The organism is Blastococcus atacamensis, assembly GCF_002938425.1.
Classification (GTDB): Bacteria; Actinomycetota; Actinomycetes; order Mycobacteriales; family Geodermatophilaceae; genus Blastococcus; species Blastococcus atacamensis.
The window spans coordinates 1-54634 of the sequence record NZ_POQU01000016.1; the positions used below are offsets into that span (position 1 = coordinate 1).

Here is a 54634-nt window from a genome sequence, read left to right on the forward strand (position 1 = left end):
TTTGTAATTTGTTTATTGTTTTTTTCTTGTTTTTTTTGTTTTTTTGATGTGTCGTCTGACATGGGTAATTACAGTAGGCGGTAAGAGGGCAGGGGAAGAATGGGATAAGAGACAGGTGTCGCCGGTCGCGTCGGCGGCGTCGTGGGCCGGACGGCGGCCGGCGGGTCCTCGGCCTGCACGTAGTTCTCGACCGGCGGGACGACGGCCGCGTCGGCCTGGCTCGCGGTGGTCAGGTTGGCGCAGTAGGACTGCACGGGCTGGAGCGCCGTCATCACCTCGGCCATCGAGATGCTGTCCCGGTCGGCGAGCGACTGGAGCCCCGCTGCCGAGGCGTGCACGGAGCCGACCTCGCCGGGAGCGTCGTCGGCCAGGCGCTCGCTGTCGCCGGCGACCTCGGCGAGCCCGTCGAAGACGGCGTTGTTCGTCGAGCTGCCGAAGGACACGGCGAGATCGGTCTCCAGCTCCGACACCGATGCGCACAGCGAGTCCGGGGCGACCGGCCGCGTGCTGATCACCAGCACGGCGACACCGGCCGCCACGATGACGACCCCGACGGTGCTGAAGAAGCGGATGGCGCGCCGACGGTTGTCCGTCGCCCACTCCCAGATGGTCTCCCCGATGTCCCAGAGCACGCCGACCCCCGTGTGACGAGATGCGGCACCGATCGAGGCCGCTGGAGCCGCGGACGCTAACCACGGCTCAGGGCGCGGACCAGGGCCGTCGACGCGCGTGCGCCGTTGTGCGCGGCTCGGCGCACCGCCGTCCGGTCTGTCGTCACGAGGAGTGAGATCAGAAGTTGTCTCCGCGAACCGGGAACCCGGCCGCGGCACGGACCGTTACGACGGGCAGAACCACGGACCGGCGGACGGCGACGTCTGCCCGGCGCGTGGTTCCGGAGGGGAGTATCCCCAGACAGCACCGTCGTCAACACGAGGACCCATGTCCTCCGGCGCTGCTGGCCGCGGTCGGTTCATCGCGGCGGGAGAGACCTCCGGTAGCTGACGCATGACAGTTCCCGGAGGCATTTTCATGGACGTCCCGTTCTGGGTGTGGGCCCTCACGGTCGGCGTGATCCTGGCGATGATCGCGTTCGACTTCGTCGGCCACGTGCGCACGCCGCACGCACCGACCCTGCGCGAATCGGCCGTGTGGTCGGCCGTGTACGTCGGCCTGGCAGTCGTCTTCGGCCTGCTGATCGTCTGGTTCTACGGCGGTGACTACGGCGGGCAGTACTTCGCCGGCTACATCACCGAGAAGAGCCTGTCGGTCGACAACCTCTTCGTCTTCGTCCTCATCATGGCCAGTTTCGGGGTGCCCCGGGAACTGCAGCAGAAGGTGCTGCTGTTCGGCATCACCTTCGCGCTCGTCCTGCGCACGGTCTTCATCGTCGTGGGCGCCGCGGCGATCGAGAACTTCAGTTGGGTCTTCTACCTCTTCGGCGCGATCCTGCTCTACACCGCCTGGGTGCAGGCCCGCAGCGGGGGCCACGACGCCGAGGAGGAGGACTACAAGGAGAACGGCGTCCTGCGCCTGGTCCGCCGCGTGGTGCCGACGACGTCGGAGTACCACTCCGACCGGATGACCGTGAAGCTCGACGGCAAGCGCTTCATCACGCCGCTGGCGATCGCGCTGATCGCGATCGGCACCGCCGACATCATCTTCGCCGTCGACTCGATCCCGGCCATCTTCGGCCTCACCCAGGAGTCCTATCTGGTCTTCGCCGCCAACGCGTTCTCCCTGCTGGGCCTGCGCCAGCTGTTCTTCCTCATCGACGGACTGCTCGACCGGCTGGTCTACCTCGCGTACGGGCTGGCGGTGATCCTCGGCTTCATCGGGGCGAAGCTGGTCATCCACGCGCTGCACACCAACGAGCTCCCGTTCATCAACGGCGGCGAGCACGTGACCCTGATCCCGGAGATCCCGACCTGGCTCTCCCTCACCGTCATCCTGCTGACGCTGATCGTGACGACGGTGGCCAGCCTGGCGAAGTCCAAGCGGGACCAGGGCAGCCGTGCCATCGCGGGCTAGCGGTCGCGGCCGTGCTCCCGGCGTCGTCTCCCCGAGGCGCCCCGGGCGTGGCCGCCGGCGACGAGGTGGGAGCGGCATCGGACCGGCCCCGACGCCGGCCGAACTTCGCTACGGTCAGAAGACCGTCCGGTCCGGATCCGGCACCGGCTACGCACGACGAATGGGGAATCCGACGTGGTGAGTCTCAGCAAGGGGCAGACCGTCTCGCTGGAGAAGCGGGGTGGCGGCACCCTGACGCGCGTCCGCATGGGGCTGGGCTGGGACGCGATCAAGAAGAAGGGCATGTTCGGCAAGCTGAAGGACCAGTCGGTGGACCTGGACGCATCGGCCCTCCTCTTCGACGCCGGCGGCCGGCTCGTCGACCAGGTCTGGTTCCAGCAGCTGCGGAGCAAGGACGGCTCCGTGCAGCACACCGGTGACAACCGGACCGGCGCCGGGGACGGCGATGACGAGTCGATCGTCGTGGACCTGCAGTCGGTGCCGAGCAGCATCAGCCAGATCGTCTTCGTGGTGAACTCCTTCACCGGCGAGAACTTCAGCCAGATCGAGAACGCCTTCTGCCGCCTCGTCGACTCCACGGCGAACGACACCGAGCTGGCCCGCTACGAGCTCACCGGCTCGGGCACCCACAACAGCCAGGTGATGGCGAAGGTCTCGCGCGCCGGCAGCGGCTGGAGCATGACCGCCATCGGTGCCATCGCCAACGGCCGGACCTTCCAGGACCTGATGCCGACCGTGAGCCAGCACCTCTGACCCCGGCGCCCGAAGCACCGGCGGCTCCCCGCCGCCCGTGCCTGGGCTCCATCGCGGCGTCGCTCCCCAGCGGTCGCCGGCACGACAGTCCGACCTCGCAGCAGACAAATCGGGCGACCAGCCCGCAGGACCATGGAGGAACAATGAGCGTCAGCCTCAGCAAGGGCGGCAACGTCTCCCTCACCAAGCAGGCCGGCTCCGCCGGCCTGAGCGCCGTCACCGTCGGTCTCGGCTGGGACGTGCGCACCACCACCGGCACCGAGTTCGACCTGGACGCCTCGGCGCTCCTGGTGAAGGCCGACGGCAAGGTGCTCTCGGACCAGCACTTCGTCTTCTACGGCAACCTCAAGAGCCCGGAGAACGCCGTGGAGCACACCGGCGACAACCTCACCGGTGAGGGCGCGGGGGACGACGAGCAGATCTCGGTGACCCTCGGCAACGTGCCGGCGGACGTCGACAAGATCGTGTTCCCGGTGAGCATCTACGAGGCCGACCAGCGGAACCAGAACTTCGGGCAGGTGCGCAACGCCTTCATCCGCGTGGTGAACCAGGCCAACACCGAGGAGCTGGCGCGCTACGACCTCTCCGAGGACGCCTCCACCGAGACCGCCATGGTCTTCGGCGAGCTGTACCGCAACGGCGCCGAGTGGAAGTTCCGGGCGGTGGGCCAGGGATACGCCTCCGGCCTGAAGGGCATCGCGCAGGACTTCGGCGTCAACGTCGGCTGACCTGCGGTCGCCGGGCGCCGGTCCTGAGCCGACAGCCCGCCGATCCGAGGCCGCGCCGTCGTCCCGATTCGATGAGGGACGACGGCGCGGCGCGTCGGCGGGTGAACCCCCGTCGCGCTACGAGACGCGGGGGAGCAGCGCCAACTAGTCTGCGACTGGCTGCCCGCGACCTCCGCGGTCCCGGCCGACCGCACCGCACCGAAGCGCCTTATCCGAGGAGGAGCACACGTGGGCGTCAGTCTGAGCAAGGGTGGCAACGTCTCGCTGACCAAGCAGGCGCCGGGCATGACGGCGGCGCTCGTCGGGCTGGGCTGGGACGTCAGGTCCACCAGCGGCGCCGACTTCGACCTCGACGCCTCAGCCCTCATGCTGGGCGCCGACGGCAAGATCCTCTCGGACTCGCACTTCGTCTTCTTCAACAACCTGACCAGTCCGGACGGGTCCGTCGAGCACACCGGCGACAACCTCACCGGTGAGGGCGAGGGCGACGACGAGGCCATCAAGGTGGACCTGTCGGCCGTGCCCGCCGAGTGCGACAAGATCGTCTTCCCGGTGAGCATCTACGAGGCCGACCAGCGAGGTCAGAACTTCGGCCAGGTACGCAACGCCTTCATCCGCGTCGTCAACCAGGCGGGCGGCGCCGAGATTGCCCGCTACGACCTGTCCGAGGACGCGTCCACCGAGACGGCCATGGTCTTCGGTGAGCTCTACCGGAACAACGGCGAGTGGAAGTTCCGTGCGGTCGGCCAGGGCTACGCCTCGGGCCTGCACGGCATCGCCAAGGATTTCGGCGTCAACGTCGGCTGATCGGCCGGGGGCGTCCCTCCCCGGCATCTCGCGGCAGCCGACCGGCTGCCCATGACTCAAGGAATCACGTGCTCCTGCGAACGTTCGGGTGGTCCATCGCGGTCACCATCGTCAGCCTCGTCGTGGCGTTCATCTACGGCAGCTGGGAAGCCCTGGCGCTCTGCCTGATCCTCGGCATCCTCGAGGTCTCCCTCTCGTTCGACAACGCCGTCGTGAACGCGAAGGTGCTCGAGCGGATGAGCGACTTCTGGCAGAAGATCTTCCTGACCATCGGCATCCTCATCGCCGTCTTCGGCATGCGGCTCGTGTTCCCGCTGCTGATCGTCGGCATCACCGCCAACCTGGGGCCGGTCGAGGCCGTCCAGCTGGCGATGGAGAAGGGCAACCCCGAGACGCCGGGCACCTACGGGTACCTGCTCAACGAGGCGCACCCGCTGATCGCGTCCTTCGGCGGTCTCTTCCTGCTGATGCTCTTCCTCGACTGGCTGTTCGAGGAGCGCGACATCACCTGGCTGAGCTGGCTGGAGCGCCCGTTGGCCCGCATCGGCAAGCTCGACGCGCTCTCGGTGATCATCTCGCTGGTGCTGCTGGTCCTCGCCGCCGAGTTCCTGGTGGAGGGTGAGGAGCGCGAGTCGGTGCTCATCGCCGGCACCCTCGGTCTCGTCACCTATCTGGCCGTCAACGGGCTCGGGTCCCTCTTCGAGGGCAGCGGGGCCGGTGAGGAGGACGACGACTCGACCGCGGGCGTCGTGCACGGCGAGCAGGGCAAGGCCGACGACGTCGCGACCGCCACGGCTCCGACGCGCACCGGTGGGCCGACCACCCTCGCGCGGGCGACCGGCAAGGCCGGCTTCTTCCTCTTCCTCTACCTCGAGGTCCTCGACGCGTCGTTCAGCTTCGACGGCGTCATCGGCGCGTTCGCCATCACCTCCGACCCCGTGATCATCGCGCTGGGGCTGGGCTTCATCGGGGCGATGTTCGTCCGGTCGATCACCGTCTACCTCGTCCGCCAGGGCACTCTCAGCGAGTACGTGTACCTCGAGCACGGCGCGCACTGGGCCATCGGTGCCCTGGCGGCGATCCTGCTGCTGAGCCTGGAGTGGCACATCCCGGAGCTGATCACGGGCCTGATCGGCGTCGCGTTCATCGGCGTGGCCTTCATCGGTTCGCTGCGGCGGCTGAAGAAGGACGCGCCGGAGGCGCACGCGATCAAGGTCGGCGCTGAGCACCAGTCGGTCTGACACCTGACGGCCGGTCCCCCGCACGGGGGGCCGGCCGTCGTCGTTCCCGGCGTCGGGCCGGAAACGGACCACGAGCAACGGAGGGACGCAGGGAATGGCGATCGACTACACGAAGCGCCCACCGGCCGGGGGCGGAGCGCCCGCCGGGGGCGGTGGTGGTGTGAACCTGGGCAAGGTGACGCTGACCAAGAGCGCGCCGAGCGTCTCGCTGACCAAGCGCGGGGCCACCGGCGGTGAGCTGCGGGTCAACCTCAACTGGAACGCGCGTCCTGCCAGCGCCTCCGGTGGTGGGTTCCTCAAGCGCATGGCCGCGGCCGCCCAGGGCGGGATCGACCTGGACCTGGGCTGCCTCTACGAGTTCACCGACGGGTCCAAGGGCGTGGTGCAGGCGCTCGGCAACGCATTCGCCTCCCGGAATCCGGTCGGTCCGCCGATCATCACCCTCGACGGCGACGACCGGTCCGGGACCAACACCGCCGGGGAGAACCTGCGGATCGATCTGTCCCGGGTCGCCGAGATCCGCCGGATCCTGGTGTTCGCCTTCATCTACGAGGGCGTGCCCAACTGGGCGGCGGCCGACGGCGTCGTCACGATGCACCCCGCCGGTGGAGCGCCGATCGAGGTCCGCCTGGACGAGTCCGACCCGCGCGCGCCGATGTGCGCCATCGCGCTGCTCACCAATGCGGGCAACGACCTCACGGTCAACCGCGAGGTGCGCTACGTGCACGGCGGCCAGGACCTGCTGGACCGCGAGTACGGCTGGGGCATGGAGTGGGGCCGCGGGCGCAAGTAGCGCCCGCAGCCCAGCTGCTCCTGGCGCTCAGCGCGGCGGGAGCAGCCCCCGCTCGCGTGCCTGGGTGAGCCAGCCGGGGTACTCGGTCATGAGCAGGTCGAAGAGCTCGTCGTCGCTGAGCTGCATCGGGTCGTCCACGCTGAAGAAGTCGGCGTTGTCGATGAACCGGCCGCTCATGTCGTCCAGCTCCTCGAGGAAGCGGAACTCGCGCGAGGTCCCGCTCGCGGCGCCCCCGCCGCCGCCGAAGAAGCCGCGCCGGCGCCCGCCACCACCGCCCAGGGCCAGGGACCGGGAGGACTTCCCGATCGCCATGAACTGCCAGAAGAGCGGCTCGTAGCTCGAGGATCGGACCTGCTCCCGCGTGACGTCCTCGTCGAACGTGGCGCCGTCGGTGACGAACATGACGTACACGGGGACGCGGTCCTGGAATGGGGCCTTCCGACGCTCGTCGGAGCCGAAGTAGTGCCGGCGGATGAGGCGCATCGCCGCCCCGTAGTAGGTGCTGGACTCCAGCGGATGCCGGCGCAGCACGTCGGCGGTGTACTGCCGGACGTTGCCCAGGTTCATCGTGTCCGCCTGGTGCCCTTCCCGCCCGAACAGGAAGATGTCGACCTCGCCGTCGTCGTCGAAGCGCAGGCCGAGGGCCAGGATCCGCTCCGCGAGCTGCTGGATCTTGCCGGACCGGTAGAGCCCGGCCATCGAGCCGCTGATGTCCAGGCACAGGGCGACCCGCGCCGTGTGCTCGCCGAGCCCTTTCTTCTCCAGGCTGACGGCCGCCTTCTTCACCAGGTCGACCAGGTGGGGCGCCTCGGTCGCGGCCCGCTTCTCCAGCGAGATCTGCTTCTGCTTCTTCAGCGAGACGGCCGACGGTGCCGGGGAAGCGGCCGGGGGAGCTGCTGGGGCGGCGGCCGCGGGAGCGGTCGGCTCCTCCGCGACGTCGATGCCGAAGTCCGTCGCCAGGCCCCCGAGACCCGACGCGTAGCCCTGCCCGACGGCCCGGAACTTCCACTGGCCGTTGCGGCGGTAGAGCTCGCCGAAGACGAACGCCGTCTCCGTCGAGGCGTCGGAGATGTCGAAGCGCGCGATCTCCGACCCGTCGGCGACGTCGGTCAGGCGCAGGTGCAGACCGGGGATCTGGCCGAAGGTGCCGGTGCCGACGCTCGCCGCGACGGCGATCTTCTCGATCGCCTCCGGGAGGTCGGCGAGATCCACGTCCACCGAGTCCTGCCCGGTGGCGCCCGAGCCGGAGTGCCGGACGCTGCCCTCGGCGCTGCGCGGCTGGTTGTAGAAGACGAAGTCGGCGTCGGACCGGACCTTGCCGCTCGCGGTCAGGAGGAGCGCGGAGGCGTCCACCTCGACGCTGGAGGACCAGCCGAGCGTGGCGCGGACCCGCGCCGCGGTCACCGGGAGGTTGGCACCCTTGGACATCGTCGTCATGCCGGGCATCCTGCCAGCGCAGATGCCCTCAGGGGCGGGCACGCTCCCCGGCCGCCGACGTCCCCAGCACGTGCGCCTGCCACGCCGCGACGATCTCGGCGGCTGCAGCGTGGCCCGGCGCGCCGGTGAGCGTCACGTGCGGCCACGGCGGAAGTCCGGTCCGCGCGATCTCGCTGCCGGCCGGCACCCACCCCCGGTCGGCCAGCTCCAGCATCTCGGCGTCCAGCCAGGTGTCACCGGCGGCCAGGAGCTCGGGGACGTCGCCGAGCTCCTCGGCCATCCGCCCGCGGACGTGGCCGATCGCGTGCGCCTTGTGCAGCGCGTCGGGCAGCGCGTAGACCTTCGTGCCCTGGTGGGCCACCCGCCAGGAGCGGGGGAGGAGGCGGGCCGTCAGCCGTTCGGCCTCCTCGGCGCCGAAGCGCGCGGGGTCGACGATGCCGTAGCAGAACAGGTCCTCGGCGGTGTGGGCCCGGAGCACGGTGCCATCCGCGACCAGCGCGTCGAGCACCGCCCGCACCTCCGTCACCGGCGCGCACCCGGCCAGCCGCCGGGCGGTCGCACGGGCCCAGCCCTCGTCGACGCGGCCGTGCTCGAGCACCACGCCGCCGGACCCGGCGATCAGGAACCGCGGCGTGAACGGCAGGTCGACGCGCTGGAGCTGCCGCGGCGTGCGGGTCGTCGTCGGCACCACCGAGACGGCGGCGGGGAAGCGGCCGAGCTGGGCCAGCCCGTCGCGGACGACGTCGGCCATCTCGCTGACGACCCGTCCCTCGAGCACCTCCACCACCGACCGGGGGAGGCCCCCGCCCAGCTGCTCGGTCGCCCGCGGGCTGAAGATCAGCGTGCGGTCGAGGTCGGTGGTCACCAGGACCGGCCCGGTCACGAGTCCGCTCCGGCGAGCGGCTGCACGAGCCCGACGCAGCTGTAGGGCATGTCCGGGTGGTCGACGATCGGCACGCCACGGGCCTCGGCGAGCATCAGCACGTGCCGGAGGGCGTCGCGCCGGTCCGGGCGGACGAGGACCTGCCAGGGCAGCCGGCGCAGCAGCACGCGGGTGGTCTCGCCGACGCTGGGCTTCACCAGGTGCCAGCTCGGCAGCCCGTACTCGGCCTGCAGCCGCCGCACCACGTCCCGGCCGGCGAAGGTGGGGGTGCGGTCGGCGGCGTACTCGGCCCGCCAGCGTGCCTCGACGGCCGGTGCGACGTCGTCGAAGCGCCGGGAGACCGAGTCGAGGAAGTGCGCGGAGCGGTCCTGGTCGGCCAGTTCGCGGTACACCTTCGCGCCGTGGAACATGCCCGGCCCGATCAGCTCGTCGTTGAGCACGGTGCGGCTCACGAGTCCGCACACGGTGGCGTTCAGGCAGGCCGACGGGACCAGCACGTCCTCACGGGTGCCGTAGAGGGTGGCGCAGTGCCCCGGGTCCGCCACGACGGCCAGATCGCGCGGCAGCCGTGGGCCGCCGTCGGCCTGGTAGGCGTCGAGTGCCGAGTCCAGCTCGGTGACGATGGCGCCCTTGCCCGTCCACCCGTCGACGAAGACGACGTCGCGCGGGTCGTGGCGGGAGACGACGTGGTCGAGCGCGACGGTGTCGATGCCCCGGCCGCGCACGATGCTCACCGAGTAGTGCGGCAGGTCCACGCCGTGCGCGTGCCGCCCCCACCGGCGCATGAGGATGCCCACCGGGGTCCCGGCGCGCGCGAGGGAGACCAGCACCGGCCGGCCGCTCCGTGCGGCGAGGGTCATCTCCGTCACCACGCCGACGTGCGCGGCGATCTCCGCGGCCGTCTCGGCCAGCACCGCCTCGAAGAGGTCGAGGTAGGCGTCGTCGGGGCGGTACTCGACCGGCAGCATCTCGGCGTAGTTGCGGCCGGCCTGGATGCGCGCCTCCCGCTCGGCCAGGTCGAGCTCCAGCCGGGCGGAGGAGACGTCGGTGAGCAGGAACGTGACCTCGGCGGGGTCGTAGCTGCTGCGCAGGCCCTCGACCGGCGCGGAGGCCGTCACCGGGCGCCGTCCGTGGCGCAGACCTGGACCACGTGGACCGAGCGCCGGGCGGTGGCGGCCAGCAGGTCGACCAGGACGTCGGTGTGCCCGGCGACGAGCGCGTCGGAGACGAGGACGATGTCGTCGAACCCGGGAGCGTTCCCCGGATCGGGCTGCGCACTGGGGGCGACGTTGTAGGCGAAGGCCGCGCGGTCGGGGTCCTCGGTGGCCGGGAACCGGAGGACCGTGCGCAGCGGGTAGCCCGGCGCATCGACCACCGCGGCCGGGCTCCGGGTGGTGGTCGAGGTGCGTACCTCCGGGCCGAGGGCCGCGGCGAGCCGCTGGGGCAGGTACATGAACTCCTCGTCACCGAGCACGAGGGTGCGCGCGTCCCGGTGCACGGGCAGCGCCGGTGCCACGCCGTCGACGGCCTCGGTCAGCAGTCGCTCGGACCCGCCGTCCCAACCGTGAGCAGCCAGCGTCGGGAGGCCGGGAGGGAGGACCAGCGCCCGCCGCACGACGGGGACCGGCCTCCCGGACGGACCGGGCGGGGGAGCCAGCCGGTCCAGGAGGCGCGCCGCCCGGTCCAGCACGTCCGCCGGAGTGCGCACCGTGCCGCGGAGGAGCGCGACGCTGGTCACCGACGTGCCGAGGCCGGTCGCGAACGCCTCCAGCTCCCGGTGCTGCTCGGCGGTCCGGGAGTCCAGGAGGCTGGCGACGACGTACCGGTCGCGCGGCCGGACGGCGTGCAGGGCGCGGATGGCGTTGATCGCAGTCCGGCCGGTGCTGATCTCGTCGTCCACCAGGACCAGCGGGACGTCCGCGCGCCCGAGGGCGTCGCCGACGGCCCCGCCCGGGAGCAGGGCGAGGCCCTGCTGGGTCGCGTGGCTGTGCTCCTCGCGGAACTCGAGCAGTCGAGCGCCCTCCGGCGCCGGCCGGCGCGTGGTGTGCAGGTAGGGCGCCTGGGTCCCGTCCGTGCCGGCGACCGAGGCGACGGCGTGCCCGAGGGCGGTGGCCGTCTCGGCGAAGCCGACGACGACCGGCGTCGGGCCCGCGCAGGCGCCGCGCACCAGGTCTCCGAGCAGCCGGCCCGCGCCGAGCACGTCGGTGACGCGCGCGGGCACGTGCTTGCCGAGCAGCCGGGACACCAGCAGCTGGGCGCGCAGCGGGTTGCGCCGCAGGCCCAGCTCGATGCTGCCCGCGATGCGCGCCCCGGCTGCCGGGCCGCCGGCCTGGGCACGGACGTCCAGCTGGATGCCGAGCTCCGTGGTGACCCAGCCCGTCGGACCGCTCACGCCGAGCCCTCGTCGACGTGGAGCAGGTCGACGAAGGTCCGGTCCTCGCGCAATGCGCCGAACACCGATGCCCGGCGCAGCGTGTGCGCCGCCCAGCGGGCGTGCGGACGGCTCTCGATCATCCGGGTCGCGCCGGCGTTGCCGGTGACCCCGCCGCCGGTCATGCCGAGGGTCGTCCGGGCGTCGTCCAGCTCCTCGGAGGTGACGACGTAGAGGGCGTGCACCGGCCGGACGTGGGAGGGGTGGATGACGGTCTTGCCCAGGATGCCGGTGGCCTTGTCCAGCACGACCTCGCGCAGAAGCCCGTCCAGGTCGTGCCGGATGAGGTCGTACCGCAGCTCCGTTGCCCCGGGGAGGTCCGGACGGCCGAACGGTGACTGGCGCAGCTGGGGCTTGAACAGGCGCTGGCTGCCGGTGAAGTGCTCCCAGACGGCGCCCGTGACGGTGAAGCAGTCGTCACGGGCGAAGACGTTGACGATGTCGGCGAGGGCCTCGCGGACCAGGGCGAGGTCCCAGATCGTCAGGTCCGGGCCGCGGCGCAGCCCGTACAGGCCGCACAGGTCGGTGGCGCCGATGCGCACGGCGAGGACGGCGTCCTCGGCGGCCGACAGCAGTTCCCGGAGCCGGAGGAGCTCCGGCAGCCGGGTCTCGGAGAACAGCACCTCGCCGGTCTCCAGGACGGGCATGCCGTACAGCGGCAGGGACGTCGTGGCCCGCGCCTCGGCAAGTGCCTCCAGGTAGCCCCCGGCGACGGCGGCGGTGAACTTCGGGAAGACGAAACCGGTGAGGACGGCGGCGGCCGGGCCGAGCTCCTCCACGAGGGCCGGCACCTGGTCGGGGTGCCGGACGCGCACGAAGAGCTGCGGGGTCTCCACGGCGCTCTCGTGCAGGCTCCGGAGCTGGTGGACGACGTTGCGCTCGCCGTCGGGGACGTCGTCGTCGGGAATGGCGTCCTCGAGGCACAGCACCGCCGAGGCGACGCCCTCCTGCACCAGCTGCCCGATCCGGGCGGCGTAGTCCGAGCGGGTTCCCGGGGTGTACAGCGTCGCGCCGAGGGCGACGGCGAGGGTCCGCCGATCGGTCCGCGCGTCGAACGCCTGCGGGGGGAGCTCGAAGAGCGACTCCCGTTGCTCGGGTGTCAGGAACCCGAAGTGACGCACTCGTCCTCCCTCGTCCGGGTGCCCGGACCGTCGCAGGCGCGGCACGGTGGCCGGTGCTCCGGCCGCCTGCCCGTCCGAGCCTACGGGCGAGCGGGGGCGGAACCGGAGATCCGCACGAGACCTCACCCGCTGGACCGCTGGGTCACGTGCGCGGGGCGGCGATCCGAACCGACACCGTGCTGGTTCCCCTTCCCCCGGGGGGAGGGACCCGGTGTACTGCCCCGGACGTCCGCACCACTCCGGGGGGAAGCCATGCGCACCACCGTCGCCGGGACCGCATCCGTTATCGCGCTGTCGGTCCTGGCACTGGCCGGCTGCAGCGGACGATCGGTCGAGGCGTACTGCGAGACCTTCTACGGCGAGGGGCAGGAGCTCCGCGAGCGGTGGATCGAGGCGGGGGACACCCAGGACCCGTTCGCCGCCATGGGCACGATCTTCTCCGCCCCCGGCGACCTGGCCGCCTTCTTCGACGACCTCGCGGAGGTGGCTCCCGAGGAGATCCAGTCCGACGTCGAGCGCATGCGCGACGCCTTCCAGGAGCAGGCCGACTCCATGGGGGACACCGCCGCGGGGATGTTCAGCAACCCGTTCGGGACGGCGCTGGGCTCCCTGGCCACCGGTATGTCCCTGACCGGTCCGGCGGAGCGGGTGGATGCCTACACGCTGGACAACTGCGGGCCGCCGCCCACCGGGTGACGGCGAACCCTGACGCGTGACACCCGCCGTATCCTGCCCGCGAAGGGTTCGAATCGTCGCGCCGCGTGTTAGACAAGCGGCTGCAGCCCGGATACTCCCGAACTGCAACCGACTGCCCGGCGCCGTCGCCCGTCCTCTCCGGGGCGGGCCGTCGCACCCGGTCGGCACCGACGCGTCTTCGAGGAGTGACCTCCATGTCCGAACTGGACCTCGGCTCCACCTCCGCGCCGTCCGCCGCGGCGCCCGTCGCGGCGCCCGCGGCCGGCGCCCTGGTCCTCGCCCCACCGCAGCCGGTCGTCGTGGTGCCGCCCGAGCAGGCGGCCGACGCGGTGCCGATCGAGGACGCGAAGCAGGCCGAGCTGCGCGCCAAGGCGACCGCCTTCGTCGCCGACCTCGTGTCGCTGGACACGAAGTCGCCGGCCTTCTCGGAGAAGGTCGGGTCGATCACCGCGCTGGGCGAGCGCGAGATGCGCGCGTCGGCCGCCGTCTCCAACCGCATGCTCGAGCGGCCGGCCGCGGCCATGGGCAAGGGCAAGGTCGACGCCCAGACGAAGGTGTCCAACACCCTCGTCGACCTGCGTCAGACGGTCACCTCGCTGGACCCGAACCGGGCCGACCTCACCGGCGTCAAGCGGGTCCTCAAGTGGCTGCCCGGCGGCGACAAGATCGACCGCTACTTCGCCCAGTACCAGTCGGCCCAGTCGCACCTGAACTCCATCATCAAGGCACTGGACTCCGGTCAGGACGAGCTGCGCAAGGACAACGCGGCCATCGAGACCGAGAAGGCCAACATGTGGCAGATGATGGGCAAGCTGCGGGAGTACAACGAGCTCGCCGCTGCCCTCGACGCCGCACTGGAGAGCAAGGTCGCCGAGCTGGAGGCCGCCGGTCGCACCGAGGACGCCAACACGGTCCGCTCCGACGCGTTGTTCCCCGTCCGTCAGCGGCGGCAGGACATCATGACGCAGATGGCGGTCGCGGTTCAGGGCTACATGGCGCTGGACCTGATCCGGCGCAACAACCTGGAGCTCATCCGGGGCGTGGACCGGGCGCAGACCACCACGATCGCGGCCCTGCGGACCGCGGTGATGGTGTCCCAGGCGCTGAGCCGGCAGAAGCTGGTGCTCGACCAGATCAGCGCGCTGAACACGGTGACGTCCAACCTCATCGAGTCCACGTCCGAGCAGCTGCGCATCCAGGGCACGGCGATCAACCAGCAGGCGTCCTCCTCCACGGTCGACGTCGCCAAGCTGCAGGCCGCCTTCGACAACGTGTTCGCGACCATGGACGCCGTGGACACCTTCCGCGCGCAGGCCGTCGACTCGATGGCCCAGACGGTGCAGGCGCTGGAAGGGCAGATCGAGCGGGCCAAGCCGTACCTCGAGCGCACCCGTCGGAACGAGATCGCCGGCAGCTGAGCCGGGGCCCGTCCGGGGCGGGCGTCCCGGACGGCCGGCAGGGGAGGGGTGGGTACGGCGTGGCGTGGTTCCGGCGACCCCAGCCCGCGGCGACCGTCCCGACGGCTCCCGTCACGGACCCGGGCGACAGCCCGGACGCTCTGCGGGCGGCGATCGGCTCGGTCAACCGCATGATCAACGCTTCCGCCGGGCGGCTGCCGCTGCGGGCCGTGGTCGCGGCCCGGCGCATCACCGACGTGCTGGCGGAGATCGTCGACACCTCGGAGATCCGGCCGCTGGACGTCTACGCCACGATCTCGGTGCGCGGCGCGGTGGGGGACTACCTGCCGACGACGCTGCGCACCTACCTGGCCGTCGACGAGGACCTGGTCGACGTGCCGCGGCCGTCGGGCACCACTCCGACCCAGTCACTGCTCGAGCAGCTCGATGCGCTGGAGGGTTCCGCCGTGGCTGTCCTGCAGGCGACCCAGGCGCAGGACGTCGACGCCCTGATGACCCAGGGCAGCTTCCTGCGCACCAAGTTCTCCGGATCGGATCTTGATCTCTGATGGCCCTCATGAGCCGCGGGGCCAACGTGCCCCTCACCCGGGAGATCCCCGGGCTGAAGCAGATCGTGGTCGGCGTGAGCTGGAACGGGAACGCCGAGCCGGTGCTGCAGGACAACCTGGTGGTGGCCGCCCTCCTCTGCGACAGCGCCAACAAGGCCCTCTCGGCCGAGCACTTCGTCTTCGTCAACCAGCTGACCTCTCCCGACCTGTCGGTGAGCCGGCTGGAGAAGGCGCTGGCCGGGGACCAGGAGCAGGTGGAGATCGACCTGCCCGACGTGCCGCCCGAGGTGTCCCGCGTGGCCTTCGCGCTGTTCGTGAACGAGGGGACGGCGGCGCGCCGCACGCTGGGGCAGCTCCGGCAGCTCAGCGTGTGCGTGCGGGATGCGACCGACAACCGGGAGCTGGTCCGCTCGGAGAACTTGGCCCCGGCCCTGTCCACCGAGACCGCGCTGGTCCTGGGCGAGGTGTACCGCCACCGCTCGGACTGGAAGTTCAAGGTCGTCGGGGAGGGCTACGCCAGCGGCATCACCGGTATCGCCTCGGACTACGGCCTGCCACTGTGAGCGGTCGCGACCCCGCCACCGCACCGCGACGCACCGATCTCGGCTGGCTCCGTCACCGCAGCCTCCGGCCCGTGCCCGGGGCCGCCACGCGGTCAACCGCCCCGCCGTCGGCCCCGCGCCGGGCGGCCGCACCGCGGCCGGCGGGCGGCGACCTCGACCTGTCGGGACCGGCCACCCGCGCGCCGTCGCCGTCCCTGGACCTCTCAGCCCCGTCGTCGAGCCCGGACCTGTCTGCGCCGCCATCACCGCCGCCACCGCCCGCGTCCTCGGCCCCGTCGGGGTCCGCGGGCCTCCTCGACCTCTTTCCGGAGCCCGTTCCGGTACCCGCCCCGGCCGCGCCGCCGCCTGCTCCCGCCGCCCGCGGTCCCCGGCGGGGTCGCCGGGAGCAGCCGGCCCGTCCGGTGCCGCGGGTGGCGCCGCGCGGACGGGTCCTCCTCACCCCGCGGGACCCGACGGTCACCCTCAACCGGCTGCAGAGCGGCATAGGGGCCCTGACCGTGGAGGCCGTCTGCTCACCGGCCGTGGGCGACGTCAGCCTCGGCGCGCTGTACGAACTGGCTGACGGCACCTCGTCCATCGTCGAGCGGGCGAGGGGCTTCGTCGCCGGCCCGCACCGGTCGCCGACGCCGGTGCTGCGCGGGGACCGCGAGGAGTTCGAGCAGCTGGTCCTGGACCTGGGGCAGACCGGCAGCCTGCGCCGGGTGCTGGTCTACGCGACCTCCGAGTCCGGGCGGGAGCTGGACTGGGGCGGCACGCTGGTGACCCGCACCTTCGGGGGATCCCGGGTCGAGCTGCCCCTGGACCTGGGGGTGCACCGCGGTCCGGTGGCCCTGCTCTCGATCTACGTCATCGACGGCGAGTTCGTGCTGCGCGCGGAGACGGAGCGGATCGCGGGCGCCGTGCGGGACGTGGCCCGCGCCTACGGCTACGACCGGATCACCTGGGCCGACGACCGGACGCCCGTCGTCTGAGCCCCGCGGGCCGACGTCGGGACAAGGGCGGATACCGGGCCGGATAGCGTCCGTGGCATGCGGCCGAACGATCTCGCGCTCCTGCGCGTCCCGGGGACGCCGACCGTCTCGCCGGACGGCCGCATCGCCGTCGTCGCCGTCAGCTGGCCGGACCTGGAGGCCGACGAGTACCGCAGCCAGCTCTGGGCCGTGCCGACCGACGGCTCCGCCCCGGCCCGGCCCATCACCTCCGGCCGGCGGGACACCGACCCGGCGTACTCGCCGGACGGCCGCTGGCTCGCCTACCTCGGGGCCGAGACCGGGGGGGAGCCGCAGGTGCTCCTCCTGCCCGCGGCCGGTGGTGCCCCGCGCCGGCTCACCGGACACCACCTCGGCGCCGGCGCGCCCGTGTGGTCACCGGACTCCCGCCGGTTGGCCTACGTCGCCCGCGTTCCCGAGCACGGCCGGTACGGCACGGTCGACGGCGTGGAGGCCGCGGCCGAGCCCCCGCGGCTGATCACCACGCTCCAGTACCGGAGCGACGGCGTCGGCTTCACCCGGGACCGGCCCAGCCAGGTGTTCGTCCTCGACCTGCCACCCGACTTCGCCGACGACACCGCGCCACTGCCGGAGCCGGTGCAGGTCACGACTGGCGCCGTGGACTGCGCCGACGTCACCTGGAGTCCCGACGGAGCGGAGCTGGCGTTCGTCTCGGCACGGCACGAGGGGGCCGACCGCGACCTCGTCCGCGACGTGTACGCCGTCGCCCTCGGGGGAGGCGAGCCGCGGCGGGTGACCGACGGCCGCGGATCCTGCGCGCGTCCGGCGTACACGGCCGACGGGGCCGGGATCGTCGTCACCGCCGTGCCCGACCTCGGCCCCGAGGGGCTGGACTTCGTGGCCCGCCAGGCGGTGCCCTGCCGGGTGCCGGGAGACGGCGGATCGCCCGAGCCGCTGCTGGACGCCGAGGTGCACCAACGCGGCGACGACACCCCGACCACCGTGCTGTCGGGCGACGCGGTGCTGGTCGGGGTGGAGCGACGGGGTGCGGTGGAGCTGCTCCGGGTGCCGATGACGGGGGGTGAGCCCGAGACGCTGGTCGACGGCCCGTTCACCGTGCGGGGGATCGCGGCGGCGGGCGAGGTCGTCGTCGTCACCGTGGCACACGACCGGTCGGCGGGGGAGCTGCTCGCGATCACCCCGCAGGGACGGCGGCTGCTCACCGGGTTCGGCCGCGACCTCGGCGCCACCGGCCGGCTGCACCGACCGGTCGAGCGGACCGCCACCGCGCCGGACGGGTACCCGGTGCACGGCTGGGTCACCACGCCGCCCGGGCCCGGCCCCCATCCGGTGCTGCTCACGGTGCACGGCGGCCCGTTCCGGCAGTACGAGCGCAGCCTGTTCGACGAGACGCAGGTGTACGTGTCCGCGGGGTACGCCGTCGTGCAGTGCAATCCGCGGGGCTCGTCCGGCTACGGCGCAGCGCACGGGCGCGCCATCCACCACGCCTGGGGCGGGGTCGATGCCGACGACGTGCTGGCCTTCCTGGACGCGGCGCTCACCGACGCCGCGCTGGACGCCGACCGCGTCGGGATCATGGGCGGCTCGTACGGCGGCTACCTCACCGCGCTGCTGCTCGGCCGCACCGACCGGTTCGCCGGGGCCGTGGTGGAGCGTGCGCTCACGGATCCGGCCGGCTTCGTGGGCTCGTCGGACATCGGCTGGTACTTCGCGGACCAGTACCTCGGGACCGACCCCGAGCGGGTGGCAGCCCAGACCCCCCGGGCATCCGCGATCACGACGCCCACGCTGGTGATCCACTCGGAGGCGGACTGGCGGACGCCGCTGGAGCAGGGGCAGCGGCTCTTCGTGGAGCTGCGGCGCCGCGGGGTGCCCGCCGAGCTGCTGGTGTTCCCCGGCGAGGGGCACGAGCTGTCACGGTCCGGGCGGCCGCGGCACCGGCTGGCCCGCTTCGAGCACGTCCTGCGCTGGTGGGACCGCTGGCTCCCCGTCAGCCGATCCGCCGCGCGCGTAGCTCCGCGTGGCGGTTCGGCGCACGACCACGACCACGGCCACGGCCACGAGGGCGACAGCGCCTGACGCTCGGTCCGTGAGGCGGCGGGGCCGGTTCTCGGACCGGCCCCGCCGTCGCGCGTCCGGGCTACCAGCCGCGGGCGCGCCACTCCGGCAGCGACGGCCGCTCGGCCCCGATCGTGGTGTCCTTGCCGTGCCCCGGGTAGACCCACGCGTCGTCCGGGAGCGAGCCGAACAGCCGCTCCTCGACGTCGTCGATCAGGCTGGCGAACCGCTGCGGGTCCTGCTGGGTGTTGCCGACGCCGCCCGGGAAGAGGCTGTCGCCGGTGAAGACGTGCACGCCGGCGTCCCCGGGACCGCGCCACACCAGCGCGATGCTGCCCGGGGTGTGGCCGCGCAGGTGCACGACCTCGAGGACCTGCTCGCCCACGGGGATGCTGTCGCCGTGCTCGACCGGGCGTTGCACCGGAACCGGGAGATCGGCGGCGTCGGCGGGGTGCGCGACGGTGACCGCGCCGGTGGCGGCGACCACGTCGGGCAGCGCGCGGTGGTGGTCCCAGTGCCCGTGCGTGGTGACGACGGTGCGCAGGTCGACGTCGCCGACGAGGGCGCGCAGCGTCTCGGGCTCGGCCGCGGCGTCGACCAGCAGCGCCTCGCCGGTGGCGGTGCAGCGCAGGAGGTAGGCGTTGTTCGCCATCTCGCTGACCGCGATCTTGCTGATGGTCATCCCGGGCAGTTCACGGACGTCGGCGGGGCCTCCGACCTCCACGTCCCCGGTGTAGGTCGAGGTGCTCATCCGGACTCCGTTCGGAAAGTGTCGGCGGTCGCCGTTACGGTCCAGGTATGGACGCTAGCGGAGGTGTCGGTACAGCTCAGGACGGTGCCTCAGCCGAGGACGGTGGCCCGTCCGGGGGCTCGGCGGCGACCGGGAGCGGCGCCGCGGGCACGGCGCACGTCGTCGGGCTGTCCGCCACGGAGATCGCGGCGAAGGTGCACGCGGGGGAGCTGACCGCGGTCGACGTGGTGCGGGCGCACCTCGACCACATCGAGGCGGTCGATGCCCGCATCGGCGCCTTCCGGGTGGTCCGCCGGGAGGCGGCGCTGGCCGAGGCCGCGGCGGTGGACGCCAGCCCGGCCCGTTTCGCGCTGCCGCTGGCGGGGGTGCCCGTGGCGATCAAGGACAACGTCGCGGTCTCGGGTGAGATCTGCACCGACGGGTCGCCCGCCCGCACCGCCGGGCCGGAGGGCAGGGACCACCCCGTGGTCAAGCGGCTGCGCAAGGCCGGTGCGGTGGTCGTCGGCATCACCCGCGCGCCCGAGCTGTGCCTCTACGCCGCCACCGACGGCCCCGGCACCGTGACCCGCAACCCCTGGGACACCGCGCTCTCGCCCGCGGGCAGCTCCGGGGGGAGTGCCGCCGCCGTGGCGTCGGGATCGGTGCCCATCGCCCACGGCAACGACGGGATGGGGTCGCTGCGACTGCCCGCGGCCGCCTGCGGGCTGGTCACCCTGAAGCCGGGGCGGGGTGTCGTGCCCGGTGGCATCGGCGCCGACGACTGGTCGGGCATGGCGGTGAACGGGGCCCTGGCGACCACGGTCGAGGATCTCGCCGTCACGCACGCGGTGCTGGCGGGGAAGGAGCCGGCCGGTCCGGCCGACCCCGGCCGTCCGCTGCGCATCGCGGTGAGCAGCCGCTCGCCGGTCCCCGGGGTCGGTGCCGACGCCGCCACCCGCGCCACCCTCGACGCCGTGGTGGTGCAGCTGCGGGCCGCCGGGCACACCGTCGTCCGGCGCAATCCGCCGATCACACCTGCCGCCGCGGCCGGGGCCCTGGTCCGCTGGATGGCCGGCGCGGAGGACGACGCCGAGTTCCTGGGCATCGACCGTGCCGCCCTCCAGCCGCGCAGCCGCACGCACGCCCGCATCGGCCGGGCGGTCCGCCGGTTGGGGCTGGTGCGCCCGCGCACGCAGGAGCGGTTCCGGGAGCGGATGATCGAGTTCTTCGACGACGTCGACCTGCTGCTCACGCCGGTCACCACCGGCCCGCCGCTGCCCGCACGGCCCTGGCACGAGCGCGGCTTCCTGGCCAACATCGCGGCCAACGCGCGCTGGGCGCCGTGGACCGCCGCGTGGAACCTCGCCGGCATCCCCGCGGCGGTCGTCCCGGCCGGGACGCGGCCGGACGGGCCCCCGGTGCCGGTCCAGTTCGTCGGGCCGCCGGGTGCCGAGGGGCGACTACTCTGGATGGCCGGAGAACTCGAGCGGTGGCTGCCCTGGCGCCGGTACGCCCCCACCTTCGACCCCACCGCCGCTCCGGTCGGTTGAGCGTCCGCCCGGGGTGCGATCCGGGCGTACCTCACACCTCCGGGCGGACGACCGCGGTACGCCCCGCGGTTGCACCCGGAGGACCGTGACCGGCCCAGCACGGCCGCCGCACCCAGCACCGACGCAGCGTCGACACCGACCAGCGACGACATCAACCAGCGACCGACAGGGATCACATGGACCGGCTCGTCGTCCGCGGCGCCCGAGAGCACAACCTCAAGGACGTCCACATCGACCTTCCCCGGGACGCGCTCATCGTCTTCACGGGGCTCTCGGGCTCGGGCAAGTCCAGCCTCGCCTTCGACACGATCTTCGCCGAGGGGCAGCGCCGGTACGTCGAGTCGCTGTCGGCCTACGCGCGCCAGTTCCTCGGTCAGATGGACAAGCCGGACGTCGACTTCATCGAGGGGCTGTCGCCCGCGGTCTCGATCGACCAGAAGTCCACCAACCGGAACCCGCGGTCGACCGTCGGCACGATCACCGAGGTCTACGACTACCTGCGTCTGCTCTACGCCCGCGCCGGTCAGCCGCACTGCCCGAACTGCGGCAAGCCGATCTCCCGGCAGACGCCGCAGCAGATCGTCGACCAGGTCCTCGGCATGGAGGAGGGCACCCGGTTCCAGGTGCTCGCGCCCGTGGTGCGTGCGCGCAAGGGCGAGTACGTCGACCTGTTCAGCTCCCTGCAGACGCAGGGCTTCTCCCGCGTCCGCGTCGACGGCGTCGTCCACTCGCTGACCGAGCCGCCGAAGCTCAAGAAGCAGGAGAAGCACACCATCGAGGTGATCATCGACCGGCTCACCGTCAAGGAGAGCGCCAAGCGGCGGCTCACCGACTCGGTGGAGACCGCCCTCGGTCTGGCCGGCGGCCTCGTCGTCCTCGACTTCGTCGACCTGGCGGAGGACGACCCACAGCGGGAGCGGACCTTCTCCGAGCACCTCGCCTGCGTCGACGACGGCCTCTCCTTCGAGGCGCTCGAGCCGCGATCGTTCTCCTTCAACTCGCCTTTCGGCGCGTGCCCGGAGTGCACCGGCATCGGCACCCGCAAGGAGGTCGACCCCGAGCTCGTCGTCCCGGACCCGGGCAAGAGCCTCGCGCAGGGCGCCATCGCCCCGTGGTCGAGCTCGATGAGCAACGAGTACTTCAGCCGGCTGCTGACCGGTCTCTCCCAGCAGATCGGTTTCTCCATGGACGAGCCGTGGGAGCGGCTGCCGGCCAAGGTGCAGAAGGCGATCCTGCACGGCTCACCGGACCAGGTGCACGTCCGCTACAAGAACCGCTACGGCCGCGAGCGCAGCTACTACGCCGCCTTCGAAGGTGTCCTGCCGTTCCTCGAGCGCCGGCACGAGGACACCGACAGCGACTACATGAAGGACAAGTACGAGGGCTACATGCGGGACGTCCCGTGCCCCGTCTGCCACGGCACCCGGCTCAAGCCGGAGATCCTCGCGGTGAAGTTGTCCGACCGCTCCATCGCCGAGGTGACCGGGCTGTCGATCGGCGAGGCGTCCCAGTGGCTCGGGGCGCTGGAGCTCGGCGAGCGCGAGGCGGCCATCGCCGACCGCGTGCTGCGCGAGATCCAGGCCCGGCTGTCCTTCCTCGTCGACGTCGGCCTGGACTACCTCTCGCTCGACCGGCCGGCGGCCACGCTCGCCGGTGGCGAGGCGCAGCGCATCCGGCTGGCCACGCAGATCGGCTCCGGCCTCGTCGGCGTCCTCTACGTCCTGGACGAGCCGTCGATCGGGCTGCACCAGCGCGACAACACCCGGCTGATCGAGACCCTCGTCCGGCTGCGCGACATGGGCAACACCCTCATCGTCGTCGAGCACGACGAGGACACGATCAAGGTCGCCGACTGGGTGGTCGACATCGGCCCGGGCGCGGGCGAGCACGGCGGCGAGGTCGTCGTCAGCGGCACCGTCGAGGACCTGCTCGCCTCCGAGCGGTCGCTCACCGGCGCCTACCTCTCCGGGCGCAAGCAGATCGTGGTGCCGGAAAAGCGGCGGGAGCCGACACCGGGCCGGGAGCTGGTGGTGAAGGCGGCCCGCGAGAACAACCTCCGCGGCGTCGACGTCACCTTCCCGCTGGGGCTGCTGGTCGGCGTCACCGGGGTCTCGGGCTCGGGCAAGTCGAGCCTGGTCAACGACATCCTCTACAGCGTGCTGGCCAACGAGCTCAACCGCGCCCGCCTGGTCCCCGGCCGGCACCGCACGGTCACCGGGCTGGAGCACCTGGACAAGGTCGTGCACGTCGACCAGTCGCCGATCGGCCGCACCCCGCGGTCGAACCCAGCGACCTACACCGGCGTCTGGGACCACGTCCGCAAGCTCTTCGCCCAGACCACGGAGGCGAAGATGCGCGGCTACCTGCCGGGCCGGTTCTCCTTCAACGTCAAGGGGGGCCGCTGCGAGGCCTGCTCCGGCGACGGCACGCTGAAGATCGAGATGAACTTCCTGCCCGACGTCTACGTCCCCTGCGAGGTCTGCAAGGGCGCCCGGTTCAACCGGGAGACCCTGGAAGTGCACTACAAGGGCAAGACGGTCGCCGAGGTCCTCGACATGCCGATCGAGGAGGCCGCGGACTTCTTCGAGGCCATCCCGGCGATCGCCCGCTACCTGCGCACCCTCACCGAGGTCGGGCTGGGCTACGTGCGGCTCGGCCAGCCGGCGACCACCCTGTCCGGTGGTGAGGCCCAGCGCGTGAAGCTCGCCAGCGAGCTGCAGAAGCGCTCCAACGGCCGGAGCGTCTACGTGCTCGACGAGCCGACGACCGGGCTGCACTTCGAGGACATCCGCAAGCTGCTCCTCGTGCTGCAGGGCCTGGTCGACAAGGGCAACTCGGTGATCGTCATCGAGCACAACCTCGACGTCATCAAGAGCGCCGACTGGCTCATCGACATGGGGCCGGAGGGCGGGTTCCGGGGCGGCACGGTCGTCGCCGAGGGGCCGCCGGAGTTCCTCGCGACGGTCGAGGCCAGCCACACCGGCCGGTACCTCGCCCCACTTCTCGACGCCGACGCGGTCGCCGCGGCCGCGGCCGGCCCGGTCAAGAAGCGGGCCCGCAAGAAGGCCAGCTGACCGCGGGGAGGACGGCCCGCGCGCCGATCGGGCGCCGGGCCCCTCCTTCCCCCGTCCCGAGGGCTTGTGAGAGAAGTCACTGGGAGCGTATCGTCTCTGTGACCGACATCACGGGGGCCGTCATGCCCCATGAGGAGGCCGCGATGAGCGCACTCACGCCGGACTGCGACCCGGACATGAGCCACTGCGGGCAGCCCTGGCAGGGCAAGGGGTCCCGGGGCTCGGGAATCCTGTCCACGGTTGTCCTGCTCGGGATCCTCGGGGTCTCGCTGGCCGTGGTGACCAAGGACGTGGTGGTCGACGCGTTCGACTTCGCCGCCGTTCCGGTCGGACTGCTCGCTGCGGCGCTCCTCGCCCGCCGGGTGGCCCGTCTGGTCGCCCGCGGGGCGACCGCCGCGGCCGCGCGGGTGCCGACCCTCGGGGTGCGCCGGTCCCAGCCGGTGGGCTGACCGCAGCTGATCGTCCTCTGGAGCGGGGCCCGGGTGGCCCCGCTCCAGAGGTGTGCCCGGGGACCGGTCGGGCGGCCGTGGCGCGTGAGACGGAAGGGTCCACCCTCCAGCGGCGTGTCGGCCCTGCGACCTAGGGTGGAGACATGCCCGATCCGTCCACCTACCGCCCGGCGGTCGGATCGATCCCGGAGAGCCCCGGGGTCTACAAGTTCCGTGATCCCAACGGCCGTGTCATCTACGTCGGCAAGGCCAAGAGCCTCCGCCAGCGGCTGAACAGCTACTTCGCCGACGTCGCCGGTCTGCACCCGCGCACCCGCCAGATGGTCACCACCGCTGCCGCCGTCGAGTGGACCGTCGTCGGCACCGAGGTCGAGGCCCTCCAGCTCGAGTACAACTGGATCAAGGAGTTCGACCCGCGGTTCAACGTCCGCTACCGCGACGACAAGAGCTACCCGTCGCTGGCGGTGACCCTCAACGAGGAGTACCCGCGACTGCAGGTCATGCGGGGGCCCAAGAAGAAAGGCGTGCGCTACTTCGGTCCGTACGCCCACGCCTGGGCCATCCGGGAGACCCTCGACACGCTCACCCGGGTCTTCCCTGCGCGCACCTGCTCCAACGGCGTCTTCAAGCGGGCGGGCCAGATCGGCCGGCCGTGCCTGCTCGGCTACATCGGCAAGTGCGCCGCTCCCTGCGTGGACCGGGTCAGCGCCGAGGAGCACCGGCAGATCGTCGACGACTTCTGCGACTTCATGGCCGGGCGCACCGACTCGATGATGAAGCGGCTCGAGCGGGAGATGGCCGAGGCCGCCGAGGCGATGGAGTACGAGAAGGCGGCGCGGCTGCGCGACGACCTGGGCGCCCTCAAGCGGGCCATGGAGAAGCAGGCCGTCGTCCTCGGTGACGGCACCGACGCCGACGTCGTCGCGTTCGCCCAGGACGAGCTGGAGGCCGCCGTGCAGGTCTTCCACGTGCGGGGCGGCCGGGTGCGCGGGCAGCGCGGCTGGATCATCGACAAGGTCGAGGAGGTCAGCACCGGCGAGCTCGTCGAGCAGTTCCTCCTGCAGGTCTACGGCGGGGTGGACGAGCAGACCGGGGTCGGCGAGGCAGGGGAGGCCGTGCCCCGCGAGGTACTCGTGCCGGAGCTGCCCGAGGACGCCGACGTCTACGTCGAGCTGCTCGAGGAGCTGCGCGGCGGGCGGGTGTCGCTCCGGGTGCCGCAGCGGGGCGACAAGCGCAGCCTGATGGAGACCGTCGAGCGCAACGCCAAGGAGTCCTTCGCCCGGCACCGGGTCAAGCGCTCCAGCGACCTCACCGCGCGCTCGCTGGCGCTCTCGGAGCTGCAGGAGGCACTGGAACTCCCGGACGCGCCGCTGCGCATCGAGTGCATCGACATCAGCCACGTCCAGGGCACGAACGTCGTGGCATCCATGGTGGTGTTCGAGGACGGGCTGGCGAAGAAGACCGACTACCGCCGGTTCTCCGTCACCAACGGCACCGACGACACCGCCGCCATGGCCGAGGTCGTGCGGCGCCGGTTCGCCCGGCACCTCAAGGACGAGGCCGACCGGCGCGACGAGCAGGGGGTCGCGGCCGAGGAAGGGCGGCCCCGCCGGTTCGCCTACCCGCCGAACCTGCTCGTCGTCGACGGCGGCGCCCCCCAGGTGGCCGCGGCCGCCCGGTCGCTCGACGAGCTCGGGATCGTCGACGTCGCCGTCTGCGGGCTGGCCAAGCGCATGGAGGAGGTGTGGCTGCCGGGGGAGAGCGACCCGGTGATCCTGCCGCGCACCTCCGAGGCGCTGTACCTGCTGCAGCGGGTGCGCGACGAGGCCCACCGCTTCGCGATCACCTATCACCGGCAGAAGCGGTCGACGAGCATGCTGGTCTCCCTGCTGGACGACGTCCCGGGCCTCGGCGAGACCCGGCGGAAGGCGCTGATGAAGCAGTTCGGATCCCTCAAGCGGCTGCGCGCGGCCACCGTCGAGGAGCTCATGGCCGTGCCCGGCATCGGACGGCGGACCGCGGAGGCCGTGCAGGCGGCGATCGCCGAACCGGCCGACGGCGAGGCGACGGCGGAGCCGGCCGTGGTCGAGACGACGCTCGGCCCCCAGAGCGCGGCGCAGCAGGGCACTCCCCAGGTCGGGTCCGGTGCCACCGCCGAGGTCGGCCGGGTGGCCTCGTGAGGGGCGAGCCGGACGGGAGCGAGGGCGCAGAACATCCGATGGTCGACGACGTGGCTCCTGTCGGTCCGCAGAACGGGTTGTCCTCGGCGCTGGACCCCTCGTCGACCGAGGTGCCGCCGCTCGAGGTCGTCGTCGTCACCGGTCTGTCCGGAGCCGGCAAGAACAGCGCCGGCCGGGTGCTGGAGGACCTGGGCTGGTTCGTGGTCGAGAACCTGCCGCCGGCGCTGCTGCTGCCGATGGTGGAGCTGGGCGCGCGGGGCGACGTGCGCCGCTTCGCCGCCGTCGTGGACGTGCGGAGCCGTGCCTTCTCCAGCGACCTGCAGGAGGCGATCCGGGTCCTGTCGGAGGCCGGTCACCGTCCCCGGGTGGTGTACGTGCACGCCCGCGACGAGGTGCTGGTGCGCCGATACGAGTCCAATCGTCGCGAGCACCCCCTGCAGGGCAGCGGGACGCTCACCGACGGGATCACCGCCGAGCGGTCCCTGCTGCGCGGCATCGCCGGCGAGGCCGACCTGTGGGTCGACACCAGCGATCTGAACGTCCACCAGCTGCGGGCGACCCTGGAGAACGCGTTCGCCCGAGAGGGTCGGACGCCGCCGCTCACCGCCACGGTGATGAGCTTCGGCTTCAAGTACGGGCTGCCGCTGGACGCCGACCTCGTGGTCGACGCCCGGTTCCTGCCCAACCCGCACTGGATCCCCGAGCTGCGGGCGCACACCGGTCGTGACCCGGACGTGCGCGACTACGTCCTCGGGCAGCCGGGGGCCGACGAGTTCCTCGACCGCTACATCGAGGTGCTCCGCCTGCTCGTGCCCGGGTACCGGCGCGAGGGCAAGCGCTACCTCACGTTGGCGGTCGGCTGCACCGGTGGGAAGCATCGCAGCGTGGCCATCGCCGAGGAGTTCGCCCGCCGGCTGAGCGCCGAGGGCGTCGCCGCCGTGGCGCGGCACCGCGACCTGGGCCGCGAGTAGTGGGCGGGGGACCGGTTTCCGGGCGTGCCCCCCGGGTGGTGGCGTTCGGCGGTGGCCACGGCCTGGCCGTGGCGCTGGCGGCCTGGCGGGGCATCACGCCGGAGCTGACAGCGGTGGTCACCGTCGCCGACGACGGCGGCTCGTCCGGCCGCATCCGCCGGGAGATGCCGGTGCTGCCGCCCGGCGACCTGCGGATGGCGCTGGCCGCGCTGGCCGGGGACGAGGAGCGCCAACAGACCCTCGCCGCCCTCTTCCAGCACCGCTTCGGCGGGAGCGGCGTGCTCGCCGGGCATCCGGTGGGCAACCTGCTGCTCACCGGCCTGGCCGAGTTGCACGGCGGGGACACGGTCCGGGCGCTCGACGAGCTGGGCGAGCTGCTCGGCGCCCGGGGCCGGGTGCTGCCGATGGCCGACGAGCCCCTGGACCTGGTCGCCCGCGTCGAGACCGCCGACCCCGACGACCCGGCCCGCGTGCGCACCATCCGCGGCCAGGTCGCCATCGCCGCGACGCCCGGGCGGGTCCGCGAGATCCGGGTGTCACCCGCCGATCCGCAGGTGCACCCCGACGTCCTGCGGGCGATCGCCGAGGCCGACGTCGTCTCGCTGGGGCCCGGGTCCTGGTACACCTCGGTGCTGCCGCACCTGCTCGTGCCCCAACTGCGGGCCGCGCTGGCGGCGGCGACGGCCCGGGTGGTGGTGGTGCTCAACCTCGAGCCGCAGCCCGGTGAGACCGACGGCTTTTCACCAGAGGAGCATCTGACCGTGCTGCGGGCCCACCTGGGCGGAGTGGCGTTGCACAGCGTGATCGCCGATGCTGAGTCCGTAGTTGACCGCCGTGGTCTTCTGGATGCAGTACGGGACTGCGGTGCCGAGCTCCTGCTGGCCTCCGTGGCCGAGCCGGACGGTGCGCCGCGGCACGACCCGGAACGGCTGTCGGCGGCGTTGGCGTCGGTGGTCGGTCGGCGGTGAAGGAGTAGAGCTGCTCGACGGGGTAACGGAAGGCACGGCCGCCTGGGCGGCACGAGGGGGAAGGGGACGGCGTAGATGACGCTGACCCGAACGCCGGGGACGACAGGCCCCGGGGCGACGTGGGGGTGGACAGCATGGCGATGACCGCCATGGTGAAGGACGAGCTCTCCCGGGTGGAGTGCACGAAGACCTCCGAGCGCAAGGCCGAGGTGACCGCGCTGCTGCGGTTCTCCGGCGGCCTGCACATCGTCGGCGGCCGCGTGGTGATCGAGGCCGAGCTGGACACCGGCTCGGTGGCCCGCCGGCTGCGCCGCGACATCAGCGAGGTGTACGGCTACACCAGCGGCGTGAGCGTGCTCGCCGGCGGCAACATCCGCCGCGGCGTGCGCTACCTCGTCCGCATCGCCAAGCACGGCGAGGGGCTGGCCCGGCAGACCGGGCTGGTCGACCAGCGCGGCCGTCCGGTCCGCGGGCTCCCGCCGGCTGTCGTGTCCGGCAGCATCAACGACGCCGAGGCCGCCTGGCGCGGCGCCTTCCTGGCGCACGGCTCGCTCACCGAGCCCGGCCGGTCGTCGTCCCTCGAGGTGACCTGCCCCGGGCCGGAGGCGGCCATGGCGCTGGTCGGAGCCGCCCGGCGTCTCGGGATCGCCGCCAAGGCCCGCGAGGTGCGCGGTGCCGATCGGGTGGTGGTGCGCGACGGCGACGCCATCAGCGCGCTGCTCACCCGCATGGGAGCCCACGACGCGGTGCTCGCCTGGGAGGAGCGGCGGATGCGCCGCGAGGTACGGGCCACCGCCAACCGGCTCGCCAACTTCGACGACGCGAACCTGCGCCGCTCGGCCCGCGCGGCCGTCGCGGCCAGCGCCCGGGTGGAGCGCGCGCTGGAGATCCTGGGCCAGGACGCGCCCGAGCACCTGCTGGTCGCCGGCCGCCTGCGGCTGGAGTTCGGTCAGGCCTCCCTGGAGGAGCTGGGCCAGCGCGCGGACCCGCCGATGACCAAGGACGCCGTCGCCGGTCGTATAAGGCGTCTCCTGGCGATGGCCGACAAGCGCGCGAAGGACCTCGGCATCCCCGACACGGAGTCCGTCGTCACCGACGACATGCTCGCCGAGCAGTAGTAGAAGGACCCCTGCCTCCCACGCCTCGCTCCGCTCGGCGCGGGTCCCTGCAGGGGGCCGTTCCAGCGCGTCACCTGCTCGGCGCGGGTCCCTGCAGGGGGCTGTTCCAGCGCGTCACCTGCTCGGCGCGGGTCCCTGCAGGGGGCTGTTCCAGCGCGTCACCTGCTGGCGGCGGCTCCCTGCGAGGGGGGCGCCGCATCCGCTCGCCTGGGCACGTCACCTGGCTCACCGTTCCGGGTCCTGGCTCACCACCGGTCATGAGCCAGGACCCGGAACGATCAGGTCGCCTGATCGACAGGGGTCGGGCTGTCGCTCGAACGGGCCGACCGGGAGCCGCGTCGGGATCCGCCCGATAGGGTCTGCTGCGAGCGAGGCCGCGTCGTCGCGGCACGGCGAACGTGACAGTTCCTATGGGAGGTCTGCAGTGACGGTCCGGGTAGGCATCAACGGATTCGGCCGGATCGGCCGCAACTTCTGGCGGGCCGCGGCGGCCAGCGGCCAGGACATCGAGATCGTGGCGGTCAACGACCTCACCAGCAACGAGGCCCTGGCGCACCTGCTGAAGTACGACAGCATCCTCGGCCGCCTCGGCCAGGACGTCGTCGCCGACGGCGACGGCATCACCATCGGCGGCAAGCAGATGAAGGTGCTGTCCGAGCGCGACCCCGCGAACCTGCCGTGGGCCGACCTGGGCGTCGACGTCGTCGTCGAGTCCACCGGCTTCTTCACCAAGGCCGCCGACGCCCGCAAGCACGTCGACGCCGGTGGCGCCAAGAAGGTCATCATCTCCGCGCCGGCGACCGACGACGACATCACGATCGTCATGGGCGTCAACGACGAGTTGTACGACGGCTCGCAGACCGTCATCAGCAACGCGTCCTGCACCACCAACTGCCTCGCGCCGCTGGCCAAGGTCCTCAACGACGCATTCGGCATCGAGCGCGGCCTGATGACCACGATCCACGCCTACACCGCCGACCAGAACCTGCAGGACGGCCCGCACAAGGACCTCCGCCGGGCCCGCGCCGCCGCCCTCAACATGGTGCCGACCTCCACCGGTGCCGCGAAGGCCATCGGCCTGGTCCTGCCCGAGCTCAAGGGCAAGCTTGACGGCTACGCCATCCGCGTCCCCGTGCCGACCGGCTCGGCGACCGACCTCACCGTGCAGCTCAGGACCGAGGCGACCGCCGACCAGATCGACGCCGCCTACCGCGAGGCCGCGGCCGGTCCGCTCGGCAAGTACCTCACCTACACCTCGGACGAGATCGTCTCCTCCGACATCGTCACCGACCCGTCGTCCTGCATCTACGACGCGAAGCTGACCAAGGTCTTCGGCCCCATGGCGAAGGTCCTCGGCTGGTACGACAACGAGTGGGGCTACTCCAACCGCCTCGTCGACCTCACCGCCCTGGTGGGCTCGAAGCTCTGATGCGTTCCGTCGACGACCTCATCGCCGAGGGCGTCTCGGGTCGGCGCGTGCTCCTGCGCGCCGACCTGAACGTCCCGCTGGACAAGCAGACCCGCGAGATCACCGACGACGGCCGGATCCGCGCCAGCCTGCCCACGCTGCAGGCGCTGCGGGAGGCCAGCGCGCGCGTGATCGTGGCGGCCCACCTGGGCCGCCCCAAGGGGACGCCGGACCCGCAGTTCTCCCTCGCGCCGGTCGCCGCGCGCCTGGGTGAGCTGCTCGGGGCCGACGTCCCGCTGGCGGGCGACGTGGCCGGGGACGACGCCCGTGCCCGGGCGTCGGCGCTGGCCGACGGTGACGTGCTCCTGCTGGAGAACGTCCGCTTCGAGGGCGCGGAGACTTCGAAGGACGACGCCGAGCGCGGCGAGCTGGCCGACCGGTTCGCCGCCCTGGCCGACGTCTACGTCGACGACGCGTTCGGTGCCGTGCACCGCCGGCACGCCTCGGTGTTCGACGTCGCCGAGCGGGTGCCGCACTACGCCGGCCGCCTCGTGGCCCGCGAGCTCGAGGTGCTGACCCGCCTCACCACCGAGCCCGAGCGGCCCTACGTGGTCGTGCTCGGCGGCTCCAAGGTCAGCGACAAGCTGGCGGTCATCGAGGCGCTGCTGCCCAAGGTCGACCGGCTGCTCGTCGGCGGCGGCATGTGCTTCACCTTCCTGGCCGCGCAGGGTCACGGTGTCGGAACCTCGCTGCTCGAGGCCGACCAGGTCGAGACCTGCCGCCGGCTGCTGGCCGAGGCCGACGGCCGGATCGTGCTCCCGACCGACATCGTGTGCGCCGACCGGTTCGCCGCCGACGCCGAGGTCAGCGTGACCCCGGCCGACGCCATCCCGGACGACCTGATGGGACTGGACATCGGCCCCCTCAGCGTCGACCTGTTCACCGCCGAGCTCGTGGACGCACGGACCGTCTTCTGGAACGGGCCGATGGGCGTGTTCGAGCTTCCGCCCTTCGCCGCCGGCACCCGCGGCGTCGCCGAGGCCGTGTCCGGAGTCGAGGGCCTCTCCGTCGTCGGCGGCGGTGACTCCGCCGCCGCCGTCCGGGCGCTCGGCCTGGACGAGGAGGCCTACGGGCACATCAGCACCGGCGGCGGTGCGTCGCTGGAGTACCTCGAGGGCCGGGACCTCCCGGGCCTCGCGGTGCTCTCGGACTGAACGGGGAGATCATGGCCACCGCCACCCGCCGGCCGCTCATCGCCGGCAACTGGAAGATGAACCTGAACCACCTCGAGGCCATCGGCCTGGTCCAGAAGGTCGTCTTCAGCCTCAAGGACAAGGAGATGGAGGCGGCCGAGGTCGTCGTCCTCCCTCCGTTCACCGCGCTGCGCAGCGTCCAGACGCTGGTGGCCGGCGACAAGCTGGCCATCGGCTACGGCGCCCAGGACCTGTCCACGCAGGACTCCGGCGCCTACACCGGTGAGGTCAGCGGCAGCATGCTGGCCGCGCTGGCCTGCACCTACGTCACGGTCGGCCACTCCGAGCGCCGGGCGCTGCACGGCGAGGACGACGCCGTCGTCGCCACCAAGGTGCAGGCGGCCCTGCGGCACGGCCTCGTGCCCATCCTGTGCGTGGGGGAGGGGCTCGACATCCGCAAGGCGGGCACCCACGTCGAGCACTGCACCGCCCAGCTGGACGCCGCTCTCGAAGGCCTGACCGCCGAGCAGGTCGCCGGACTGGTGGTCGCCTACGAGCCGGTGTGGGCCATCGGCACCGGCGAGGTCGCCACCCCCGAGGACGCGCAGGAGGTGTGCGGAGCACTCCGGACGCGGCTCGCCGGGCGATTCGGCCCGGAGACGGCCGATGGCGTCCGTATCCTCTACGGCGGGTCGGTGAAGGCTGCGAGCACGGCCGGCATCCTGGCCGGGGCGGACATCGACGGTGCGCTCGTCGGCGGTGCCAGCCTGGACGCCGAGGAGTTCGCGCAGATCTGTCGGATCGCCGCCGGCGGTAGCTGAACCCTGCTGCCCGCCGCGGCCGGACACGGGGAGGGGCGGGCAGCAGGTGGTGCAGCAGACGCTGGAACGGCTGGCCGAGCGGCTGCCGACGTGGGCCCGGGGCTGGTCCCGCAGGCGGATCCTCGGCGCCTTCGCCGTCGTGCTGCTCGTCGTGGTGCTCGCGGTCAGCTGCCTCGGTGGCGCCGGGGGCCGGGCGGACGTCCCGGTGCTGGCCGACGGCGCGGACGTGGCGGTCGACGGGGTCCGTTCGCCGTCGGAGCGCAGCGGCGGCACCCTGCGGATCGTCGCCCCGGACATCGACAGCCTGGACCCTCAGCGCTCCTACCTGCCGGGCGTCTGGAACCTGATGCGGCTCTACACCCGCACGCTGGTCACCTACTCGGCCGAGCCGGGGAAGACCGACCAGCTGGTCCCCGACCTCGCCACCGACCTCGGCACCGTCTCCGAGGACGGCCTCACCTGGACCTTCACCCTCCGCGAGGGCGTCCGGTTCGAGAACGGGCGTGAGATCACCGCCCCGGACATCAAGTACGGCATCCAGCGGTCATTCGCCTCGGACGTGATCGTCGGCGGTCCGACCTACGTCGTCGACCTCCTGGACGACCCGGCCAATCCGTACCCGGGTCCGTACTCGCGGGAGGAGGACGATCCTGACCTCTCCGCCGTCGAGACGCCCGACCCGCGCACGATCATCTTCCGGCTGCGCGCCCCGCAGCCGGACTTCCCCTACGTCCTCGCCCTGCCGTCGAGCAGCCCCGTGCCGGCCGAGGCCGACACCGCGGGCCAGTACGGCCAGGACCCGATGTCCACCGGGCCCTACGCGATCACCTCCGTGGACCCCGAGGCGGGGATCCTGCTGGAGCGCAACCCGCAGTGGGACGCCGCCACCGACCAGGTCCGCACCGCGCTGCCGGACTCCGTGGTCGTGCGCACCGGGCTGTCCGGGCTCGAGCGCGACCAGGCGCTGCTTGCCGGCTCGGCCGACATCGACATCGCAGGTGCCGGTGTGCAGGCGGCGACGACCGCCCGCCTGACGGGGGACGACGACGACCCGCTGCTCGCCCGGGTGGACGACGTCACGACCGGTTCGCTCCGCGTCCTGGCCCTCCCCACCGACGTCGCCCCCATGAACGACCCCGACTGCCGTGCGGCCGTCGCGGCGACCATCGACCGGCAGGCGGTGCAGGACGCGCTGGGCGGTGCCTCGGACGCCGTCCGCAGTTCCGAGCTGTGGCCCCGGGGACTGGACGACGGTCCCAAGCACACGGACACCGAGCCCGACCTCGACGCGGCCCGGAACGCCCTCGAGGCGTGCGGGCAGCCCGACGGGTTCAGCACCGTGCTCGCCGTGGCGGACGTACCGGCCAGCCTGGAGGTCGCCGACGAGGTCCGCGGGCAGCTCGCGGAGGTCGGCATCGACGTGGAGGTGCGGCCACTGGACCCGCTGACCTTCTACGCCACCGAGGTCGGCAACCCCGACATCGTGGCCCGGAACGGCTACGGCATCGTGCTGGCCACCCGCACCGTGGACTTCCCGACGCCGGGCTCCTTCCTGGTGCCGCTGGTCGACGGCCGCAGCGTTCGCCTGGTGGGCAACACGAACCATGCCCGGCTCGACGACCCGGCGATCAACGCGCTCGTCGACGAGGCCCTGACAGCCGGTCCGGCGTCGTGGCGCGATGTGGCCGAGGCGGTCCTCGAGACCTCGGCCTACGTGCCGCTGGCCGAGACCCGGATCCAGCTGATCGCCGGGCAGCGGCTGCACAACGGCGTCGTCATGCGGCCCTATGCCGGCTACGACGTCGCCACCGCCGGCGTCCGCTGACGCCGCTGTGCCCTGACCTCGCCGGTCCCCGGTCGGGCGTCGGCTAGGCTCGGGGCGAGAGCTGGCGTCCGACGCCGGTCGTCGAGCTTTTCCGGAGAGGTCAATGGAGCTGGTGCTCAACGTGCTGCTGGTGCTCACCAGCATGCTCCTCGTGGTGCTCATCCTGCTGCACCGCGGCAAGGGTGGCGGTCTGTCGTCGATGTTCGGTGGCGCGGCGTCATCCTCGCTGTCCGGGTCGTCGGTCGTGGAGAAGAACCTCAACCGGCTCACGGTGTTCACCGCGCTGATCTGGACCGTGTGCATCATCGGCCTCGGCATCCTGATCAAGGTGTAAGGACCTCGTCCTCCCCACCCTTCGCACGCTCAGGGCGGGGCCCGGGACGAGGCCGTTCCCGTCCCTCGCCTCCCGCCTGCGGCGGACGCGACGAAATCGTGACCGGAAACGAGCCCCGAGGTCCTAGACTTTCGGCGCGGTGACCGAGGTCACCGCCACCCGGAGCAACGATCAGGGAGCACACGTGGCTGGTGGCAACGCGATCCGGGGTTCCCGGGTCGGGGCGGGTCCGATGGGCGAGGTCGAGCGGGGCGAGGCGGCGCCACGGCGTCGCATCCCGTTCTGGTGTGCCAACGGGCACGAGACCCGGGTGGTGCTGGCCAGCGAGGCCGACGTCCCGGACTTCTGGGACTGCCCGCGCTGCGGGCTCCCCGCGGGGCAGGACCGCGCGGAGCCGCCGCCGGCTCCGCGGATCGAGCCGTACAAGACCCATCTGGCGTACGTCCGCGAGCGGCGCACCGACGCCGACGGCGACGCGCTCCTGCAGGAGGCGCTGGACCGCCTCCGTGTGCGCCGCGGAGGCTGAGTCAGTCCTCGGTGCCGGGCAGCTGCGAGGCTGCGCCGGCGTCGAGCAACCACCGGGTGGCCCGGGTGCCGTGCACCCCGGCCGCCGGGATCTCCTGGGGTGAGGCACCGGCCAGCGCGCGTGCGACGGCCGGCGCCTTCTCCTCACCGGCGACGAGCAGCCAGACCTCCTCGGCGCTGGTGATCGCGCTGAAGCCGAGGCTGATGCGGGTGGGTGGCGGCTTGGGGCAGTTCCGCACCGCGAGGACCGGCCGCTGATCGGTGACGGCGCGGGAGCCGGGGAAGATCGAGGCGGTGTGCCCCTCGGCTCCCATGCCGAGCAGGAGGACGTCGAACCGCGGCAACCCGCTCTCGCCGGCGTACTCCCGGAGCTCGCCGAGGTAGTCCTCGGCGGCCTCCTCGGGCGTGGCGAAGCCGGCGTCGGACGCCGGCATCGCGTGCACCCGGAAGTCCGGCAGCTCCAGCCCGTCGAGCAGCGCCTTCCGTGCCTGCTCCTCGTTCCGCTCGTCGGAGCCGGCGGGCACGAAACGCTCGTCGCCCCACCAGAAGTCGACGGCGGTCCAGTCGACGACCTCGCGCACCGGCTCGGCGACCAGCCCGGCGACGTGCTCGAGGACGGCGATCCCGATTCCTCCTCCGGTGAGCACGACCGATGCGGTGCCGTGGACCGCCTGGGCGGCGGCGAGGCGGGCGACGAGCGCCTGGGCGACTGCTCGAGCCAGCCGGTCGGCGTCGGGTTCGATGACGATCTGCCGGGTCGGGCCGTCGTTCTCGGGCAGCTCGGCGGACACCCGGTCGCCGGGGGGGAGGCTCACGAGGTCACCGCGTCCTGGCCGGTCCGGTCGTCGGACGCGGGGTCGAACCACACGTGCTCGCGGACCGGAGGACGGTCCGAGAGGCCGTGCAGGCCGGTCGCCGCCTCCAGCGCCTCGCTGTAGGGCTCGTCGGGGTCGAGTCGGCGCAGCTCTTCGCTGAGCAGGTCACCGAGCACGCGCTCGGGCAGGGCGAGGGTGGAGTCCGGCCGGTAGGGCTGCGAGATGACGGCGCCGCCCCGGTGGTCGGCGCGGACCGCGAGCTCCTCGTCCCGGTCCAGCCGCAGGCTGACCGCCTCGACGCCGCTGGGCCCCGGGTCGCGGGACCCCTTCACGACGTCCACGGCGCAGCCGCACCTGGAGGAGATCCACCCGGCGAGCAGCCGCGCGGTCGCGTTGCCCGGGTCGCCCTCGATCCGCCCGCCGTGCACGTGGACGGCGTCGCTGCGACGACCGGAGACCGAGTCGAGGGTGGAGGCGAGCACCGCCCGCCAGGCGGTGCTGCGGGTCCAGGCCACGTCGGAGTCACCGGGGGCGTAGTCCTCCGCCCGTACGTGCAGGGCGGCGATCGGGTCCCGTGACAGCGAGCTGTCGGTGATCCGGCGGTCGGCGAACACCCCGAGGGCGTCCGTGGCGATCCGGTCCGGTGGACCGCCGTGCCACCAGGTGACCACGGGTGCGTCGGCCGCCAGCAGCGGGAGCACGACGGATTCGGCGTGCAGGGCGAGCCGGCCGTACATGCGCATGACCACGGCCTCGCCCGGGCCCAGCCGGCCACCGATCTGCACCTCGGCGTCCAGGCGGGGGACCGGGGCGTCGATCTGCCGGCGGACGACGATGAGCACGCGGCAGGGGTGCATCTCCGCGGCATGGGTGGCGGCGTCCTCAGCCTCGGTCACCCGGCTCTCGTCGGCCACGACGACCAGCGTCAGTGCGACACCGGACAGGACGGCCCCGCCGGTGCGCCGCTGGGCGGCCAGCTCCTTGACCACCGCCGAGCCGGTGGTGTCCCACAGGGTGGTCATCGGATCTCCTCCTGGTGCCCGGTCACGGTCGCCGCCACCGGCGGCCCTCGGCGGCGAGCATCTCGTCCGCCGCTCGCGGCCCCCACTCACCGGCCCGGTAGGCGTCGGGGGTCGTGCCCTGCCAGAACTCCTCCAGCGGGTCGATCACGGCCCAGGAGGCCTCCACCTCCGCGTTGCGGGGGAACAGCGTCGCGTCACCGAGGAGGACGTCGAGCAGCAGCCGCTCGTAGGCCTCGGGGCTGGACTCGGTGAACTGCTCGCCGTAGAGGAAGTCCATCGACACGTCGCGGACCTCCATGACGCTGCCCGGCACCTTCGACCCGAACTTCAGGGTCACCCCTTCGTCGGGCTGCACGCGGACCACGAGCTGGTTGTTGCCCAGCTCCTCGGTGTCGGTGTCGGCGAAGGGCAGGTGCGGTGCGCGCTTGAACACCAGCGCGATCTCGGTGACCCGCCGGGGGAGGCGCTTGCCGGTGCGCAGGTAGAACGGGACGCCCGCCCAGCGCCGGGTCTCGACGCCGAGCCGGACCGCGGCGAAGGTCTCGGTCGTCGACTGGGGGTCGACGCCCTCCTCCTGCTGGTAGCCGCAGGCCCGCTGGCCGGCCAGCCACCCCTGCTCGTACTGCCCGCGGACGGCGAAGGTGCGCAGGTCGTCGGGGAGGGAGATGGCGCGAAGCACCTTGAGCTTCTCGGTGCGGATCTCTTCGGCGGAGAACTCGACGGGCTCCTCCATCGCGGTGAGCGCCAGCAGCTGCAGCAGGTGGTTCTGCAGCACGTCGCGGGCGGCGCCGGTCTTCTCGTAGAACCCGGCCCGGCCACCGATGCCGACGTCCTCGGCCATGGTGATCTGCACCGAGTCGACGTTGTGGCCGTTCCAGATCGGCTCGAAGAGGGTGTTGGCGAACCGCAGCGCCATCAGGTTCTGGACGGTCTCCTTGCCCAGGTAGTGGTCGATGCGGAACACGTCGTCGGCGCTGAAGACCGAGTCCACCAGCTCGTTGAGCTCGCGGCTGGACGCGAGGTCGGTGCCGAACGGCTTCTCGACGACGACCCGCCGCCAGCGGTCGGGGGTGCTGTCGGCCATCCCGGTGCGCTGCATCTGCTTGAGGACGACCGGGAACATCGACGGCGGGACGGAGAGGTAGAAAGCGGCGTTGCCGCCGATGCCGTGGCTGCCCTCCAGCTCGGCCAGGTGCTCGGCGAGCTCGTCGAAGGCGTTGTCGTCGTCGAAGCTGCCCTGGACGAAGCGGACCGTGCTCGCCAGCCGCTCCCAGACCTCCTCGCGCCACGGGGTGCGTGCGCTCTTCCGGGCGGACTCACGGGCGAGCTCGGCGAACTCGGTGTCCCCCCAGTCGCGGCGGGCGAAGCCCAGCAGCGCGAAGTTGGTGGGCAGCAGACCGCGGTTGGCGAGGTCGTAGACGGCCGGCAGGAGCTTCTTGCGCGCCAGGTCGCCGGTGATGCCGAAGACGACGAGGGCGCAGGGCTCGGGCACCCGGGGGAGTCGCCGGTCCCGCGGATCGCGCAGCGGGTTGGGGATCATCTTCCGTCCTCGTGGTCGGAGTGTCCCGTCGTCGCCCCCGGGAGGGCGGACGGCGGGTGGAACCGGCGCGGTGCGGTCGGGCTTGCCGGCCGCACCGCGCCGACGATCAGCCCAGCGCGGCGAGCAGCTGGCCGATTCCCGCCGCCCGGTCGGTGAGGTGCAGGTGCAGCAGCGGGCGGTCCCGGTCGGCCAGGGCCTTGCGGTCGCCGGCGGCCTGGGCCGCCTGGAGCGTCCCGAAGGTGTAGGGCTGGTCGGGGACCGGGAGGTCCTCGGCCACCTCGCCGGTGATCTGCAGGAAGGCCCCGACCTGGGGGCCGCCCTTGTGGTACTGCCCGGTGGAGTGCAGGAACCGCGGTCCCCAGCCGAAGGTCACCGCGTGCTCGGTGCGCCGGGCGAGGGCCGCCCGCACGTCCGCGGCCGAGGCGTCCGCGAGCCGGTCCAGGTAGGCCATGACGGCGAGGTACCCGCGCGGCGGGACGGCGCCCAGCAGTGCGTCCAGCGCCAGCCGCAGGCCATCGTTGGACGTGAGGTCCACGCCGTCGAGCAGGGCGGCGCTGCCGTGGATGCGCACCGCGCCGATCGTCGCCGCGGGCTGCTCGTCGGGGAGGCCGCCGGCGAGGATCGCCTGGGTGTTCTCCTTGCTCTCGGTGACGTTCGGCTGGTCGAACGGGTTGATCCCGAGCACCCGCCCCGCGACCGCCGTGGCGTACTCCCAGGCGAGGAACTGCGCGCCGAGCGGTCCGGTGACGCCCACCGAGGGGCCGGGCTCGGGCGCCGTGTCGCCGACGAGGCCGAGCAGGACGTCGGGGGCGCCCGCGCCCGGGGCCACGGTCGACTCCAGGACGACGGGGAGGATGCCGCGGCCCAGCTTGCCGGTGGACTCGGCGATCAGCTGCTCGGCCCAGTCGCCGAAACCCTGGATCGGCGTGCCGTCGGCGTCGGCCAGCGCGAGCTTGTCGCGGCCGGCGCGGAAGGCCCCGCCGAGGGCGAGGCCGAGCTCGAGAGCGGCGTTGTCCGGCCGGGCCAGGCCCTCGGCGAGCTGCTCGGCGTCGTCGACCAGCGCGCCGACGTCGGCGCCGGCCAGCGCCGAGGGCACCAGGCCGAAGGCCGACAGCGCGCTGTAGCGGCCGCCCACGGTGGGGTCGGCGAGGAACACGGCGCGGGCGCCCATGGCCGCGGCCGTCTCCGACAGCGGCGACCCGGGGTCGGTCACGACGACGAAGCGGGCGCCGATCTGACCCTCGTCCAGCCCTGCGGCGGCGAAGGCGGCGATGAAGGCCCGGCGCTGGCTCTCGGTCTCCACGGTGCCCCCGGACTTGGAGCTCACCACGACGACGGTGCGCTCCAGGTCGGTCATGGCGGCGGCGACCTGACCGGGGTCGGTGGTGTCCAGCACGACCAGCGGCACCCCCGCCGTACGGCAGATCACCTCCGGCGCCAGCGAGGATCCGCCCATGCCGCACAGCACCACGCGGTCGATGCCCTCGGCGGCGAGCTCCGCCCGCAGCTGGGTCAGCTGGGCGACCAGACCGTGCGACGTGGCGGGCAGGTCGAGCCAGCCCAGCCGGACCGCCGCCTCGCTCTCCGCGTCCGGGCCCCACAGCGTGGCGTCCTTGCGGACGAGGCGCGCGGCGACGTCGTCCTCAAGGAGCTGGGACCGGACCGGCTCGGGGACCTCCAAGCCGGTCGAGGTGAACTCCAGGGTCACGCCTTGGCCTCCAGCTCCGTGCGGACCGACTCGGTGAGCTCGTCCCAGGAGTCGACGAACTTCTGCACCGCCTCTTCCTCGAGCTGGCGGAACACGTCGTCCAGGTCGATGCCGGCGTCGCTGACCGCCTGCATGACCGCCGCGGCGTCGTCGTAGGACTTCTGCACCGGCGTGCCGGGCGCGCCGTGGTCGGCGTAGGCCATCAGCGTCTTCTCGGGCATCGTGTTCACGGTGCCCGGAGCGATCAGCTCGCTGAGGTAGAGGGTGTCGGAGTAGTCGGGGTTCTTGACCCCGGTCGATGCCCAGAGCGGGCGCTGGCGCCGGGCGCCCTTGGCCTCCAGCGCCTGCCAGCGCTCGGAGGAGAACACCTCCTCATAGGCCTGGTAGGCCAGCTGCGCGTTGGCGACCCCGGCCTTGCCCTTGAGCGAGGCGTCGGCGCCCGCCGCGTCCAGGCGCTTGTCGATCTCGGAGTCCACCCGGGAGACGAAGAAGGAGGCGACCGACTCCAGCTGGGAGAGGTCGGCGTCGGGGTCCTCGGCGACCCGCTGCTCCAGGCCGGAGAGGTAGGCGTCCATGACGGCGCGGTACCGCTCCAGGCTGAAGATCAGGGTGACGTTGACGCTGATCCCGCGGGCGATCGACGTCGTGATCGCCGGCAGGCTGGCCTCGGTGGCGGGGATCTTGATGTAGAGGTTGGGCCGGTCCACCAGCCACCACAGGTGCGCCGCCTCCGCCGCCGTGGCGTCGGTGTCGTGGGCGATGCCGGGCTGGACCTCCAGGGAGACCCGCCCGTCGCCGGGCTGCCGCTGGGCGACCGGGGCGAGCAGGTCGCACGCGTCGCGCACGTCGGCGGCGGTGATGGTGCGCAGCGACTCCTCGACGCTCACCTTCCGGACGGCCAGGGCGTGCACCTGGTCGTCGTAGGCGTCCGAGCCGCTGATCGCCGCGGCGAAGATGGTCGGGTTGGTGGTGACCCCGACGACGCTGTACTCGTCGACCATCTGCTGGAGGTTGCCGCTGCGGATGCGGTCGCGGGACAGGTCGTCGAGCCACACGGCGACGCCGGCCTTCGACAGTTCGGCGAGGTTCTCGTTCTGTGCCATGGCAGGTGCCTTTCTCAGCGGTCGCCGGTGGGATGGGGAAGGCCGCCGGTGGCGGCGACCGGGCCGGCGGGGACGGCGGCACCGGAGCGAGCGGCCTCGATGCTCTCGCGGGCAGCGGTGACGACCGCCTCGTCGGTGAGGCCGAACTCCTCGTAGAGGACGCCGTAGGCGGCGCTGGCCCCGTAGTGGGTGAGGCCGACGATGCGCCCGGCGTCGCCGACGAACTCCCGCCAGCCCATGGGGATGCCGGCCTCGACGCTGACGCGGGCCCGCACGGTCGGGGGGAGCACCTCGTCCTTGTAGCCCTGGTCCTGGTCGGCGAACCACTCGACGCAGGGGACCGACACGACCCGGGTCGGGACGCCGTCGGCCTCCAGCCGCTCGCGGGCGGCGACGGCGATCTGCACCTCGGATCCGGTGCCCAGCAGGATCACCTCGGGGGTGCCGTTCGAGGCCTCGGCCAGCACGTAGGCGCCACGGGCGGTGCCCTCCGCCGAGCCGGTCGAGGAGCGGTCGAACACCGGCAGGTTCTGCCGCGAGAGCAGCAGGCCGGCCGGGCGGTCGTTGTTCTCCAGGATGGTCCGCCAGGCCACGGCGACCTCGTTGGCGTCCGCGGGGCGGACGACGTCCAGACCGGGGATCGCGCGCAGCGCGGCGAAGTGCTCGATGGGCTGGTGGGTCGGGCCGTCCTCGCCGAGGCCGATCGAGTCGTGCGTCCACACGTAGATGACCGGCAGCTGCATGAGCGCGGCCAGGCGCACCGCTCCGCGCATGTAGTCGGAGAAGGTGAGGAACGTGCCGCCGTAGACGCGGGTGCCGCCGTGCAGGGCGATGCCGTTCATGATCGCGCCCATGGCGTGCTCGCGGACGCCGAAGTGCAGGGTGCGGCCGTAGGGGCCACCGGACCACATCTTGGTCTGGCGGTCGGCCGGCAGGAACGACGGTTCACCCTTGACCGCGGTGTTGTTGCTCTCCGCGAGGTCGGCCGAGCCGCCCCACAGCTCGGGGAGCGCCGGGTAGACGGCGGCCAGCACCTGGCCGGAGGCCTTGCGGGTCGCGACGCCCTTGGGGTCGGCGTCCCAGCTGGGCAGCGACTCCTGCCAGCCCTCGGGGAGCGTGCGGGTGCTCATGCGCTGCAGCAGCGCGGCGCCGTCAGGGTTGCCCTGCTGCCAGGCGGCGAACTGCTCGTCCCATTGCGCGCGCAGCTCGCGGCCGCGGTCGACCACCGAGCGGGCGTGGGCCAGGACGTCGTCGTCGACCTGGAAGGTGCGCTCCGGGTCGAAGCCCAGGATCTCCTTGGTGGCGCGGACCTCGTCGTCGCCGAGGGCCGAGCCGTGGGAGGCGCCGGTGTTCTGCTTGTTCGGTGCGGGCCAGGCGATGATCGTCCGCAGCACGATGATCGAGGGGCGCCCGGTCTCGGCCTTGGCGGCGGCGAAGGCGGCGTCGACGGAGGCCAGGTCCTCGCCGTCGGCGACGTGCTGCACGTGCCAGCCGTAGGCCTCGTAGCGCTTGCCGACGTCCTCGGTGAAGGCGACGGTCGTGTCGTCCTCGATCGAGATGCGGTTGTCGTCGTAGACGAGGACGAGGTTGCCGAGCTTCTGCGTGCCGGCCAGTGACGACGCCTCGCCGCTGATGCCCTCCTCCAGGTCGCCGTCGGAGGCGAAGCACCAGATGGTGTGGTCGAAGAGGCTCTCGCCCTCAGGGGCGTCGGGGTCGAGCATGCCGCGCTCACGGCGGGCCGCCATGGCCATGCCGACCGCGTTGCCGACGCCCTGCCCGAGCGGGCCGGTCGTCGTCTCCACACCGGGGGTGTGGTTGACCTCGGGGTGCCCGGGGGTCTTCGAGCCCCAGGTCCGCAGGGCCTGCAGGTCCTCCAGCTCCAGGCCGTAGCCGGCCAGGAAGAGCTGCACGTAGAGGGTCAGGCTGGAGTGGCCCATCGACAGGATGAAGCGGTCGCGCGCTGTCCACTGCGGGTCGGTCGGGTCGTGCTTCAACCACTTGTGGAAGAGCAGGTAGGCCGTCGGCGCCATGCTCATCGCGGTGCCGGGGTGGCCGTTGCCCACCTTCTGGACGGCGTCCATCGCCAGGATGCGGGCGGTGTCGATCGCGCGGCGGTCGAGATCGCCGAAGCCCTCGGGCAGGGTGGGCCGCGGCTGCGACGGGTTGCCGGTGGGCGTGTCGGTCGCGGCCTCGGCCGGGGCTTCCGCCTCCGTGCTGCGCGTGTCCATCTGGTCGCTGTCTCCCTCGAGGTAGGCCTGGCGATGCGCCCGGGACGGGCGGTCGGCCGCCGGCGGACGTAGCCCGCCGTCCGGCGTCGCCCCGAGCCGTGAGCAGGCGGGGGACGCGACCGGTTTCGTCGGCGTGGCCCCTACCCGCTGCGCCCGCGGCATCAACGTGATCAAGCCTAGTCATCCGGGGTCATGGCGCGCGCCTGGCTCGGAAGGGCCCGGGGCTACCATGGGCGGCGTTCCTCCCCCCGGTTCGAAGGGATCCCGTGGTGCCCTGCTGCCCGCGCGCGACCGCGCACGAGGGCACCCGGTGACGGCGCTGTCCGAGCGCAGCGCCGATCCCGCTCCCCGTCTCGCCACCCGCCTCCGCGCGCGGGTCGGCGCCTACGTCGGCCTCACCAAGCCGCGCATCATCGAGCTGCTGCTCGTCACGACGGTGCCGGCGATGATGCTGGCCGACCGGGGCTGGCCGTCGCTGTCACTGCTGTTCTGGACGCTGCTCGGCGGCACGTTCGCGGCCGGCGCGGCCAACGTCTTCAACTGCTACTTCGACCGCGACATCGACCGGTTGATGCAGCGCACCCAGAAGCGCCCGCTGGTCACCGGCGAGGTCTCGCCGCGAGCGGCGCTGATCTTCGGCTTCGTCCTCACGGTCAGCTCGATCGTCCTGCTGCTGGTGACGACGACCCCGCTGGCCGCGGCGCTCTCGGCGGCGGCGATCTTCTACTACGCCGTCCTCTACACGATGGTGTTCAAGCGGCACACCCGCCGCAGCACCGAGTGGGGCGGGGTGCCCGGCGCGGCACCGGTGCTCATCGGCTGGGCCGCGGTGACCGGGTCGCTGGACTGGCCGGCCGTCGTCGTCTTCGGTGTCGTCTTCTGCTGGCAGATGCCGCACTTCTGGGCCCTCGCCCTGCGGTTCAAGGACGATTACGCGCGGGCCGACGTCCCGATGCTGCCCGTGGTGACCACGGCGCGGTCGGTCGGCCGGCAGTCGGTGGCCTGGGCGTGGGCGACGGTCGCCGTCTCCCTGCTGCTGTGGCCCGTCGGGGCGGAGTACGGCATCGGGCTGGGCTACGCGATCCCCGCGGCGCTGCTCGGTGCCTGGTTCGTCGTGGAGACGCACCGGCTGCTGTCGCGCATCAAGCGCGGTGGCGACTTCAAGCCGATGCAGCTCTTCCACGTCTCGATCTCGTACCTGTCGCTGCTCTCGGTCGCGATCATCGTCGACGCCATCGTGTAAGGACCGCCCTTCCCCCCACGCCTCGCACGCTCGGCGCGGGCCCCTGAAGGGCGGCCGTTCCAGCACGTCACCACGCTCGGCGCGGGCCCCTGAAGGGCGGCCGTTCCAGCACGTCACCACGCTCGGCGCGGGCCCCTGAAGGGCGGCCGTTCAGCACGTCACCACGCTCGGCGCGGGCCCCTGAAGGGCGGCCGTTCCCGTACGTCAGCCCAGCCGGTCGCTACCGTCGGGGGGGTGCGCACGGACCTCGCGAACGCCCGGATGGGGCAACTGGTCGGCGCCGACCGGCGCACCTATTCCATGACCGGTGGAACGCTGGACCGGGCCGGGGTCGAGGCGCTCATCGAGTCGGGGTGGCCGGTGGTCACCTACCTGCCCGGCGGCCGGCTGCTCTGGCACGACGAGAACGACGCCTGGCCGGCCTGGGCCGACGTGCGCAGCGGCCCGGAGCGGGTGTCGGCCGGCCGCTGGGAGTCGGCCGACGGGTCGCCGCTCGTCGTCCTCGTCCTGCACGACTGACGCCATCAGCGCCCGAGGGAGCTGCTGCCCTGCCGCACCGAGTGGGCCCGGAGGGGTCCGCACAGGTGTGACGTAGCGGCTCAGCTCAGATGGGGGACGGCACCTGGTGGCGGTGTCCTCCGGAGGAGGGCGATGTCATGACTTCCGACGCCGGACCGCGGACCGACCACACCAGCCGCGCGGCGAAGGCGGTGGTGAGCACCGCGCCGGCCATGTGCAGCAGCACCAGGGCGATCGGCAGGTCGGTGAAGTACTGCACGTAGCCGACGACGCCCTGGGCCAGCTCCACGATCAGCAGGTCCCGCGCGGCCCGGCGGACGCGGTCGGGGGAGTCGGTCGCGTAGAGCGCGACCAGCATCGCGACGGTCAGGCCGATCAGGAGGAACACGACGTCGGCGTGCAGCTGGCTGATGAGCTCGGGGTCGAAGCCCATGCGGTCGCCGGTCGGGACGTCGTCGTCGTCGACGTCGCCGCTGTGCGGGCCGCTGCCGGTGACCACGGTGCCCAAGGCCAGGACGGCGGCGGTCGCGGCGGCGATGCCCCGGGTGAGCAGGACGAACGGGCGGCGCACCAGCGGCTGCCCGACGCCGGGCTCCCGCGAGCGCAGCCACAGCGTCGTCGCCAGCGCGACGAGCACCGCGGAGACGAGGAAGTGGGCCGCCACGGTCCAGGGGTTCAGGCCCGTGAGCACGGTGACCCCGCCGAGCAGCGCCTGGGCCGGGATGCCGAGGAAGGTGAGGACGGCGAGCGGTCGGAGGTCCCGACGCGTCGAGCGCCAGACGGCGACGACCGTGGCGATCGCGACCGCGGCGAGCACGAAGGTGAGCAGCCGGTTGCCGAACTCGATGGCGCCGTGACCGGCGAGCTCCGGCGTCGCCACGAAGCTCGCCGACGTGCACCGCGGCCAGGTGGGGCAGCCCAGCCCGGAGCCGGTCAGCCGCACGGCGCCGCCCGTCACGACGATCAGCCCGTTGGCGACGGCGTTGGCGAGGGCCAGGCGCGAGATGGTCGTCGCGGAGAACGAGGCGGGCAGCAGCGGCACGTCCCCGATCGTATTCGCTCTGCGCTCCGGTCCCGGGTCGTCGTGCGCCGGGACGGGCCCGCGGTGAGCCTGATCACGAACGGTCAGCGGACGGGTCCTTCTTAGGTGGACCTTGCTTGCGCCGAGTTCCATTTAGGACACACTCGTGTTGTGGAATCCCTCGTGGCGCAGCACCGGCCGTCGGCGACAGTCGACGACGGGCGCACCCGCGACCGCGTGAGCAGCCTCCTGCTCGAGCACGGCCCGCAGACCGCGACCGAGCTGGCGGCCCGGCTCGGCATCTCCCCGGCCGCCGTCCGCCGGCACCTCGACGCCCTGGTCGCCACCGGCCGGGTGGAGGAGCGGCAGGTGCGCGACGCCCAGCGCGGTCGCGGCCGCCCGGCCCGGCGGTTCCACCTCACCGACTCCGGTCGCTCCGCCTTCCCGCACGCCTACGACGACCTGGCGCTGACCGCACTGCGCTACGTGGCCAGCGTCGGCGGCCCTGATGCCGTTCGCGCCGTGGCCGAGCAGCAGCTCGCCGGGCTGGAGGCGCGTGCGTCCAGCGCGGTGGAGGCGGCGACCAGCGGCAGCGCCGGCGCCTCGGTCGACCGGGCTCAGGCACTCGCCGCCGCGCTTACCGCGGAGGGCTACGCTGCCACCGCTTCGGCGCTGTCCGGCGGAGGGCAGCTCTGCCAGCACCACTGCCCGGTGGCGCACGTGGCCGCGGAGTTCCCGCAGCTGTGCGAGGCCGAGACGGCGGTGATCGGCCGGCTCGTGGGCACCCATGTGCAGCGGCTGGCCACGATCTCCCACGGCGACGGGATCTGCACCACACACATCCCCGGCCCCCTGCGGACGGGGAACAGATCGGCCCTCGCACGCCCTGTACGAGGTGAGCGAGCAGCGCCCGCGAGCGCGCCCACAAGCAGCACCCCCACGAACGACCGGGAGAGGACGCCCGCATGACCAGCACCCAGCAGCCGGCGATGGCCACGCAGCTGACGCAGGACCAGCAGATCGAGCAGCTCGGCCGCTACGAGTACGGCTGGGCGGACGCCGACGTCGCCGGAGCGTCGGCGCGCCGCGGCATCGACGAGGACGTCGTGCGCGACATCTCGCGCCGCAAGAACGAGCCCGAGTGGATGCTCGAGCGCCGTCTCAAGGCCCTGAAGCTCTTCGAGCGCAAGCCGATGCCGGACTGGGGCTCGGACCTCTCGGGGATCGACTTCCAGAACATCAAGTACTTCGTGCGCTCCACCGAGGCCCAGGCGGCCTCGTGGGAGGACCTGCCCGACGACATCAAGAACACCTACGACAAGCTCGGCATCCCGGAGGCGGAGAAGCAGCGCCTCGTCTCGGGTGTCGCGGCCCAGTACGAGTCCGAGGTCGTCTACCACCAGATCCAGAAGGAGCTCGAGGACCAGGGCGTTCTCTTCCTGGACACCGACTCCGCCCTGAAGGAGCACCCGGAGATCTTCCGGGAGTACTTCGGCTCGGTCATCCCCTCCGGCGACAACAAGTTCGCCGCGCTGAACACCGCGACCTGGTCGGGTGGCTCGTTCATCTACGTGCCGCCGGGCGTGCACGTCGACATCCCGCTGCAGGCCTACTTCCGGATCAACACCGAGAACATGGGCCAGTTCGAGCGGACGCTGATCATCGTCGACGAGGGCGCCTACGTGCACTACGTCGAGGGCTGCACCGCGCCGATCTACAAGTCGGACTCGCTGCACTCCGCGGTCGTCGAGATCATCGTCAAGAAGAACGCGCGCTGCCGGTACACGACCATCCAGAACTGGTCGAACAACGTCTACAACCTGGTCACCAAGCGGGCCGTGGCCCACGAGGGCGCGACCATGGAGTGGGTCGACGGCAACCTCGGCTCGAAGGTGACGATGAAGTACCCGGCGGTCTGGATGACCGGCGAGCACGCCAAGGGTGAGGTCCTCTCCATCGCCTTCGCGGGCGAGGGGCAGCACCAGGACGCCGGCGCCAAGATGGTGCACGCCGCCCCGCACACCTCCTCGACCATCGTGTCGAAGTCGGTGGCCCGTGGCGGTGGCCGCACCTCCTACCGCGGTCTGGTCCAGGTCGACGAGGGTGCCTACGGCTCCAAGTCGACCGTGAAGTGCGACGCGCTCCTGGTCGACACGATCAGCCGCTCGGACACCTACCCCTACGTCGACGTCCGCGAGGACGACGTCGCCATGGGTCACGAGGCCACCGTCTCCCGCGTCAGCGACGACCAGCTCTTCTACCTGATGAGCCGCGGTCTGACCGAGGACGAGGCCATGGCGATGGTGGTGCGTGGCTTCGTCGAGCCCATCGCCCGTGAGCTGCCCATGGAGTACGCCCTCGAGCTCAACCGGCTCATCGAGCTGCAGATGGAAGGTGCCGTCGGCTGATGTCGACCGACAACAACCTGGACACCCCCGCCGAGGAGCTCGGCTCCGAGGAGCTGGCCGCGGCCGAGACGGCGCAGCTGGCCTCGGAGCTGTTCGCCCCGGGCGTCGGCGCGCAGGCCGGCCCGCCGACCACACCGGCGTCGGGCACCGGCACCGCCGGTGAGGCGGCACCCGGTGCGCACAGCCACGGCGGTCCCGCACCGACCGGTTCGCCGGCGGAGCGGTTCACCTCGACCGACCCGGATGCCTTCGGCGTGCCCACCGGTCGCGAGGAGGCCTGGCGCTTCACCCCCATGAAGCGGATCAAGCCGCTGCTCGACGGTGCGGCCTCGGACGCGAAGCTCGACTGGTCGACCGACCTGCCCGAGGGCGTGGAGCTGCTCCGCGTCGACGCCGGCGACCCGCTGCTCAAGGGACTGCCCGAGCCGGTCGACCGGCTCGCCGCGCTCACGCGGCAGAACAGCGCCGGCGCCGACGTCGTCCGGATCGCCACCGAGGCGCAGCTGGACCGCCCGGTCACCCTGGGCCTCGCCGGGTCGGGCTCCGCCGACGTCGTCTGGGGTCAGCTCGTCGTCGAGGTGGGGGCCTTCGCGAAGGCGACCGTCGTCCTGGACCACACCGGGCTGGCCCGCTACGCCGGCGGCGTGACGGTGCTCGTCGGCGACAGCGCGCAGGTCAGCCTCGTGTCGGTGCAGGACTGGGCGCCCGGCGCCGTGCACGGCGGCCAGTACGACGCCGTCGTCGGCCGCGACGCGACCTTCACCCAGGTCGTGGTCACCCTCGGCGGCGACCTGGTCCGCCTGGTCAGCAACGTGCAGTACGCCGGCCCCGGCGCCAGCGCGGAGCTCTTCGGCGTCTACTTCTCCGACGAGACCCAGCACCAGGAGCACCGCCTCTGGGTCGACCACGCGGTGCCCAACTGCACCAGCAACGTGCTCTACAAGGGCGCGCTGCAGGGCGAGGGCGCGCGCACGGTCTGGATCGGCGACGTCCGCATCCGCCCGGCGGCCACCGGCACCGAGACCTACGAGCTCAACCGGAACCTGGTGCTCACCGACGGCGCCCGCGCCGACTCGGTGCCGAACCTCGAGATCGAGACCGGCGAGATCGTCGGCGCCGGGCACGCCAGTGCCACCGGCCGGTTCGACGACGAGCAGCTGTTCTACCTCTGCTCGCGCGGCATCGACGCCGAGACCGCCCGCCGTCTGGTCGTGCGCGGCTTCTTCGCCGACGTCGTCCAGCGGATCGGCCTGAACGAGCTGCAGGACCGCCTGATGGCCAGCATCGACGCCCGCCTCGGCGCGCTGCCGGCACTGGACGAGCAGCCGGTCGAGGTCGCCTGAGATGGCGTTCGAACGGGTCTGCGCGCTCTCCCAGGTCCCCGAGAACGGGGCCCTGCGGGTGGAGCTCGCGGACGTCGACGTCGCCGTCGTCCGCTTCGAGGGCGAGGTCTACGCGATCCAGGACCTGTGCTCGCACGCCGAGGTCCCGCTGTCCGAGGGCGACGTCGAGACGTTCGACGGCGCTCCCACCATCGAGTGCTGGCTGCACGGGTCGTGCTTCGACCTGCGCACCGGCGAGCCCACCAACCTGCCGGCCACCGAGCCGGTCGACGTCTACCCCGTGCGCGTGGAAGGGGAGGACGTGCTCGTCGACACCGAGTCCGACGGCCGCCTCCCGCTCGCGTCGGGCAGCTGAAGGAGAAGAAGTGTCCGTTCTGGAGATCCGCGACCTGCACGTCAGCGTGGGCGAGGGTGATGACGCCAAGGAGATCCTCCGCGGCGTGGACCTGACCGTCCGCTCCGGCGAGACGCACGCGATCATGGGCCCCAACGGGTCGGGCAAGTCGACCCTGGCCTACTCGATCGCCGGCCACCCCAAGTACACGATCACCGGCGGCACCGTCACGCTCGACGGCGAGGACGTCCTCGCGATGAGCGTCGACGAGCGGGCCCGCGCCGGCCTGTTCCTGGCCATGCAGTACCCGGTCGAGGTCCCCGGCGTCTCGGTGTCGAACTTCTTGCGCACCGCCGCCACCGCGATCAAGGGCGAGGCCCCCAAGCTGCGCACCTGGGTCAAGGACGTCAAGACCGAGATGGCCGGCCTGGAGATGGACCCGGTGTTCGCCGAGCGCAACGTCAACGAGGGCTTCTCCGGTGGTGAGAAGAAGCGCCACGAGATCCTGCAGATGCGCCTGCTCAAGCCGGGCATCGCGATCCTCGACGAGACCGACTCCGGCCTCGACGTCGACGCGCTGCGGATCGTCTCCGAGGGCGTGAACCGCTCCCGCGCCGAGGGCGAGATCGGCGTCCTGCTGATCACGCACTACACGCGGATCCTGCGCTACATCAAGCCCGACTTCGTGCACGTCTTCGTCAACGGCAAGGTCGTCGAGGAAGGTGGCCCGGAGCTGGCGGAGAAGCTGGAGAACGAGGGCTACGCGTCCTACGTCAAGGCCTCGGAGGTCGCATCCGCATGACCCAGACCGTCTCGCGTCCCGGTGCCGGGGCACAGCGAGCGCCCCTGCCCCTGGACATCGAGGCGATCCGGGCGGACTTCCCGATCCTGACGCGCACCGTGCGCGACGGGAAGCGGCTGGTCTACCTCGACTCCGGCGCCACCTCGCAGAAGCCGCGCCAGGTGCTCGACGCCGAACGCTGGTTCTACGAGAACGTCAACGCCGCGCCGCACCGGGGAGCCCACCAGCTCGCCGAGGAGGCGACCGGTGCCTACGAGGAGGCCCGGGCAAAGATCGGCGCCTTCATCGGGGCTCCGGAGAGCGAGATCGTCTTCACCCGGAACACCACCGAGGCGATCAACCTGGTGGCCTACGCGCTGTCCAACGCGCGGACGGCCAAGGAGCCCGAGTTCCGCACCTACGCGGTCGGCCAGGGCGACGAGATCGTGGTCACCGAGATGGAGCACCACGCCGACCTGATCCCGTGGCAGCAGCTGTGCGAGCGCACGGGGGCGACCCTGCGCTGGCTCGGGCTGACCGACGAGGGCCGGCTGGACCTCTCGGACCTGTCCACCGTGGTCAACGAGCGCACCAAGCTCGTCGCGGTCACCCAGCAGTCGAACATCCTCGGCACGATCAACCCGCTCGGCGACATCGTGGCCCGCGCGCACGAGGTCGGCGCCCTGGTGCTGGTCGACGGCGCCCAGTCGGTGCCGCACCAGCCGGTCGACGTGCAGTCCCTGGGTGCTGACTTCCTGGTGTTCTCCGGGCACAAGATGCTCGGGCCCACCGGCGTCGGCGTGCTCTGGGGCCGCTACGAGGTGCTCGACAAGCTGCCGCCGTTCCTGACCGGCGGCTCGATGATCGAGGTCGTGCGCATGGAGGGCTCCACCTTCATGCCGCCGCCGCAGCGCTTCGAGGCCGGCGTCCCGATGACCGCGCAGGTGATCGGGCTCGGCGCGGCCGTCGACTACCTGCAGGCGCTCGGCATGGACAAGGTCGAGGAGCACGAGAAGGCGCTCACCGCGTACGCGCTGGAGAAGCTCGCCGAGATCCCGGGCGTCACCGTCATCGGCCCGCCCGACACGGTGGCCCGCGGGGGAGCGATCTCCTTCACCGTCGAGGACATCCACCCGCACGACGTCGGCCAGGTCCTCGACGACCTCGGCATCGCCGTGCGCGTCGGGCACCACTGCGCCTGGCCGGTCGTGCGGCGCTACGGCGTCCCCGCCACCACCCGGGCCACGTTCTACGTGCACACCGGCTACGACGACATCGACGCGCTGGCGGACGGAATTCGCGCGGCCCAGAAGTTCTTCGGAACGGTGTGAGGCGCGTCTGATGCAGCTCGAGTCGATGTACCAGGAGATCATCCTGGACCACTACAAGAACCCGCACGGGCGCGGCCTGCGCGACCCGTTCGACGCCGAGGTCCACCACGTCAACCCGACGTGCGGGGACGAGGTGACGCTGCGGGTGAAGATCGACGGCGACACGATCGCCGACGTCTCCTACGAGGGCATGGGCTGCTCGATCAGCCAGGCCTCGATCTCGGCCATGTACGACCTGGTGGTCGGCAAGCCGGTGTCCGAGGCGCTGGGGACCGGCGAGCACTTCATGACCCTGATGCAGGCCAAGGGCGACCCCGCGGTCGCCGAGAAGCTCGAGGACGAGCTGGAGGACGCCGTCGCGTTCGCCGGTGTGTCCAAGTACCCCGCGCGCATCAAGTGCGCGCTGCTCAGCTGGATGGCGTTGAAGGACGCGTCCGCCCGCGCAGTGTCGACGGCTGGAGGCCAGTCATGAGCGAGACCACAGAGAACGTCGCGGCCACCGGGACCCCGGGCGGGCCGCCGGCCTACAAGTCGGCGCTCCTCGAGGACCTCGAGGAGGCCATGCGCGACGTCGTCGACCCCGAGCTCGGCGTCAACGTCGTGGACCTGGGCCTCGTCTACGGCCTGGACGTCGACGAGTCCAACGTCGCCATCATCGACATGACCCTGACCTCGGCGGCCTGCCCGCTGACCGACGTCATCGAGGACCAGGCCCGTCAGGCCCTGACCGGCGGCCCCGGCCCCGGCCTGGTCGACGACATCCGGATCAACTGGGTCTGGATGCCGCCGTGGGGCCCGGACAAGATCACCGACGACGGCCGGGAGCAGCTCCGCGCCCTGGGCTTCCGCGTCTGAACGAGCTCTTCGACCGACTGGCCGCCGGGTACGCCCCGGAGGCCGACGCGAGCGTGACCGTGCTGCCCGCGCCCCTCGGGGCGCGGGCAGTCGTCGTCGGTGGCACCGCCTGGCACGTCGTCGCGGCCGACGTGGACCCGGAGTGGGTGGCGCATCAGGTCGCCCCCGATCCGATCGGCGCACCGCTCGGGGCGCGTTTCCTCGCCGCGCTGGCCGATGAAGTCGGCGCCGAGCCCGGGTCGCTGGACGTCGTCCTCGTCGCGTCGCCCCGCAGCGATGTCCCTGCGCGGGACATGTCGCTCACCGAGATGTCCGCCTCGGGGACATCGCACCCCGGGTCCGCCGGGCCCGGGCGCACCGACGGAACGTCCGCATGTGGACTGCCGCCGACGCCGCCGGTCTGCTGACCGTCGGTCGTGGCATCGCCGGCCGGCTGGAGGTGAGCCTGGAGGTCGAGGCCGCCGAGCGCGGCCGCGGCCTCGGGGCCGCGCTGGCGCTGGCCGCCCGTGCCCTGACGGTCGAGCCGCTGTGGGCGCAGGTCGCCCCGGCGAACACCGCGTCGCTGCGCTCCTTCCTCGCCGCGGGCTACCGGCCGGTGGGCGCCGAGGTCCTTCTCGGCCCCTGACCGCTCAGCGCAGGTCGGCCAGCCGCGTGCCGAACCCGTCGACGGGCCGGCGCTCCCGCAGCATCCCGATGGCCAGCAGCACGCTGCCGACGACGAGCCCGGCCGCCACCGGCCAGGGCAGGGCGCGCACCGCCAG

At 72.5% G+C, this 54634-nt stretch carries 51 protein-coding genes; 37 read left to right on the plus strand and 14 right to left on the minus strand.

All coding sequences use genetic code 11. From position 1 onward, the window contains the following. Positions 1-68: 68 nt before the first annotated feature. Entirely contained in the window at positions 69-632 is a 564-nt protein-coding gene (locus tag C5508_RS06270; protein WP_104524092.1) for a hypothetical protein, read from the minus strand. Between the two features lie 373 nt (positions 633-1005). On the opposite strand from C5508_RS06270, the gene C5508_RS06275 reads away from it, so the two are divergent. The 6 genes from C5508_RS06275 to C5508_RS06300 all read left to right on the plus strand — a co-directional run bounded on the left by C5508_RS06275 (position 1006) and on the right by C5508_RS06300 (position 6350). Beyond that, positions 1006-2028, plus strand: a complete 1023-nt coding sequence (locus C5508_RS06275) for a TerC family protein (RefSeq protein ID WP_232796954.1) — start codon at positions 1006-1008, stop codon at positions 2026-2028. Positions 2029-2205: 177 nt separating this feature from the next. Beyond that, positions 2206-2781, plus strand: a complete 576-nt coding sequence (locus tag C5508_RS06280) for a TerD family protein (protein ID WP_232796955.1) — start codon at positions 2206-2208, stop codon at positions 2779-2781. 143 nt (positions 2782-2924) lie between these two features. After that, complete coding sequence (locus C5508_RS06285; protein ID WP_104524095.1) at positions 2925-3509, plus strand: TerD family protein; 585 nt, start codon at positions 2925-2927, stop codon at positions 3507-3509. A gap of 228 nt (positions 3510-3737) precedes the next feature. Beyond that, on the plus strand, positions 3738-4316 hold the full coding sequence (locus C5508_RS06290; protein WP_104524096.1) for a TerD family protein: 579 nt from the start codon (positions 3738-3740) through the stop codon (positions 4314-4316). Between the two features lie 68 nt (positions 4317-4384). Then, positions 4385-5557, plus strand: a complete 1173-nt coding sequence (locus C5508_RS06295; RefSeq protein WP_104524097.1) for a DUF475 domain-containing protein — start codon at positions 4385-4387, stop codon at positions 5555-5557. A 94-nt stretch (positions 5558-5651) separates the two neighbouring features. Then, positions 5652-6350 carry a TerD family protein gene (locus tag C5508_RS06300; RefSeq protein ID WP_104524098.1) on the plus strand — a complete coding sequence of 233 codons (699 nt, stop codon included), beginning with the start codon at positions 5652-5654 and terminating at the stop codon, positions 6348-6350. Between the two features lie 27 nt (positions 6351-6377). Here the strand turns inward: C5508_RS06300 and C5508_RS06305 are convergent, their stop codons facing one another. The 5 genes from C5508_RS06305 to C5508_RS06325 are packed head-to-tail and all read right to left on the minus strand — an operon-like array spanning position 6378 to position 12222. Further along, positions 6378-7787 carry a VWA domain-containing protein gene (locus C5508_RS06305; RefSeq protein WP_198597922.1) on the minus strand — a complete coding sequence of 470 codons (1410 nt, stop codon included), beginning with the start codon at positions 7785-7787 and terminating at the stop codon, positions 6378-6380. A 28-nt stretch (positions 7788-7815) separates the two neighbouring features. Next, on the minus strand, positions 7816-8670 hold the full coding sequence (locus C5508_RS06310; protein ID WP_104524100.1) for a Cof-type HAD-IIB family hydrolase: 855 nt from the start codon (positions 8668-8670) through the stop codon (positions 7816-7818). Then, positions 8667-9788 carry a cysteine protease StiP family protein gene (locus C5508_RS06315; RefSeq protein ID WP_198597923.1) on the minus strand — a complete coding sequence of 374 codons (1122 nt, stop codon included), beginning with the start codon at positions 9786-9788 and terminating at the stop codon, positions 8667-8669. The genes C5508_RS06310 and C5508_RS06315 overlap by 4 nt, the downstream gene beginning before the upstream one ends. After that, the gene (locus C5508_RS06320; RefSeq protein WP_157944009.1) at positions 9785-11062 is read right to left on the minus strand and encodes a phosphoribosyltransferase family protein; all 1278 of its coding nucleotides are present in this window, start codon (positions 11060-11062) and stop codon (positions 9785-9787) included. Before C5508_RS06320 ends, C5508_RS06315 begins: the two co-directional genes overlap by 4 nt. After that, positions 11059-12222 carry an HpcH/HpaI aldolase/citrate lyase family protein gene (locus tag C5508_RS06325; RefSeq protein WP_104524102.1) on the minus strand — a complete coding sequence of 388 codons (1164 nt, stop codon included), beginning with the start codon at positions 12220-12222 and terminating at the stop codon, positions 11059-11061. The genes C5508_RS06320 and C5508_RS06325 overlap by 4 nt, the downstream gene beginning before the upstream one ends. A gap of 252 nt (positions 12223-12474) precedes the next feature. On the opposite strand from C5508_RS06325, the gene C5508_RS06330 reads away from it, so the two are divergent. From C5508_RS06330 to C5508_RS06355, 6 genes are all read left to right on the plus strand, one after another. Beyond that, positions 12475-12918, plus strand: a complete 444-nt coding sequence (locus C5508_RS06330) for a hypothetical protein (protein WP_104524103.1) — start codon at positions 12475-12477, stop codon at positions 12916-12918. 194 nt (positions 12919-13112) lie between these two features. Further along, positions 13113-14336, plus strand: a complete 1224-nt coding sequence (locus tag C5508_RS06335) for a toxic anion resistance protein (protein WP_104524104.1) — start codon at positions 13113-13115, stop codon at positions 14334-14336. Between the two features lie 170 nt (positions 14337-14506). Then, positions 14507-14884 (plus strand): hypothetical protein, encoded by a 378-nt coding sequence (locus C5508_RS06340; RefSeq protein ID WP_157944010.1) that lies wholly within the window; start codon positions 14507-14509, stop codon positions 14882-14884. An 8-nt stretch (positions 14885-14892) separates the two neighbouring features. Continuing rightward, complete coding sequence (locus tag C5508_RS06345; RefSeq protein ID WP_198597924.1) at positions 14893-15447, plus strand: TerD family protein; 555 nt, start codon at positions 14893-14895, stop codon at positions 15445-15447. Positions 15448-15857: 410 nt separating this feature from the next. Next, positions 15858-16418: a hypothetical protein gene (locus tag C5508_RS06350; protein WP_157944011.1), complete on the plus strand. Its 561-nt coding sequence runs from the start codon at positions 15858-15860 to the stop codon at positions 16416-16418. 57 nt (positions 16419-16475) lie between these two features. Beyond that, positions 16476-18497, plus strand: a complete 2022-nt coding sequence (locus tag C5508_RS06355) for a S9 family peptidase (protein WP_104524108.1) — start codon at positions 16476-16478, stop codon at positions 18495-18497. A 61-nt stretch (positions 18498-18558) separates the two neighbouring features. Here the strand turns inward: C5508_RS06355 and C5508_RS06360 are convergent, their stop codons facing one another. Continuing rightward, on the minus strand, positions 18559-19227 hold the full coding sequence (locus C5508_RS06360; RefSeq protein ID WP_104524109.1) for an MBL fold metallo-hydrolase: 669 nt from the start codon (positions 19225-19227) through the stop codon (positions 18559-18561). A 47-nt stretch (positions 19228-19274) separates the two neighbouring features. Here C5508_RS06360 and C5508_RS06365 point away from each other — a divergent pair, with 47 nt between their 5' ends. From C5508_RS06365 to C5508_RS06425, 13 genes are all read left to right on the plus strand, one after another. Next, positions 19275-20756 (plus strand): amidase, encoded by a 1482-nt coding sequence (locus tag C5508_RS06365; RefSeq protein WP_104524110.1) that lies wholly within the window; start codon positions 19275-19277, stop codon positions 20754-20756. Positions 20757-20932: 176 nt separating this feature from the next. After that, on the plus strand, positions 20933-23830 hold the full coding sequence (uvrA, locus tag C5508_RS06370) for an excinuclease ABC subunit UvrA (protein ID WP_104524111.1): 2898 nt from the start codon (positions 20933-20935) through the stop codon (positions 23828-23830). A gap of 143 nt (positions 23831-23973) precedes the next feature. Next, positions 23974-24279, plus strand: a complete 306-nt coding sequence (locus C5508_RS06375; protein WP_104524112.1) for a hypothetical protein — start codon at positions 23974-23976, stop codon at positions 24277-24279. Positions 24280-24422: 143 nt separating this feature from the next. Continuing rightward, positions 24423-26459 carry an excinuclease ABC subunit UvrC gene (uvrC, locus tag C5508_RS06380; protein WP_104524113.1) on the plus strand — a complete coding sequence of 679 codons (2037 nt, stop codon included), beginning with the start codon at positions 24423-24425 and terminating at the stop codon, positions 26457-26459. 50 nt (positions 26460-26509) lie between these two features. Continuing rightward, positions 26510-27430 (plus strand): RNase adapter RapZ, encoded by a 921-nt coding sequence (rapZ, locus tag C5508_RS06385; RefSeq protein WP_232796956.1) that lies wholly within the window; start codon positions 26510-26512, stop codon positions 27428-27430. A 35-nt stretch (positions 27431-27465) separates the two neighbouring features. After that, positions 27466-28398: a gluconeogenesis factor YvcK family protein gene (locus C5508_RS06390; protein ID WP_232796957.1), complete on the plus strand. Its 933-nt coding sequence runs from the start codon at positions 27466-27468 to the stop codon at positions 28396-28398. 134 nt (positions 28399-28532) lie between these two features. Further along, positions 28533-29516: a DNA-binding protein WhiA gene (gene whiA, locus C5508_RS06395; protein ID WP_104524141.1), complete on the plus strand. Its 984-nt coding sequence runs from the start codon at positions 28533-28535 to the stop codon at positions 29514-29516. A 424-nt stretch (positions 29517-29940) separates the two neighbouring features. Continuing rightward, positions 29941-30945, plus strand: a complete 1005-nt coding sequence (gene gap, locus C5508_RS06400) for a type I glyceraldehyde-3-phosphate dehydrogenase (RefSeq protein ID WP_104524116.1) — start codon at positions 29941-29943, stop codon at positions 30943-30945. Further along, entirely contained in the window at positions 30945-32138 is a 1194-nt protein-coding gene (locus C5508_RS06405; protein ID WP_104524117.1) for a phosphoglycerate kinase, read from the plus strand. Before gap ends, C5508_RS06405 begins: the two co-directional genes overlap by 1 nt. Before the next feature lie 11 nt (positions 32139-32149). Continuing rightward, positions 32150-32938 carry a triose-phosphate isomerase gene (gene tpiA / locus C5508_RS06410; protein WP_104524118.1) on the plus strand — a complete coding sequence of 263 codons (789 nt, stop codon included), beginning with the start codon at positions 32150-32152 and terminating at the stop codon, positions 32936-32938. 49 nt (positions 32939-32987) lie between these two features. Next, on the plus strand, positions 32988-34763 hold the full coding sequence (locus tag C5508_RS06415) for an ABC transporter substrate-binding protein (protein WP_232796958.1): 1776 nt from the start codon (positions 32988-32990) through the stop codon (positions 34761-34763). A gap of 103 nt (positions 34764-34866) precedes the next feature. Beyond that, the gene (gene secG, locus C5508_RS06420; protein WP_104524120.1) at positions 34867-35097 is read left to right on the plus strand and encodes a preprotein translocase subunit SecG; all 231 of its coding nucleotides are present in this window, start codon (positions 34867-34869) and stop codon (positions 35095-35097) included. Positions 35098-35236: 139 nt separating this feature from the next. Beyond that, positions 35237-35623 (plus strand): RNA polymerase-binding protein RbpA, encoded by a 387-nt coding sequence (locus tag C5508_RS06425; protein WP_269801765.1) that lies wholly within the window; start codon positions 35237-35239, stop codon positions 35621-35623. Position 35624: 1 nt separating this feature from the next. Here the strand turns inward: C5508_RS06425 and pgl are convergent, their stop codons facing one another. From pgl to tkt, 6 genes are all read right to left on the minus strand, one after another. Then, positions 35625-36437, minus strand: coding sequence for a 6-phosphogluconolactonase (gene pgl, locus C5508_RS06430; RefSeq protein ID WP_104524121.1), 813 nt, complete (start codon positions 36435-36437; stop codon positions 35625-35627). Continuing rightward, positions 36434-37459 (minus strand): glucose-6-phosphate dehydrogenase assembly protein OpcA, encoded by a 1026-nt coding sequence (locus C5508_RS06435; protein WP_104524122.1) that lies wholly within the window; start codon positions 37457-37459, stop codon positions 36434-36436. The genes pgl and C5508_RS06435 overlap by 4 nt, the downstream gene beginning before the upstream one ends. 22 nt (positions 37460-37481) lie before the next feature. Beyond that, positions 37482-38999, minus strand: a complete 1518-nt coding sequence (zwf, locus tag C5508_RS06440) for a glucose-6-phosphate dehydrogenase (RefSeq protein ID WP_104524123.1) — start codon at positions 38997-38999, stop codon at positions 37482-37484. 106 nt (positions 39000-39105) lie between these two features. Then, complete coding sequence (locus tag C5508_RS06445; RefSeq protein ID WP_104524124.1) at positions 39106-40707, minus strand: glucose-6-phosphate isomerase; 1602 nt, start codon at positions 40705-40707, stop codon at positions 39106-39108. Further along, a complete protein-coding gene (gene tal, locus C5508_RS06450; RefSeq protein WP_104524125.1) occupies positions 40704-41810 on the minus strand; it encodes a transaldolase in 1107 nt (368 codons plus the stop codon). The genes C5508_RS06445 and tal overlap by 4 nt, the downstream gene beginning before the upstream one ends. Before the next feature lie 14 nt (positions 41811-41824). Continuing rightward, complete coding sequence (gene tkt / locus C5508_RS06455; protein WP_104524126.1) at positions 41825-44038, minus strand: transketolase; 2214 nt, start codon at positions 44036-44038, stop codon at positions 41825-41827. Between the two features lie 310 nt (positions 44039-44348). Here tkt and C5508_RS06460 point away from each other — a divergent pair, with 310 nt between their 5' ends. Continuing rightward, positions 44349-45281, plus strand: a complete 933-nt coding sequence (locus C5508_RS06460; RefSeq protein WP_104524127.1) for a heme o synthase — start codon at positions 44349-44351, stop codon at positions 45279-45281. 234 nt (positions 45282-45515) lie between these two features. Beyond that, positions 45516-45800 (plus strand): hypothetical protein, encoded by a 285-nt coding sequence (locus tag C5508_RS06465; RefSeq protein WP_104524128.1) that lies wholly within the window; start codon positions 45516-45518, stop codon positions 45798-45800. An 85-nt stretch (positions 45801-45885) separates the two neighbouring features. Here C5508_RS06465 and C5508_RS06470 read toward each other — a convergent pair whose 3' ends face one another. Beyond that, positions 45886-46842: a COX15/CtaA family protein gene (locus C5508_RS06470; protein ID WP_198597925.1), complete on the minus strand. Its 957-nt coding sequence runs from the start codon at positions 46840-46842 to the stop codon at positions 45886-45888. 150 nt (positions 46843-46992) lie between these two features. On the opposite strand from C5508_RS06470, the gene C5508_RS06475 reads away from it, so the two are divergent. Genes C5508_RS06475 through C5508_RS19855 form a run of 10 tightly spaced genes read left to right on the plus strand, consistent with a single transcriptional unit; the run spans position 46993 to position 54498 of the window. Next, complete coding sequence (locus C5508_RS06475) at positions 46993-47790, plus strand: helix-turn-helix transcriptional regulator (protein ID WP_104524130.1); 798 nt, start codon at positions 46993-46995, stop codon at positions 47788-47790. A gap of 20 nt (positions 47791-47810) precedes the next feature. After that, a complete protein-coding gene (gene sufB, locus C5508_RS06480; RefSeq protein WP_232796960.1) occupies positions 47811-49229 on the plus strand; it encodes a Fe-S cluster assembly protein SufB in 1419 nt (472 codons plus the stop codon). Continuing rightward, positions 49229-50572 (plus strand): Fe-S cluster assembly protein SufD, encoded by a 1344-nt coding sequence (gene sufD, locus C5508_RS06485; protein ID WP_104524132.1) that lies wholly within the window; start codon positions 49229-49231, stop codon positions 50570-50572. Before sufB ends, sufD begins: the two co-directional genes overlap by 1 nt. 1 nt (position 50573) lies before the next feature. Continuing rightward, positions 50574-50927 carry a non-heme iron oxygenase ferredoxin subunit gene (locus tag C5508_RS06490; RefSeq protein WP_104524133.1) on the plus strand — a complete coding sequence of 118 codons (354 nt, stop codon included), beginning with the start codon at positions 50574-50576 and terminating at the stop codon, positions 50925-50927. 10 nt (positions 50928-50937) lie between these two features. After that, on the plus strand, positions 50938-51708 hold the full coding sequence (gene sufC / locus C5508_RS06495) for a Fe-S cluster assembly ATPase SufC (RefSeq protein WP_104524134.1): 771 nt from the start codon (positions 50938-50940) through the stop codon (positions 51706-51708). Continuing rightward, the gene (locus C5508_RS06500; RefSeq protein ID WP_104524135.1) at positions 51705-53018 is read left to right on the plus strand and encodes a cysteine desulfurase; all 1314 of its coding nucleotides are present in this window, start codon (positions 51705-51707) and stop codon (positions 53016-53018) included. The genes sufC and C5508_RS06500 overlap by 4 nt, the downstream gene beginning before the upstream one ends. A gap of 10 nt (positions 53019-53028) precedes the next feature. Continuing rightward, positions 53029-53490 carry a Fe-S cluster assembly sulfur transfer protein SufU gene (gene sufU / locus C5508_RS06505; RefSeq protein ID WP_104524136.1) on the plus strand — a complete coding sequence of 154 codons (462 nt, stop codon included), beginning with the start codon at positions 53029-53031 and terminating at the stop codon, positions 53488-53490. Beyond that, complete coding sequence (locus tag C5508_RS06510; RefSeq protein ID WP_104524137.1) at positions 53487-53873, plus strand: metal-sulfur cluster assembly factor; 387 nt, start codon at positions 53487-53489, stop codon at positions 53871-53873. Before sufU ends, C5508_RS06510 begins: the two co-directional genes overlap by 4 nt. A gap of 53 nt (positions 53874-53926) precedes the next feature. Continuing rightward, positions 53927-54280: a hypothetical protein gene (locus C5508_RS19850; protein ID WP_104524138.1), complete on the plus strand. Its 354-nt coding sequence runs from the start codon at positions 53927-53929 to the stop codon at positions 54278-54280. Beyond that, positions 54247-54498, plus strand: a complete 252-nt coding sequence (locus C5508_RS19855) for a hypothetical protein (RefSeq protein WP_104524139.1) — start codon at positions 54247-54249, stop codon at positions 54496-54498. Before C5508_RS19850 ends, C5508_RS19855 begins: the two co-directional genes overlap by 34 nt. The last annotated feature ends 136 nt before the right edge of the window (positions 54499-54634 follow it).

What these genes read in the sequence shown, in the direction of transcription:
- C5508_RS06275 (WP_232796954.1), top strand. Translation starts at nt 1,006, where the DNA reads ATGACAGTTCCCGGAGGCATTTTCATGGACGTCCCGTTCTGGGTGTGG.
- C5508_RS06285 (WP_104524095.1), top strand. Translation starts at nt 2,925, where the DNA reads ATGAGCGTCAGCCTCAGCAAGGGCGGCAACGTCTCCCTCACCAAGCAG.
- C5508_RS06300 (WP_104524098.1), top strand. Translation starts at nt 5,652, where the DNA reads ATGGCGATCGACTACACGAAGCGCCCACCGGCCGGGGGCGGAGCGCCC.
- C5508_RS06305 (WP_198597922.1), bottom strand. Translation starts at nt 7,787, where the DNA reads ATGACGACGATGTCCAAGGGTGCCAACCTCCCGGTGACCGCGGCGCGG.
- C5508_RS06330 (WP_104524103.1), top strand. Translation starts at nt 12,475, where the DNA reads ATGCGCACCACCGTCGCCGGGACCGCATCCGTTATCGCGCTGTCGGTC.
- C5508_RS06335 (WP_104524104.1), top strand. Translation starts at nt 13,113, where the DNA reads ATGTCCGAACTGGACCTCGGCTCCACCTCCGCGCCGTCCGCCGCGGCG.
- C5508_RS06340 (WP_157944010.1), top strand. Translation starts at nt 14,507, where the DNA reads ATGATCAACGCTTCCGCCGGGCGGCTGCCGCTGCGGGCCGTGGTCGCG.
- C5508_RS06345 (WP_198597924.1), top strand. Translation starts at nt 14,893, where the DNA reads ATGAGCCGCGGGGCCAACGTGCCCCTCACCCGGGAGATCCCCGGGCTG.
- C5508_RS06355 (WP_104524108.1), top strand. Translation starts at nt 16,476, where the DNA reads ATGCGGCCGAACGATCTCGCGCTCCTGCGCGTCCCGGGGACGCCGACC.
- C5508_RS06360 (WP_104524109.1), bottom strand. Translation starts at nt 19,227, where the DNA reads ATGAGCACCTCGACCTACACCGGGGACGTGGAGGTCGGAGGCCCCGCC.
- C5508_RS06365 (WP_104524110.1), top strand. Translation starts at nt 19,275, where the DNA reads ATGGACGCTAGCGGAGGTGTCGGTACAGCTCAGGACGGTGCCTCAGCC.
- uvrA (WP_104524111.1), top strand. Translation starts at nt 20,933, where the DNA reads ATGGACCGGCTCGTCGTCCGCGGCGCCCGAGAGCACAACCTCAAGGAC.
- C5508_RS06375 (WP_104524112.1), top strand. Translation starts at nt 23,974, where the DNA reads ATGAGCGCACTCACGCCGGACTGCGACCCGGACATGAGCCACTGCGGG.
- uvrC (WP_104524113.1), top strand. Translation starts at nt 24,423, where the DNA reads ATGCCCGATCCGTCCACCTACCGCCCGGCGGTCGGATCGATCCCGGAG.
- whiA (WP_104524141.1), top strand. Translation starts at nt 28,533, where the DNA reads ATGGCGATGACCGCCATGGTGAAGGACGAGCTCTCCCGGGTGGAGTGC.
- C5508_RS06405 (WP_104524117.1), top strand. Translation starts at nt 30,945, where the DNA reads ATGCGTTCCGTCGACGACCTCATCGCCGAGGGCGTCTCGGGTCGGCGC.
- tpiA (WP_104524118.1), top strand. Translation starts at nt 32,150, where the DNA reads ATGGCCACCGCCACCCGCCGGCCGCTCATCGCCGGCAACTGGAAGATG.
- secG (WP_104524120.1), top strand. Translation starts at nt 34,867, where the DNA reads ATGGAGCTGGTGCTCAACGTGCTGCTGGTGCTCACCAGCATGCTCCTC.
- C5508_RS06435 (WP_104524122.1), bottom strand. Translation starts at nt 37,459, where the DNA reads ATGACCACCCTGTGGGACACCACCGGCTCGGCGGTGGTCAAGGAGCTG.
- zwf (WP_104524123.1), bottom strand. Translation starts at nt 38,999, where the DNA reads ATGATCCCCAACCCGCTGCGCGATCCGCGGGACCGGCGACTCCCCCGG.
- tal (WP_104524125.1), bottom strand. Translation starts at nt 41,810, where the DNA reads ATGGCACAGAACGAGAACCTCGCCGAACTGTCGAAGGCCGGCGTCGCC.
- tkt (WP_104524126.1), bottom strand. Translation starts at nt 44,038, where the DNA reads ATGGACACGCGCAGCACGGAGGCGGAAGCCCCGGCCGAGGCCGCGACC.
- sufB (WP_232796960.1), top strand. Translation starts at nt 47,811, where the DNA reads ATGGCCACGCAGCTGACGCAGGACCAGCAGATCGAGCAGCTCGGCCGC.
- sufD (WP_104524132.1), top strand. Translation starts at nt 49,229, where the DNA reads ATGTCGACCGACAACAACCTGGACACCCCCGCCGAGGAGCTCGGCTCC.
- C5508_RS06490 (WP_104524133.1), top strand. Translation starts at nt 50,574, where the DNA reads ATGGCGTTCGAACGGGTCTGCGCGCTCTCCCAGGTCCCCGAGAACGGG.
- C5508_RS06500 (WP_104524135.1), top strand. Translation starts at nt 51,705, where the DNA reads ATGACCCAGACCGTCTCGCGTCCCGGTGCCGGGGCACAGCGAGCGCCC.
- sufU (WP_104524136.1), top strand. Translation starts at nt 53,029, where the DNA reads ATGCAGCTCGAGTCGATGTACCAGGAGATCATCCTGGACCACTACAAG.
- C5508_RS06510 (WP_104524137.1), top strand. Translation starts at nt 53,487, where the DNA reads ATGAGCGAGACCACAGAGAACGTCGCGGCCACCGGGACCCCGGGCGGG.
- C5508_RS19855 (WP_104524139.1), top strand. Translation starts at nt 54,247, where the DNA reads ATGTGGACTGCCGCCGACGCCGCCGGTCTGCTGACCGTCGGTCGTGGC.